At 42.5% G+C, this 57,671-nt stretch carries 51 protein-coding genes; 35 read left to right on the forward strand and 16 right to left on the reverse strand.

Annotated elements, in window-relative coordinates:
- Positions 1-295 precede the first annotated feature (295 nt).
- The 3 genes from BV372_RS27545 to BV372_RS27555 all read right to left on the reverse strand — a co-directional run bounded on the left by BV372_RS27545 (position 296) and on the right by BV372_RS27555 (position 5,553).
- Entirely contained in the window at positions 296-1,081 is a 786-nt protein-coding gene (locus BV372_RS27545) for a DUF928 domain-containing protein (protein WP_086689669.1), read from the reverse strand.
- A 493-nt stretch (positions 1,082-1,574) separates the two neighbouring features.
- Positions 1,575-3,962: a CHASE2 domain-containing protein gene (locus BV372_RS27550; protein ID WP_086689670.1), complete on the reverse strand. Its 2,388-nt coding sequence runs from the start codon at positions 3,960-3,962 to the stop codon at positions 1,575-1,577.
- 127 nt (positions 3,963-4,089) lie between these two features.
- Positions 4,090-5,553 carry an AAA-like domain-containing protein gene (locus BV372_RS27555; RefSeq protein ID WP_086689671.1) on the reverse strand — a complete coding sequence of 488 codons (1,464 nt, stop codon included), beginning with the start codon at positions 5,551-5,553 and terminating at the stop codon, positions 4,090-4,092.
- Positions 5,554-5,889: 336 nt separating this feature from the next.
- Here BV372_RS27555 and BV372_RS27560 point away from each other — a divergent pair, with 336 nt between their 5' ends.
- The 9 genes from BV372_RS27560 (at position 5,890) to BV372_RS27600 (ending at position 16,360) form a co-directional block, all read left to right on the forward strand.
- On the forward strand, positions 5,890-7,413 hold the full coding sequence (locus BV372_RS27560; protein WP_086689672.1) for a calcium-binding protein: 1,524 nt from the start codon (positions 5,890-5,892) through the stop codon (positions 7,411-7,413).
- Positions 7,414-8,026: 613 nt separating this feature from the next.
- Positions 8,027-8,290, forward strand: a complete 264-nt coding sequence (locus BV372_RS27565) for a Nif11-like leader peptide family natural product precursor (RefSeq protein ID WP_086689673.1) — start codon at positions 8,027-8,029, stop codon at positions 8,288-8,290.
- 135 nt (positions 8,291-8,425) lie between these two features.
- Positions 8,426-8,689 carry a Nif11-like leader peptide family natural product precursor gene (locus BV372_RS27570; RefSeq protein WP_086689674.1) on the forward strand — a complete coding sequence of 88 codons (264 nt, stop codon included), beginning with the start codon at positions 8,426-8,428 and terminating at the stop codon, positions 8,687-8,689.
- Between the two features lie 204 nt (positions 8,690-8,893).
- Positions 8,894-9,160 carry a Nif11-like leader peptide family natural product precursor gene (locus BV372_RS27575; protein ID WP_086689675.1) on the forward strand — a complete coding sequence of 89 codons (267 nt, stop codon included), beginning with the start codon at positions 8,894-8,896 and terminating at the stop codon, positions 9,158-9,160.
- Positions 9,161-9,304: 144 nt separating this feature from the next.
- Positions 9,305-9,565, forward strand: a complete 261-nt coding sequence (locus tag BV372_RS27580) for a Nif11-like leader peptide family natural product precursor (RefSeq protein WP_086689676.1) — start codon at positions 9,305-9,307, stop codon at positions 9,563-9,565.
- A 76-nt stretch (positions 9,566-9,641) separates the two neighbouring features.
- Complete coding sequence (locus BV372_RS27585) at positions 9,642-9,890, forward strand: Nif11-like leader peptide family natural product precursor (protein ID WP_086689677.1); 249 nt, start codon at positions 9,642-9,644, stop codon at positions 9,888-9,890.
- A gap of 182 nt (positions 9,891-10,072) precedes the next feature.
- The gene (locus BV372_RS27590) at positions 10,073-13,405 is read left to right on the forward strand and encodes a type 2 lanthipeptide synthetase LanM family protein (RefSeq protein WP_086689678.1); all 3,333 of its coding nucleotides are present in this window, start codon (positions 10,073-10,075) and stop codon (positions 13,403-13,405) included.
- An 84-nt stretch (positions 13,406-13,489) separates the two neighbouring features.
- Positions 13,490-14,083, forward strand: a complete 594-nt coding sequence (locus BV372_RS27595; RefSeq protein WP_086689679.1) for a hypothetical protein — start codon at positions 13,490-13,492, stop codon at positions 14,081-14,083.
- Between the two features lie 3 nt (positions 14,084-14,086).
- The gene (locus tag BV372_RS27600) at positions 14,087-16,360 is read left to right on the forward strand and encodes a peptidase domain-containing ABC transporter (RefSeq protein ID WP_086689680.1); all 2,274 of its coding nucleotides are present in this window, start codon (positions 14,087-14,089) and stop codon (positions 16,358-16,360) included.
- On the opposite strand, the gene BV372_RS27605 is transcribed toward BV372_RS27600, so the two are convergent.
- On the reverse strand, positions 16,346-16,936 hold the full coding sequence (locus BV372_RS27605; RefSeq protein ID WP_143845324.1) for a HEAT repeat domain-containing protein: 591 nt from the start codon (positions 16,934-16,936) through the stop codon (positions 16,346-16,348). The genes BV372_RS27600 and BV372_RS27605 overlap by 15 nt on opposite strands.
- Positions 16,937-17,276: 340 nt before the next feature.
- Between BV372_RS27605 and BV372_RS27610 the strand changes: the two genes are divergently transcribed.
- On the forward strand, positions 17,277-22,028 hold the full coding sequence (locus BV372_RS27610; protein WP_086689682.1) for a PAS domain S-box protein: 4,752 nt from the start codon (positions 17,277-17,279) through the stop codon (positions 22,026-22,028).
- A gap of 210 nt (positions 22,029-22,238) precedes the next feature.
- Here the strand turns inward: BV372_RS27610 and BV372_RS27615 are convergent, their stop codons facing one another.
- Positions 22,239-22,721 (reverse strand): hypothetical protein, encoded by a 483-nt coding sequence (locus tag BV372_RS27615; protein WP_086689683.1) that lies wholly within the window; start codon positions 22,719-22,721, stop codon positions 22,239-22,241.
- Positions 22,722-22,889: 168 nt separating this feature from the next.
- Here BV372_RS27615 and BV372_RS27620 point away from each other — a divergent pair, with 168 nt between their 5' ends.
- From BV372_RS27620 to BV372_RS27640, 5 genes are all read left to right on the forward strand, one after another.
- The gene (locus BV372_RS27620) at positions 22,890-24,419 is read left to right on the forward strand and encodes an ATP-binding protein (protein WP_086689684.1); all 1,530 of its coding nucleotides are present in this window, start codon (positions 22,890-22,892) and stop codon (positions 24,417-24,419) included.
- 105 nt (positions 24,420-24,524) lie between these two features.
- Complete coding sequence (locus BV372_RS27625) at positions 24,525-24,917, forward strand: response regulator (protein WP_086689685.1); 393 nt, start codon at positions 24,525-24,527, stop codon at positions 24,915-24,917.
- 285 nt (positions 24,918-25,202) lie between these two features.
- On the forward strand, positions 25,203-25,943 hold the full coding sequence (locus tag BV372_RS27630; protein ID WP_086689686.1) for a Coq4 family protein: 741 nt from the start codon (positions 25,203-25,205) through the stop codon (positions 25,941-25,943).
- Positions 25,940-27,700, forward strand: a complete 1,761-nt coding sequence (locus BV372_RS27635; RefSeq protein WP_086689687.1) for a fatty acyl-AMP ligase — start codon at positions 25,940-25,942, stop codon at positions 27,698-27,700. The genes BV372_RS27630 and BV372_RS27635 overlap by 4 nt, the downstream gene beginning before the upstream one ends.
- A gap of 26 nt (positions 27,701-27,726) precedes the next feature.
- Positions 27,727-28,686: an acyl-CoA desaturase gene (locus tag BV372_RS27640; protein ID WP_086689688.1), complete on the forward strand. Its 960-nt coding sequence runs from the start codon at positions 27,727-27,729 to the stop codon at positions 28,684-28,686.
- 55 nt (positions 28,687-28,741) lie between these two features.
- Here the strand turns inward: BV372_RS27640 and BV372_RS27645 are convergent, their stop codons facing one another.
- Positions 28,742-29,290 carry a hypothetical protein gene (locus BV372_RS27645; RefSeq protein WP_143845326.1) on the reverse strand — a complete coding sequence of 183 codons (549 nt, stop codon included), beginning with the start codon at positions 29,288-29,290 and terminating at the stop codon, positions 28,742-28,744.
- Positions 29,291-29,462: 172 nt separating this feature from the next.
- On the opposite strand from BV372_RS27645, the gene BV372_RS27650 reads away from it, so the two are divergent.
- The 13 genes from BV372_RS27650 to BV372_RS27705 all read left to right on the forward strand — a co-directional run bounded on the left by BV372_RS27650 (position 29,463) and on the right by BV372_RS27705 (position 40,340).
- The gene (locus tag BV372_RS27650; RefSeq protein ID WP_086689690.1) at positions 29,463-29,774 is read left to right on the forward strand and encodes an acyl carrier protein; all 312 of its coding nucleotides are present in this window, start codon (positions 29,463-29,465) and stop codon (positions 29,772-29,774) included.
- A 43-nt stretch (positions 29,775-29,817) separates the two neighbouring features.
- Positions 29,818-30,702, forward strand: coding sequence for a class I SAM-dependent methyltransferase (locus BV372_RS27655; protein WP_086689691.1), 885 nt, complete (start codon positions 29,818-29,820; stop codon positions 30,700-30,702).
- Between the two features lie 116 nt (positions 30,703-30,818).
- On the forward strand, positions 30,819-31,292 hold the full coding sequence (locus BV372_RS27660) for a lipocalin-like domain-containing protein (protein ID WP_218776780.1): 474 nt from the start codon (positions 30,819-30,821) through the stop codon (positions 31,290-31,292).
- A complete protein-coding gene (locus BV372_RS27665) occupies positions 31,276-32,151 on the forward strand; it encodes an alpha/beta fold hydrolase (protein WP_086689693.1) in 876 nt (291 codons plus the stop codon). Before BV372_RS27660 ends, BV372_RS27665 begins: the two co-directional genes overlap by 17 nt.
- A 153-nt stretch (positions 32,152-32,304) precedes the next feature.
- A complete protein-coding gene (locus BV372_RS27670) occupies positions 32,305-33,666 on the forward strand; it encodes an NAD(P)-binding domain-containing protein (RefSeq protein ID WP_086689694.1) in 1,362 nt (453 codons plus the stop codon).
- Between the two features lie 321 nt (positions 33,667-33,987).
- A complete protein-coding gene (locus BV372_RS27675; protein WP_086689695.1) occupies positions 33,988-36,291 on the forward strand; it encodes a response regulator in 2,304 nt (767 codons plus the stop codon).
- Complete coding sequence (locus tag BV372_RS35510; protein ID WP_218776781.1) at positions 36,236-36,586, forward strand: hypothetical protein; 351 nt, start codon at positions 36,236-36,238, stop codon at positions 36,584-36,586. Before BV372_RS27675 ends, BV372_RS35510 begins: the two co-directional genes overlap by 56 nt.
- A gap of 27 nt (positions 36,587-36,613) precedes the next feature.
- The gene (locus BV372_RS27680) at positions 36,614-36,988 is read left to right on the forward strand and encodes a DUF1772 domain-containing protein (protein ID WP_256973485.1); all 375 of its coding nucleotides are present in this window, start codon (positions 36,614-36,616) and stop codon (positions 36,986-36,988) included.
- Between the two features lie 227 nt (positions 36,989-37,215).
- A complete protein-coding gene (locus tag BV372_RS27685) occupies positions 37,216-37,707 on the forward strand; it encodes a carboxymuconolactone decarboxylase family protein (RefSeq protein ID WP_179198257.1) in 492 nt (163 codons plus the stop codon).
- A gap of 81 nt (positions 37,708-37,788) precedes the next feature.
- Positions 37,789-38,199, forward strand: coding sequence for a hypothetical protein (locus BV372_RS27690; protein WP_086689696.1), 411 nt, complete (start codon positions 37,789-37,791; stop codon positions 38,197-38,199).
- Positions 38,196-39,122 carry an RNA polymerase sigma-70 factor gene (locus BV372_RS27695; RefSeq protein WP_086689697.1) on the forward strand — a complete coding sequence of 309 codons (927 nt, stop codon included), beginning with the start codon at positions 38,196-38,198 and terminating at the stop codon, positions 39,120-39,122. The genes BV372_RS27690 and BV372_RS27695 overlap by 4 nt, the downstream gene beginning before the upstream one ends.
- A gap of 21 nt (positions 39,123-39,143) precedes the next feature.
- Positions 39,144-39,827, forward strand: a complete 684-nt coding sequence (locus BV372_RS27700) for an isoprenylcysteine carboxylmethyltransferase family protein (protein WP_086689698.1) — start codon at positions 39,144-39,146, stop codon at positions 39,825-39,827.
- 222 nt (positions 39,828-40,049) lie between these two features.
- Entirely contained in the window at positions 40,050-40,340 is a 291-nt protein-coding gene (locus tag BV372_RS27705) for an HNH endonuclease (RefSeq protein WP_256973486.1), read from the forward strand.
- An 8-nt stretch (positions 40,341-40,348) separates the two neighbouring features.
- Here the strand turns inward: BV372_RS27705 and BV372_RS27710 are convergent, their stop codons facing one another.
- Together BV372_RS27710 and BV372_RS27715 are read right to left on the reverse strand one after the other, a co-directional pair.
- The gene (locus tag BV372_RS27710) at positions 40,349-41,281 is read right to left on the reverse strand and encodes a GIY-YIG nuclease family protein (RefSeq protein WP_086689700.1); all 933 of its coding nucleotides are present in this window, start codon (positions 41,279-41,281) and stop codon (positions 40,349-40,351) included.
- 857 nt (positions 41,282-42,138) lie between these two features.
- Complete coding sequence (locus BV372_RS27715; RefSeq protein ID WP_086689701.1) at positions 42,139-42,999, reverse strand: oxidoreductase; 861 nt, start codon at positions 42,997-42,999, stop codon at positions 42,139-42,141.
- Between the two features lie 485 nt (positions 43,000-43,484).
- On the opposite strand from BV372_RS27715, the gene BV372_RS27720 reads away from it, so the two are divergent.
- Positions 43,485-44,018 (forward strand): GNAT family N-acetyltransferase, encoded by a 534-nt coding sequence (locus BV372_RS27720; protein WP_086689702.1) that lies wholly within the window; start codon positions 43,485-43,487, stop codon positions 44,016-44,018.
- A gap of 127 nt (positions 44,019-44,145) precedes the next feature.
- On the opposite strand, the gene BV372_RS38235 is transcribed toward BV372_RS27720, so the two are convergent.
- A complete protein-coding gene (locus tag BV372_RS38235) occupies positions 44,146-45,744 on the reverse strand; it encodes an ATP-binding protein (protein WP_086689703.1) in 1,599 nt (532 codons plus the stop codon).
- Between the two features lie 414 nt (positions 45,745-46,158).
- Here BV372_RS38235 and BV372_RS27730 point away from each other — a divergent pair, with 414 nt between their 5' ends.
- Positions 46,159-46,464: a hypothetical protein gene (locus tag BV372_RS27730; protein WP_086689704.1), complete on the forward strand. Its 306-nt coding sequence runs from the start codon at positions 46,159-46,161 to the stop codon at positions 46,462-46,464.
- A gap of 359 nt (positions 46,465-46,823) precedes the next feature.
- Positions 46,824-47,225 (forward strand): fasciclin domain-containing protein, encoded by a 402-nt coding sequence (locus tag BV372_RS27735; protein WP_086689705.1) that lies wholly within the window; start codon positions 46,824-46,826, stop codon positions 47,223-47,225.
- Positions 47,226-47,585: 360 nt separating this feature from the next.
- On the opposite strand, the gene zwf is transcribed toward BV372_RS27735, so the two are convergent.
- Complete coding sequence (zwf, locus tag BV372_RS27740) at positions 47,586-48,965, reverse strand: glucose-6-phosphate dehydrogenase (protein ID WP_086689706.1); 1,380 nt, start codon at positions 48,963-48,965, stop codon at positions 47,586-47,588.
- Positions 48,966-48,976: 11 nt separating this feature from the next.
- Positions 48,977-49,999: a phosphogluconate dehydrogenase (NAD(+)-dependent, decarboxylating) gene (gnd, locus tag BV372_RS27745; protein ID WP_086689707.1), complete on the reverse strand. Its 1,023-nt coding sequence runs from the start codon at positions 49,997-49,999 to the stop codon at positions 48,977-48,979.
- Positions 50,000-50,875: 876 nt separating this feature from the next.
- On the opposite strand from gnd, the gene BV372_RS27750 reads away from it, so the two are divergent.
- Positions 50,876-51,778 carry a phytanoyl-CoA dioxygenase family protein gene (locus BV372_RS27750; protein ID WP_179198258.1) on the forward strand — a complete coding sequence of 301 codons (903 nt, stop codon included), beginning with the start codon at positions 50,876-50,878 and terminating at the stop codon, positions 51,776-51,778.
- On the opposite strand, the gene BV372_RS27755 is transcribed toward BV372_RS27750, so the two are convergent.
- The gene (locus BV372_RS27755; protein ID WP_086689708.1) at positions 51,762-52,208 is read right to left on the reverse strand and encodes a hypothetical protein; all 447 of its coding nucleotides are present in this window, start codon (positions 52,206-52,208) and stop codon (positions 51,762-51,764) included. The genes BV372_RS27750 and BV372_RS27755 overlap by 17 nt on opposite strands.
- Before the next feature lie 234 nt (positions 52,209-52,442).
- Between BV372_RS27755 and BV372_RS27760 the strand changes: the two genes are divergently transcribed.
- Positions 52,443-52,676, forward strand: coding sequence for a Nif11-like leader peptide family natural product precursor (locus BV372_RS27760; RefSeq protein ID WP_086689709.1), 234 nt, complete (start codon positions 52,443-52,445; stop codon positions 52,674-52,676).
- Between the two features lie 85 nt (positions 52,677-52,761).
- Here the strand turns inward: BV372_RS27760 and BV372_RS27765 are convergent, their stop codons facing one another.
- Positions 52,762-52,941: a HEAT repeat domain-containing protein gene (locus BV372_RS27765; RefSeq protein WP_086689710.1), complete on the reverse strand. Its 180-nt coding sequence runs from the start codon at positions 52,939-52,941 to the stop codon at positions 52,762-52,764.
- A 200-nt stretch (positions 52,942-53,141) separates the two neighbouring features.
- Between BV372_RS27765 and BV372_RS27770 the strand changes: the two genes are divergently transcribed.
- Positions 53,142-53,324, forward strand: coding sequence for a transposase (locus BV372_RS27770; RefSeq protein WP_256973490.1), 183 nt, complete (start codon positions 53,142-53,144; stop codon positions 53,322-53,324).
- Positions 53,325-53,668: 344 nt separating this feature from the next.
- A complete protein-coding gene (locus tag BV372_RS27775; protein WP_086689711.1) occupies positions 53,669-54,013 on the forward strand; it encodes a hypothetical protein in 345 nt (114 codons plus the stop codon).
- Between the two features lie 177 nt (positions 54,014-54,190).
- Here BV372_RS27775 and BV372_RS27780 read toward each other — a convergent pair whose 3' ends face one another.
- The 3 genes from BV372_RS27780 to BV372_RS27790 form a co-directional block, all read right to left on the reverse strand.
- On the reverse strand, positions 54,191-55,768 hold the full coding sequence (locus tag BV372_RS27780; RefSeq protein WP_086689712.1) for a DUF4419 domain-containing protein: 1,578 nt from the start codon (positions 55,766-55,768) through the stop codon (positions 54,191-54,193).
- 132 nt (positions 55,769-55,900) lie between these two features.
- Complete coding sequence (locus tag BV372_RS27785; protein ID WP_086689713.1) at positions 55,901-56,743, reverse strand: GNAT family N-acetyltransferase; 843 nt, start codon at positions 56,741-56,743, stop codon at positions 55,901-55,903.
- A 289-nt stretch (positions 56,744-57,032) separates the two neighbouring features.
- Positions 57,033-57,410, reverse strand: a complete 378-nt coding sequence (locus BV372_RS27790) for a DUF6632 domain-containing protein (RefSeq protein ID WP_086689714.1) — start codon at positions 57,408-57,410, stop codon at positions 57,033-57,035.
- Between the last annotated feature and the right edge of the window lie 261 nt (positions 57,411-57,671).

Genomic DNA, 57,671 nt, shown 5'->3' on the forward strand with positions numbered 1-57,671 from the left:
CCAGAAAACTATTTGCATTAGGATATAAGGAGCCAGACCCACCATTCGCCAGCTGTATCCCCTTGGTAAGGGCAGGGCTGTTTCATTCCCTAAAAGGCTTGAAAATGCAAGGGTTCAGGAGATAAAAAACGAGCTTGGTATTCAATCTTAGGCATCAAGATGGTCAACAATTTATGACTTTTGCCCTGATATTTATCGCCATTCATATTGACAAAATACATACCATTACGAATGAAACAGCCCTGCTTGGTAAGGGGGGTCTTGTTATGTGCATCTTCAGACAAAATTGGTATAACTATCGACAGCAATCTACTATTGGTTCTGAAGCAATGTCATTCAAACCAACAGATTGCAATATCTTAGCCCAATCATTACGTTTCGGCTCTAAGCGACGAAGTTCAGCTGAAGCAGTCACTAACTCGTACCAAATACCATGAGTAGCATAAAGAGCAACGCGCTGCTTTGGTGTTGCTTTCTCTAACTGACTTTTCAAAGCAGTGTTGGGTTCGATTCTTTTTATCCAACCATCAACAAAAACAGGTGGTTGTTGGGGATTGCAGTAAATATTAAAGTACCAATGATAGCGATCGCCAATTTTTAACGAAGAAGCTGTTGATGGCAAAGAGACGCTGACAATCCCTGGTGTCCCAGACAATGAAACAGGATTTTGGTAGACAGTTTGCCCCGCTTGATTCTGTAGCACGAACTCTGCGGCAGATGTAGTTTTATAAGGAACGTAAAACCAGAAAGTTGGATGAGAGATAGTTGTTAATCCAAAGACTAGTTCTGCATTAGGAGGTTGATACACCGGAACTAAGGCTGTAAGAAACTTTTCTTGGGATATAGCAGGCTGCTTCTGCATACTCTCGCAGCCGCGCTTTCCTCCGGCTGTGCGATTCCCAGGTGCGTTAATATCAGGTGGCGGCGGTGGTGCGTTAAAAATCTCCGTTTCGGGAACCTGAGATTTTACGGGCTGTGTTGGTACTAGTGTGAAGCAAAGCGATACTAAAGCGATGGCTGCGCCAACGTCTGCGACGAACGCGCAGGCAAATTTAATAGTAATTGGTAATTTGTACTTCATAATTTTTAATCAATAAAGTCATATTTAATCTAAATTTTGCAGTTTGATTTTGTAGTCTTTTTGTATAATTATACCAATTCAAAAAATGAATCATGCTGATAGTTAGGAAATATTGTTGTGCCTTTACGAATAATTAATTCATCGCAAATATTATTTAAATTAGTATTAGTATAACCTCTTTAAAAACTAACTTTGTTTTAGAGGCTGTTTTAAAAGTCCTTAGTGATGTATTTAATAATTTTAGATCCCCCTAAATCCCCCTTAAAAAGGGGGACTTTGAGTCCGGTTCCCCCCTTAAAAAGGGGGGCTAGGGGGGATCAGTAAATGCTTACAATCACAGCCAACCACTTTTCAAACAACCTCTTATAATTGGCTTGAATTTTTGATTTATTTATATTGGTAAACTCTCAGTTTTACAGTTAGAAGATAAATATAGTCAGCGAACTAATAAAGGCTATTTAATCCTCCAAAAGCATGAAACGTATTTTCAGAATTATTCCCTTTTTACATGGCTTTCCAAATTACGAATTACTAGTACTACACTAGTTCCTGTAACCCCCAGCGTTAGTACGGCAGGAATTAGCGGTATCCAAATGCCTTTTAGGAGCATAACAAAGCACATTGTAGATATAACCACAATTACAGCAATTCCTACTAATCCTAAAAGCAATAAATTACGAATGCGCCATGCTACTATCCCTCCAAAAACAGACCAATAAAAAATCCACAAAACCTCACTCCAAACAGGCCAAACCCATAACAGAGTTCGCCCATCTAAAACTGCACTGAGAATTTGACTCACCATTTGCGCATGAATAATCACACCAGGAATTTCCTGCTTTTGGTGAGTAGTGTAAGGTGTCGGAAAATAATCTCCAGCACTTTGAGTAGTAACACCGATAAGTACGATGCGATTCTTGACTTGATTGGGAGCGATCGCACCCTTGAGTGCATCTTTGAGGGTGATTTGCTCTATCGCCTTTAAGGGAGAGCCAAAGGAACGGTAATTTAGTAATACTTGATAGCCCCGGTCATCCAGTTGTTGATAACCACCCATGTGCGATTCTCCAAAGGAGACACTTCGTGAACGCAAACGTTTAAATACAACTTTGCCAATCTGCAACTCCTGATTTTTGGTGTATTTTGCAGAGATACCCTCGGCTTTTAAATAACGAAATGCCAATTGCGCGCTTAAAGCGTAAGGCGTATTACAAGGGGATGAATCGCTTGGTTTCATCGCAATTAACTGGCGACGGAGAATACTATCCCTATCTTGGATAAAATCGCTAAAGCCTTGACGTTCTATAGGAATTTCCGGCAAAGATGCAATACCTGGCTCGTTATTTTGAGGTTCGCTAAATCTACAAATAGTAAAAAATTTGTCACTGCGTCGCATCCAAGCAGCTAAAGGTGCTTCCTTGGAGCCAACAGGGAAATCACGATAAATATCTAAGCCAATGGCTCGTGGTTGTAACTTTTCCAGTTTCTGCACCAGTAAAGCGAGTGCGCGATCGGACAGCGAGCCTTTTCTGTCTTGCTGTTCTGGTAGCTTAAAATCATTTTCCGCGATCGCAACTACCAAAAGCCGAGGATCTGGTTGTTCGCTAGGGCGCAGTCGCAGTAGTTGGTCGAAAGCCCTTAACTCCGCAGCTTGTAATAGTCCTAGATGCCGCACTCCCATTACTAAGGCTGTGACAATCACACTTAATATCAGCACAGTTTGCAGACGGCGCTTACTGGGGAAAGGCGATATCTCAACAGATTGTAAACCTAATAACGCTTTATCAAGCCAATTTTGATTAAAAACAGTTGCATATATGCGGTTATAAACTTTTAAAGAACCTTGTTGCTTGACTACCAATCCTGATAACCGCAATTCCATTTGCTCAGGGCTGTTATCTGCTGTTATTTGACCTTTTTGTAAAATTTGCTGATAAAGCTTTAGCAACTTCTTAATGCGCTGTTCGTTTCTCAAAATGCCATTGCCATCGGTGCATCGGCAAAAAAGGCGATCGCGAATCGTTCTCAGATGCTCTGGTTCATCTTGCGATTCCCAATTTTCTATTATTTGAGAACGCACAAGTTTCTCAATATACTCTGCTTCACCATTTGGTGGAATGACAGCGGAAGCGGTGACAACTAACTGGCAAAGCTTCTGAGTCAGAAAAGGTTGACCACCACTCCAAGCTAATATTTCTTGCAAAACTATCTGAGGATTAACAAATTTACCCACTAATCCCTCAGCTAATGGTTGAGCTTCCGACAATTGAAAGCCGTTGAGTTCAATTGCTCGACCAATATTAAAAGGTGTGCGGTGTTTATCTTGAATCAAATCGTAGGGAGTAGTTACCCCTAGCAATGCAAAAGTCAGGCGTTGGTAAGCGGGATTATCGGCGCGTTTGTTATAGCAAGCTCGAATTAAAGCTAAAAAATCATCTTTGAAGTTTAATTTGAGAATGCTATCTATTTCGTCTACAAAAATCACAATATTTTCAGAGACTTCTACCAACAGCACTGACTCGATAAACTCACTTAAGCACTCTAGCGGTGAAAGTCCAGAGCGATCGCTCCACCAATTTAATACTTTGAATTTAGGGATGAAACTACGCGCCAGTCTCCGCAGTACGCCCAAATACCACTCAGATTGGGTAATATCCTGACTCCCAATCGCCGTAATGTCGATCACACCACAAGCAATATCTTCTGCTTGCAGTTTACGCATTGTTTGCACTCGCAGACTAGACTTACCCATCTGGCGCGAGTTGAAGACATAACAAAATTCCCCAGCCTTGAGCGCATCGTAAAAATCTTTGTCGGCTTGGCGCTGCACATAGCTGGGAGCATCAATTTGTAGACTCCCTCCGACTTGATATTTGTACATTCAATAGTCATTTGTCATTGGTCAATTGTCATTTGTCCAGAGTCCAGAGCCAATTAATTATTTCTATTTCTCCCTTGTCCCCCCACACTCCCCACACTCCCCACACTCCCCACACTCTCCATCTTCCCTAATAACTCAGGCGATTTTGAAAATATTGGCGATACAAATCGCAGCGTGGCATCACCTTGTTTTCATTACAATATACTACTAAGCCCATACTGTGTAATTTAAACGCTGACTCCGAGTCTAGTTCTATTGGTACTAAACTGTTCACAACTTGGCTAAAAGCTGCGGCTAAATTGGGATGATGTTCGAGATTACACAAATGTCCTCGGAGATGATCGCTGTAAATTCCCGCTTCAGTTGGGGCTGTTTGCAATAATTGCTCAAGTGTGATCTCCTGGTGTTGAACCTGATAAAGAGCTAGCCGTACTAAATTAGGATGTCCTCCTACCATGTCCATCAGTTTTTCCACCTGAGCATCAGTCCAGTTTAGCCCTTGATGACGCTCAACTAAAATTTTGACTTGTTCGGGGTTAAACTCTTGTAATTCAACGCTCAAGCCTACATTAAAGGGAGATTGATTGATATTTAGCGGAATATAAACTTCTTTGGAATGTACCAAAACTAGCCGGAGTTTTTTCCAGAGTTCGCTACTGCGATCGCCATACTTTGCATACTCATACCAAGCGCGCAACAGGCTAAAAAAGTCTTCGGCAATGTCACGATATGGAAAAATGCGATCGACACCATCTAAGCTAACTACTAATGGGCTATCGATTTCTTCTAATAAACACTCTTCAAAGTAAGCCGTAGTTTTGTCCTTACTGCCATACATACTCCAATAATCATCTAACTGATGAAGCTGCTTCAGTTTCCTACCTACACTTTCACAGAACCAGCGTAAAAATGTATCCAAGCTCGTGAAAACTGCTTTATCTGCTAAATGAAAGCTTAAGGATACAGTTTGACAGCCATGCTTTCTAGCTTCATCAAGAATCCTAGCCATGAGCGAAGTTTTACCCATCTGTCCGGGTGCTTTAATGCGAATTAAAGAACCTGGCTGCAAAATCTCTTGATAACAGCGCTCTTCAATTGGAGGGCGTTCAATATAAAAGTTAGAAGCCAGAGGAACTTGTCCCACCGGGAATTCTGGTTCTGCATTTAGTTGAGCGCGTTCATTTGTGTTTATAGTTACTAATGCTTCTTTATTTGCTGGAGAAACTGAGTTATTTGATGTCATTTTCTCTATTTTTAATTGTGAAGATGACATCAGCTTGTGGGAGTGGAAAATTGCCTCTAACTGGTTTGGTGAAGTCGCTGTGCGCGAAAGCCGCTGACGCTCTAGTGCTGCCTGAAAATTCTTTTTACTAACCTTTTCCCCAATTGCTTCTGACAACATCTGCCATAGCTTAGGGCCTACATCATGCTGTAGGTATTCGGTAGTGTAGCCATGAGTTTGGGCAATCTCATCATATTTTTTTCCTTGCCAAGAACAGCGAAGTATTGCCACTTCAATATCTTTCAAATGTCTTTGTGTCTGGGCAACAACTGCTGCATCTAATATTTTGAATGCTGTTTCAAAGTCCATTGCTCAGGCCTGAATCACAACTATTTATATATTCACCTACAGCCCGAATTTTTAACTTTCCAGATTTGTTTACCAAACAGGCTCAAATCTAGACCTTGCCTAGTTGGGTAAAGATGACTCTCCTTACATTTTCTTACTTAACCTTACTTAACACTTTTGTCCTTTAATTTTTGGGAATCAAACTCCTTAAATTATCCACATTTACCTTTTTGAGTGCAAAAGGCAACCTGGTAATAACAGCGATCGCTTCGGATTTGGCTTTAGTCAAATTTAGCTCGCTTGAAAAATTGGAAATAATACACAAACTCATAACCAAATCAAAGGAAACACAAAATTATGGCGATTATTAGTGGAACTATCACCCAAGCCGACGACAAAATCGTAGCTGATGGAGCAAACGATATAATCGATGCTTTGGCAGGTAACGATACAGTCAATGGTGGCGCAGGCAATGACACCCTCATAGGCAATTTCGGCAACGATTCTTTATTAGGGGGACTTGGCAACGATTCCCTCAATGGTGGCTCCAACAGAGACACTCTTGATGGTGGTGCTGGTAACGACACTCTCAACGGTGGCGATGACAACGATACCCTTTCTGGTGGCACTGGAAACAATCTCCTTAATGGCGGCGCAGGTAACGATATTCTCATTGCTCAAAACGGCAACTCTCCTGCTGTAGGTGATGTTGGCGATACCTTGATTGGCGGTGCAGGTAATGACGAGCTACGTGTTGAGGGAGCCTCAAATTATTTCTTGACTAATAATCAGCTCTTTGTTGGTAATTTAGCTCACAATTTTTCTGAGATTGAGGATGTCAGGCTCACTGGTACTACAGGTAATGACACGATTAATGCCTCTCAAGCTTTGTTGTCAGGGCGAACCTTTCTCTTTGGGGGTGATGGCAATGACACCATCACAGGTAGCCGTGGACTTGACCAAATCAATGGTGGTCGTGGTGATGACAGCATAGTAGGAGGTTCGGGATTTAACTTCCTGCGTGGTAATGAAGGCAATGACACCCTTATCGGTGGAAATGACGGCAATAATTTGAATGGTGGCGCAGGGAATGACTTTGTCCAGGGTGGAACAGGAAACGATAGTTTTTCCGATAGTAGCTCTGATGGAGCGGGGAATGACCAATATATCGGGGGAGCAGGTGATGATTTCTTATTTATACAAGGCGATACTAACTTTGAGCTGCTCTCATTTGTCAATGACCCAAACACAAGCACACTCAGAGGTGGTAAGTCCATAGGAGGCATACCAGATGGAACAGTCACAGGCATTGATACCCTCAAAGGTATTGAAAGCGTCACAATTCAAGGAGGCGATAGCTTCAATATCATAGATGCTTCTAAAGCCAACCAAAACGTTACTCTGATTGCTGGGGGTGGTGGTGGCTCTATGAAAGGTGGTAGTGGTAACGATAGCCTATCAGGTTCATTTTCTGGCAATGACAATCTTTCAGGAGGTGCGGGTAACGATACCCTCAACGGCAATGGCGGCTTTAATACCGGAGAGGTGGATATTTTAATAGGAGGAAATGCCTCCGTAGGAGTTCAATCTGCTGATACCTTCGTCATATTGGATGGCTATCGACAAGCAGGTCATGCTGTTATCAGCGACTTTTCTATACAAGATGGGGACAAACTCCGTCTCCGTTTTCCTTTCCAAGGCTCTGCTAGCGATTTCACCTTTGTACAGCAAAACTTTCCGAATACGGGTACGGGTACAAATTCCTCATCTATCAAAGATACAGTCATCTTCTTTGGCTCGCCTGCTTCTAATGACATTATTGCTGTAGTTGAGGATATCAGTCTTACTGCGACAAGTCCTGGTCTCGAAATTTTTGGTTAACTGTAACTTGTACTCTAAGCGTTAATGTGCAACCTGATTGTACACGAGGTTGCGTTTCTAAAAGCACCCGGTATTTGTGTTGCTGAATAATACAATGCTTGAGGCTGACGCGATGATTATTAGACCTAACTTGAAAAAGAGCTTTGGGCAGAGGCAAGTAGTCCAGATGTTTTAGATATCGAACCACAGATACACACCGATACACACAGATCAATGTCAGTGTGTATCTGGCTTGAAAAGTTCTGAGCGGAGGAAGCTTCTGCTCAGACTTTTCGCTGTGTTTATCTGTAGTTAATTACTTCTTGGCATACTTTAATTAAGTGAGAATCGCTATATACCAATTTGATAGAAATTCAAACTTAACATTGTTCAACAAAGATTACTCAACTTAAATTTACTTACTTATCCTTAATTCAAGTTTTTTGCTGCTTACTTTGGGTTAAATAAAACTCCTTAAATTATCCACATTTACCTTTTGAAAATTACACGAGAATATATTATTAACTACTTGATAATGACCAACTGAAGGCGGAATGCTTCATTAAATCGGTCAGAAGCAATTAGTTCCTTCAAGTAAGTGAATTTTTCATCGTTATTTAATGAGGACACAACCATGATTGAGAACATCAAAGAACTACTGCAAAATACTCAACTGCAACAGCAAATAAAAAAAGCTGCCAACTTAGCAGAAGCCATCAAACTGATCACAACCGCAGGCACACAAATGGGCTACTCGTTTACCCAAGAGAGTATAGCTCAGGTAGTTAACGAGTTAATCTTAGAACGCGAACTCTCCGAAGCTGACTTACTCGCAGTTGCTGGCGGGTTGCGAAATTCTGCTATAACGGGACTAAGCTTTTACAACTGTTGTTGGTAAGCTTGCACTGGGCATTTATTTTATCGTCTCGTTTTCGAACTGGATTCAATCCTAGCTCAAAATTTTGGGAAATAAGGAGTGAAATTGCTTCGATATTTCCTCACATTACCGAATTTCAAAAAGCGGAGTAAACTCATGATTCAGAACATCAAAGAACTGTTGCAAAATGCTCAATTGCAACAGCAAGTTAAAGAAGCTGCCAACTTAGTAGAAGCCATCAAACTTATTACTACTGCTAGTACACAAAAGGGTTACTCTTTTACACAAGAGAGTATAGCTCAGGTGGTCAGCGGACTAATGTTAAAGGAGCGCGAACTATCAGAAGCTGACTTACTTGCAGTTGCTGGAGGGAGGCAAAGTTTCACATCCTGGGAAAGCTTTATTAACCTTTGTTATTAAAGGGTGAAATTGCTTCTATAAACCTCGTCAATTTTGGAACCTGGAGTTTTTGATTATTCTGTTGAGTCATTGCGACGTAAGGAAGCAATCTCAAAATATTGGAGAAAAACTATTATCTTGGTGTTGAGTTTTTTTACGTCACAACCTACTGAAGGAGTGAGAAATCCAGGCTATACGGTTCGTTAAAAAAAGGAAAACTTAATCATGATTCAGCACATCAAAGAACTGTTGCAGAATGCTCAACTTCAACAACAAGTCAAAGAAGCTACCAATTTAGCAGAAGCTATCAAACTGATTACAACCGCAGGTGCACAAAAGGGCTACTCGTTTACCCAAGAGAGTGTAGCTCAGATGGTCAGCAAACTAATGTTGGAGGGGCATGAACTTACGGAAACTGACTTACTCTCAATTGCTGGAGCATTGCCTCCTCCTTGTAATACGAGAATGAGAAATACTGTGTGTGAGATTTAGCAGGTAAATTTCAATATCTGACATCAGGACACATTGGATAGTGCGTTTCGATAAACCTCTGAGCTACTTGAATAGTTTTTATTTTTAGTAGCTCTTAATCTGCTCTAGAAAATTTTTTCTAACTTCAAAAAGGAGAATAAATTCATGATTGAGAACATCAAAGAACTCTTGCAAAATGTTCAATTGCAACAGCAACTCAAAGAAGCTGGTAACTTAGCAGAAGCCATCAAACTGATTACAATCGCAGGTGCACAAAAGGGCTACTCTTTTACACAAGAAAGTGTAGCTCAGGTGGTCAGTGGGCTAATTTTAGAGGAACGCGCATTGACAGAATCCGACTTACTTATGGTCGCCGGTGGACTAATGCCTGATTGTAAATGTGGCTTGATTTATTGCACGGTATGAGCTACCAGGCTCCGGTTTCTTTCTGGAATCATAGCTCAGAAGGTTCTTACCTAATTTTTACAAGGAGAACTTACTCGTGATTGAAAACATCAAAGAACTGCTGCAAAATGCTCAACTGCAACAGCAAGTAAAAGCATCTGCCAACTTAGCAGAAGCCATCAAACTGATTACAAGCGCAGGTGCAGAAAAAGGTTACTCGTTGACCCAACAGAGGATAGCGCAAGTAGTCAGCGAGCTAATGTTAGAGAAACAGGAACTTTTGGAGACTGACTTACTCACAGTCGCTGGCGCTTTTGGTTACACAAACAATAGGTATTGTTTTTAGTGTCTGTTCAAGTTCGCCTGCTTTCAAGAATCGTAACTTGAAAGGAGCGATATGGCTTTCAAATCTGGGGGAAAGTCTTTTCCCCCTACTTTATAAATTGTCGGCAATCGCCTACTCCCTAAGCCGCATCTGCTATCAATCTTCACTTCATTTAGCACTACCCCATTTTCCAGAATTACACTATGTCTCAGATATCGATGCCTAGTTTGGGCTGCACCTACGCACCTCCAATCAATTACACTAATGCAGATTTAGCCTCAATTGTTGCTAACGCCAGTTTCCTCTGGGAACGCCTTGATTCAGAGGTTTTTACTGCAAATAGCGAACAGGCTCAACCAGAAATCGATCGTCGTCGCGATCGCTGGTGTCAGGTTGCTGCACAAGGCAACTTAGACACCTTGCAAAAACGCTTACAGTGGGAAGGTTTGAACCTCGATACAGTTCGTCCTCTATTGGGAACTGTCCGATTTACTGGCACTCAGCCTTTACCGGAATGGGCAGAAACTTTAGAAAAAATCATGCAGATGGCAACAGAATTTATGTCTGCATCTGCATCATTTCTGCCAACCGATCCAGACAATCCTATTCTTTTTGAGGACGTTCTCTTACCTGCCATCATAGTTGCTAGGCAGCAACTCCTGACTCGTCTTGGTTCTGGGCAATTTACGGAAGATACCCTCCCCCTCTCGCTTCTTTCAGAAACCGCTTACCAAGCTTTAGAACGCAGTTTGCTGCAACGACTGGCAGTACTTTGCACCAAGACATTGGACTTTGAATTTTCCCAAGTTCGTCCTTTTGGTCAGAATTTGCTCAATTTGCTAGGGTTAGAAACAGAAGACAACAATAGCAAAACCCACTACACCCGGTTTATTAAGCAATTATTACAAGATGGGCTGTTAACCTTCTTCCAAAAGTACCCAGTTCTTGGTCGGTTAGTGGCAACAGCAGTCAATTTTTGGGTCGAGTTCGCAGCTGAATTCCTGCAACGATTGGCTGAGGATAAAGCAGAAATTCAGCGAGTTTTTGGCTCAACGATTCATAGCTTAGACAAAGTTGCACAAATCCAAACCTCCCTTTCTGACCCCCATAAGCGCGGCAGAAGCGTCATTTTGCTCACCTTTGAGTCTGGACTCAAACTCGTTTATAAGCCCAAGGATTTAGGGTTGGAAGTTGGTTTTAATCAATTTTTGAACTGGTGCAATCAACACAGTCAGTTGTTAGATTTCAAAGTGATTCAGGTGCTTAACCAGAAGAGTTACGGTTGGGTGGAATATGTTGAATACCAACCCTGTGCTAATGAAGCCGCTGCGGAACGCTTTTATCAACGCGCTGGGATGCTGTTGTGTGTACTTTATGCTCTCAGGGGAACCGATTGCCATTGCGAAAACTTAATTGCCAGTGGCGAACATTTAGTGTTGATCGATATGGAAACCCTGTTGCATCATGAAGCAAATTTAATTGAAAATTCCCCGTTTATCCAAGATTTTGAGACAGCCGCAGCACAGCACCTTTGGGATTCAGTACTCCGCACCGGAATGTTACCTCGGTGGGATTTTAGCAGCGATCGCCGCGTTGCTTATGATATTAGCGGGTTGGGCAGTAGTGATTCTCAACCAGCTCCCCGGAGAATGCCTCGCTGGCAGGCAATTAATACCGATAATATGCACCAACGGTATGAGTCGGTGACATTCCCCCTGGAGAAAAATGTGCCGCGCTTGGGTGAGATTGCCTTGTCTACCAACGATTATCAGGTACAAATCGCTGCCGGATTTGAGCAGATGTATCGTTTCTTGATGGTAAATCAGGATAGGCTCTTGGCTCCAGAAAGTCCGCTGGCTGCGATGCAAAATCAACAAGTCCGCTTTATCTTCCGCGCTACCCAGATTTACGGTACTATCCTGCAAAACGCGTGGGCACCTGATTACCTAAAAAACGGAGTGGACTATAGCATTGAACTGGATCGCCTCAGTTATGCTTTTCTCGTTGCTCAGGAAAAACCTCATGCTTGGGCGATTCTGAGTGCGGAACTGCAAGCTATGCAGCAGTTAGATATTCCTTTTTTTACCGCTAGTGCTGCTAGCGATGAATTAAGCGTCAGCAAAAATCAAACTATTGGGCAATACTTCAAGCAACCCAGTTACCAGCAAGTTTTCAGTCAATTGCAAACCCTTGATGAAACTGATTTATCCCGACAAGTCGCCATAATTCAAGGCTCCTATTACGCCAAGGTAGCGCAAAACTCAAACCAGGAAAGCGAGCAATGGGATGTGGAGTCGTTACCATTGCTGAACTCACAACAGTTGATTGCGGAAGCCAGAGCGATCGCTACTGAACTGGAAGCGAGAGCTATTCCCGACCCCGATGGTAGCGTGAACTGGATTGGCTTAGTTTATATCCCCGAAGCAGAAAGATTTCAACTACAAGTGTTAAATGATAGTCTGTATGACGGACGCTGCGGGGTAGCACTGTTTCTCGCCGCGCTCTCTCAGGTATGCGGTGAATCACGTTTCCGTAATCTGGCATTGCAATCATTACAATCTTTACGTCGGCAGATCCACACTCTCGATCCAGAATCTCAGCAGCGTCATGCTCGCCTCAGTGGAATTGGGGGTGCATCAGGTTTAGGTTCTATAATTTATACCTTTGTCAAGGTGAGCCAATTCCTCAGCGATGAAACGCTCTTGCAAGATGCTCAAGCCTTGTGCGATTGGATAACACCAGAACTGATTGCGGCGGATAAATATTTGGATATTATTAGCGGTGCTGCTGGAGCCATATTAGGGCTGTTATCCCTTTATGGAGTAACAAAAGAAGCAACAGTATTAGAAAAGGCGATCGCCTGTGGACAGCATTTACTCACCCACCAAGTCAGCCATGAAGGTGCGCCTAAAGCTTGGTTGACAATCGGTGAAACTCCTTTTACAGGCTTCTCCCACGGAGCCGCAGGCATCTCCTATGCGCTGTTACAACTTTATACTGTTACCCAAGATCACAACTACTTAGAAGCTGCCTTAGAAGGCATTGAGTATGAGCGCAGCGTTTTTTCTGAATCTCATGCCAACTGGCCCGACTTTCGCGGATTAGCACAAACAGGACAGCCTGTTTTTCCAACTCAGTGGTGTCATGGGGCAACCGGAATTGGGTTAGCTCGCTTAGGTAGTTTCCAGATTTTGAAAACACCTGAAATTGAACGCGAGATAGAAATCGCTCTGCAAACCACTCAGCGCTATGCATTGCAAGCCATCGATCATCTGTGCTGTGGGAATCTAGGACGGGTTGAGGTGTTGTTAGTTGGTGGTCAACGCTACTCTCGCCCCGATTGGTACCAAAGTGCTTTCCAGAATGCCTCAAAAGTTGTAGCTAAAGCCAAGCGTACTGGAGCATATCAACTGTTTCCTAATTTACCTAATTCTGTATTTAATCCTGGCTTTTTCCCAGGCACAGCCGGAATTGGTTATCAACTACTTCGTCTAGCACAGCCAGAGCAATTACCTTCAGTATTGCTGTGGGAGTGAGGGTTTGGGGAGAGTGGGGAGACAAGGGGGACTGGGGAGAAATAATTTATTGACTATTGACTCTGGACTTTTGACAAATGACCAATGACAAACTTACCTCGCTCAATCTTTCGTGAAGATGCTGTTCGTCGCTATCTAGAAGGTAGAGAAAAGTCTATCTTGCCGCGACTGGTTTCTCCACGCACGTTTATTTATCTATGGTTGCTGTTGGGGTTGCTAAGTGTGAGTAGCCTTATCGCTTGGTTTACCAAGGTGCCAATGTATGCTTCTGGTAAAGCTATCGTTGTTCGCTTGAGCAATCAAAGAATTGTCGTAGCCACCTTTTTTGAACCTCAACATCTTGCAAGCTTGCGAAAAACCAAGAAATTGTTTTTGAATTTTGATGTTAGGGGCGTTGGCGGAGCCTCTCGGAACGAGAATCGCAAAAGCCATTCCATGATTACTGTTGAACCGGAAATTATTAGCCCTGATACTATCCAAAAACGATTTGTGCTTAACTCGCAAACTGCACAGCAAATCACCAGGCCAAGTGCAGTAGCGATCGCACAATTAGAGCCAATACCCGAAAATTTGTCTGCTGCTGCATATTTGGGTAGTGTCGGTCATGCCAAAGCCGAAGTAGGTTCGCAACGCATCATATCTGTCTTACCGCTAATTGGGCAATTCTTTGAGCAATAGACCATGAATGTTCTCAAGAAAGTACAACGAATACATTTACAGCTTGAGGCGATCGCTTGGGGACTAAAATATCTCCTATCGCCTGCTGGCTGGATCAAGTTTTTGCAGCATTCCCAACGGCGAGTTCCGATCAGATTACAACTAAATGCTGTTGAATGTGGTGCAGCTTGCCTAGCAATGATTCTCAGTTACTATGGCAGGCAGACTCGGGTTAATGAATGTCGAGAGTTTATGGGTATTGGTCGAGATGGTGTGACTGCACAAACCATTGCCAAAGCTGCTCGTGCCTATGGATTGCGTGTAAAAGCATACTCCCTGGAAGAACTTACCGATTTTAAATATATTCAGTTACCAGCAATTGTCTATTGGAACTTCGAGCATTTTGTAGTTGTGGAACGCTGGTCAAAAAACTATGTTGAAATTGTCGATCCCAGCAGTGGACGACGCAGATTAACTATCGATCAATTCCATGAGGGCTTTACAGGGGTAGTATTGACTTTCGAGCCAGGCGTGCAATTCCAACGCCGCCGCACAAAATCGTCATTATCGTGGTCGGACTATTTGCTGCAATACATCTTGCACACACCCGGCTTGTTATTGCAAATCCTCTGCACCTCCCTGCTTTTACAAATTGTGGGGCTAGCGCTACCTATCTTGACTAAAGTAGTTGTCGATCGCATCTTACCGTTTCAGATCGCCGATATCATGCCAATCCTGGGGCTGGGGATGCTGATTCTCGTGCTAGCGCAAATGGTAACGAGTTATTTACGCGCAGCGCTGCTGATTTATTTGCAAGCACGCATTGATACCCGCTTAATGCTCGGTTTCTTTGAACACTTACTGACACTTCCTTTTCGGTTTTTCGAGCAACGCACAGTTGGCGATCTGCTCATGCGCCTGGGAAGCAACGCCATGATTCGAGAAACCCTCACTAGTCAGACGCTATCAATGATCTTAGATGCTACCTTTGTGTTGGGATACTTGATTCTACTGTTTGTTCAAGAACCCACTTTTGGAATCACTGTTTTGCTTGTTGGATTGCTTCAGGTGATGCTGTTATTTGGCACAACCAGCCGAGTCCATGACCTCATGCAACGCGATTTGTTAGCTCAAGCAGAATCTCAAAGTTACTTGGTTGAAGCATTAACAGGAATCCTGACACTCAAGGCCTGTGGTAGTGAGGAGCGTGCTTTTGACTACTGGACTAATTTATTTTTCAAGCAATTAAATGTCTCACTACAACGTAATCATTTAGGCGCGATGGTTGACACGGCAATGGTTTCGCTGCGTACCTTCTCACCACTGCTGCTGTTATGGGTGGGAGCGATGTATGTGCTAAATGGAACGATGAGCTTAGGGACAATGCTAGCGTTAAATGCGATCGCTGCATCCTTCTTAATGCCTCTGTCCTCGTTGCTATCAAACGGTCAGCGTTTACAATTGGTAGGCGCACATCTGGAACGACTTACTGATGTTCTCACAGCCGAGTCAGAGCAGAAGTTACAGAACGTTCAAACTGCACCACGGCTAACAGGTCGAATTGAATTAAACCAGATCAGCTTTCGCTACGATTTAAATGCCCCATTAGTCTTACACAATATCTCACTGACAATCGAACCAGGACAAAAAATAGCTTTAGTTGGTCGTTCTGGCTCGGGAAAAAGTACACTAGCTAAACTTTTACTTGGGCTTTATTTACCAACCGCAGGTGAAATTTTTTATGATGGGATACCCTTGCAAGCATTAAACTGGCGCACATTGCGTAGTCAATTTGGGGTTGTACTTCAAGAGCCATTTCTGTTTAGCGGTTCAATTCGGCAAAATATTAGCGTTAACGATCCTAGCCTGGCTCTAGAGAAAATCATGGCAGCAGCAAAGCTGGCGGCTATCCATGATGATATTATGCAAATGCCTATGGGTTATGAAACAAGAGTTGCGGAAGGCGGTAGTGGTTTATCGGGAGGGCAACGCCAACGCTTATCACTAGCGCGTGCTTTAGCTCACCAACCTGCTATTCTCTTATTAGATGAAGCAACCAGCCATCTGGATGTTGTCACAGAGAATTTGATTGAACAGAATTTGCATGATCTTTCATGTACGCGGATTGCGATCGCTCATCGCTTGAGTACTATCCGTAATGCAGATACAATTTTAGTCCTCGATCAAGGAACAATTGTTGAACAAGGTTCCCATGAGGAACTTCTAAGTTTAGATGGATATTATGCTTCACTAATAAATGGCACAAACTTCGTTTTTGACCTCTTACCAATTGTCTAATATCAGATTTGCATCTTCGCTAATTAGCTCTTCAAGGGATTGAGTTGCCGACTCTATAATCATCTTCGCTTCAGGAGTTCCGATTTCTGCTAATGCTAGGAGAGACTTTCTTGGCACATTGAGCCATTCATCATAAGACCATCGGTATGTCAATGCCTTGGATAATGCAGGAATTGCTCTTTCATCGCGCAATACATCCAAAAGTTCAATAACTGATTCATGAAGACCATTATTACTTTCATCATTGAGGATTTGACAAAGTATAGGTGTGTAATCCTTTGATAAGTTACGCCATGCTGCCATCATGACAAACGAAGCCCCAGGATAATCTTCTGGATTTGAAGCATATTTTTCCAACTCCTGAATCACTTCACTAACTGAAGGAGGCGATGTATCAAATTCCTTTTTCATTTCATCAGCAATTCTGTCAGTTTCTCTATAATTAGGAGAATCCTTGAATAATTTCAGATATTTTTCAACCGTGTTACTTAGCATTTTATAGCCTGTTAATATTAGTGATATTTTGGTTAAAAAAAGCAACTCCATCAGGGCTGTTACCCAGAAAAATACTGTCAACGCCTCCCTTTTAAACTTTGGCTTGAGGAACTTTCACGCCTTTTTCAAAAGAAGAAAGATCTGGATATATAGCAATCCTAAATGAGTTAAGAAAAAGGCATATATTGCTTGACTAGAAATTTATTTGTGGTAGCAAGCATCTTCCACAGTGGTAAGATATCGACAACGGGTGAATTGTAGCTTCTGAGTTGTCGTTTTGGAAGGCAATAACTCTACTACAGAGCGCCCTGTGTCTCCATACTCTTTTTTTGGCGAAGGTATTGTCATTTAAAAGTTTATTTAACGTAGATTTTAGTTCACATACTGATTCAAAGAGTCGATAGGTAATAAGGAATCGCTGATGAGCGCTGAACAGCTAGAGCAAGTTAAGCAATTGCAAGCAACTCTTACCAAGATGGAAGTAACGCTAGGTGCGATCGCAGATGCTGTAGTCTGGGTTGGAGAAAACCGATGTGTTCAATGGTGCAATTCTAGCTTTGAGTGTCTAGTGAACCGACCTCAAAGTGCGATCGCAGGTTGGCAGTTAAGTGAGTTACTGCCCCTATTACAATTAGGAAAACCTGTGGCTTTGAACTCTTACCCTGATGTGCTGATCCAAAATGGAGAGTACGAAACTACAGAGTATGAGTTTTACCAAGGTAAGCGTTCTTTGGTCTTGCAAATCTCTGGTAGTCGTGCAGGACTAGCTGAAAATGATTGTGCTGTACTAGTAATTCAGGATATTACGCTAGCTCAAGAAGCTCAAAAATCCTTCCAAGAGAGTGAAGAGCGTTTACGCACACTAATTAATGCGACACCAGATATTATCTGTTTAAAGGACAGTGAAGGAAAATGGCTGGAGTCGAATCAAGCTAACCTGAAATTTTTAGAGATACATGGCGTTGATTACAAAGGAAAAACCGATTCAGAACTAGCGCAATTTAGTGATTTTTATCACGATACTTTGCTTAATTGCGACCAAACAGATGAACAAGCTTGGCGGCAGGGATCTATACATCGGGTAGAAGAAATTGTACCTCGCCCTGATGGTACAGTCAGCATTGTCGATATGATCAAAGTGCCTGTATTTCACCAAGATGGTAGACGCAAGGCGCTGGTGGTTTTAGGGCGTGATGTTAGCGACCGCCAACAAGCCCAAGTAGCTTTAGAAAACTCCTTATCTTTGTTAAGCGCTATCTTAGAATCGATTCAAGATGGAATTTTAGCAGTCGATAGCTTAGGTAGTATCACTAGTTACAACCAAAAGTTCTTAGAAATGTGGTCAATTCCACCAGAACTTTTGTCAGAACCAGATCATCCCAAGCGGCTGGCGTATTTAGCAAACCAGTTAAAAGATCCTGAGGGATTTTTGCAGCGAGTTCGAGAATTATACGCCCAGCCAGAGCTAGATAGTTACGACTTTTTAGAATTGCAAGATGGTAGAGTCTTTGAGAGATACTCCTGTCCACAACGCATCAAAGACCAGATTATTGGTAGAGTGTGGAGTTTCCGCGATGTCACCCAACGCCAAAAAGCAGAAGCAGCACTGCGACAAAGTGAGTTGCAATACCGCAGTATTTTTGAAGCGATCAATGATGGACTATTTATTACTGAAATAGAAACTGAAACAGTTGCCGAAGTCAATCCCGCTGCTTGCCAGATGCATGGTTATACTTACGAAGAATTTGTTGGTTTGCATCCATCAGCTTACATTCACCCAGACTCCCATAAAGTTTTCCATGAGTTTATTGAAACAACAAGAACTGGGGGGCAATTTTATGGACAAGCAGTTGATGTCTGCAAAGATGGCACTTTAATAGATGTGGAAGTTAAAGGAACGACTTGCATTTACAATGGCAAACGACACATCTTGGCAATAGTACGGGATATTAGCGATCGCAAACGTACTGAGAAAGCTTTGCGACAAAGCGAAGTACAGTATCGGGATTTGGTACAAACAGCCAACTGTATTATTCTGCGTTGGGACAGTAACGGTGACATCATATATTTAAATGACTACGGTCAAAAGCTTTTTGGCTTTGATGCCCAAGAGATTACAGGACGCAATGTTGTCGGTACAATTGTCCCCGAAACTGAAACTTCTGGGCGCGACTTACAAGTATTAATGGTTGATATTTGCCAACACCCAGAAAACTATTTATTTAATGAAAATGAGAATTTGTGTAAAAATGGCGATCGCGTCTGGATAGTTTGGGCAAATAAACCGATTTTAGATGAGCAAGGCAACTTAATCGAAATTCTTTCAGTCGGCACTGATGCCACAGAACGCAAACGTGCCCAAGCAGCTTTGCAAGAGAGTGAGTTAAAATTCCGCACTATTGTAGAAAATGCCAATGATTTAATATCTGTCCTCTCACCAGAGGGAATATTTACTTATCACTCGCCTAATGTAACTTCACTTATGGGTTACAGCCTGGCAGAAATCGAAGGACATTCTGTACTGGAATTTACTTACCCTGAAGATGTAGCATTTAGTGCCATAGGTTTACAAAGATCTGTACCTGGAGAAAAGCTAACTGGAATTGAAGTGCGATTAAGACATAAAGATCATAGTTGGCGATGGTTCAGCTTTAACACTTCGACAATTAACACTCCTGACGGTAGAATTGCCATTGCTTGTGTAGGACGCGACATTACAGAACGCAAGCAAGCAGAAGAAGCCTTGCGTCGTAGCGAAATGAAATACCGCAACATCTTTGAAAATTCCCAAGTAGGGATTTTCCGCACTCGTCAACAAGATGGCTTGATTGTGGATGCAAATCAACGCGGTGCTGATATTTTAGGTTTCGCTGCTGCTAGTGACTTGATTGGCAGGTATTTCACAACTGAATTGTATGTTAATCCCAACGATCGCGCCCGGATGTTAGCAGAATTAGAAGCCTATGGCGAAGTTCGCAATTTTGAATTAGCACTACGGCGCTGGGATGGATCTGTAGTTTGGGTATTATTATCACTCCGCCTCAACGCCGAAGAATCCTGTTTAGATTCTGTCTTTACCGATATAAGCGATCGCAAGCAAGTAGAGCAAGCCCTGCAACGTCGCGCCCAACTAGAAAGTATACTCAGCAGTATTTCCCGCCAATTTATCGACCAAGATATAGACACAGCAATTAATTTTACACTTGAGGCGATCGCTCAATTCATTAATGCTGAACGCTGCTCGATTTTTGAGTTATCTGATGAGTCAAAGGAAGTTTATATAGTCAATGAATGGCGTGCTGCTAATATTCAACCATTAATCGGTAATGCCAGAAGGGGCAACCTAGAAATGTTCCCTCTACTTGCACCAATACTTGTAGGGCAAAATTCTATTTTGCCATGCATAGCCGATTTATCACCCGGTACTCCTGAGAAAGAATTCTTTAAAAATCAGTCAATTAAATCTGCATTGGGTGTACCAATGATTCATTCTGGTAAAGTAGTCGGGTTTATTGCCGCAGATACTATTCACTATACGAAAAACTGGAATCAACAGGAGATTAATCTCCTAAAATTGGTAGGTGAAATCATTGCGATCGGTCGGGCTAGGCATCAAGCAGAAGCAGCCTTGAGAGTGGCAAAAGAAGCCGCCGAAACTGCCAACCGTGCCAAAAGTGCTTTCTTGGCTAACATGAGCCACGAACTTCGCACTCCTCTCAATGCCATCTTAGGTTTTTCTCAGTTGATGGAGCGAGACCCTAGTCTGAACTCAAACCAGCGTGAATCTTTAGCTACTATTAACCGTAGTGGAGAACACTTACTCAATCTGATTAACGATGTGCTGGAAATGTCCAAAATTGAAGCTGGACACATCGTTTTCAATCCGGAGGACTTCGATCTATACCTGATGTTGCAAACATTACAAGAAATGTTTCAGGTGCGGGCACAGACAAAGCAGTTGTACCTCAAGTTTGAAATTGCTGCCGATCTTCCACGTTATGTACAAACAGATGAGGGTAAACTCCGCCAAGTTCTGATTAACCTGTTGGGTAACGCCATCAAGTTCACCCAAGCTGGGGGAGTGACGCTGCGGGCGAGATTGGAAGGTGGGGAATGGGGAGAAGGAGACAAGGGGGACAAGGAGGACAAGGGAGACAAGGAGAATAACTACAAATCTATGCCCGATTCCCAATTCATAATTTTTGAAGTTGAGGATACTGGACGGGGGATAGCAGCAGCAGAAATGAATAACCTGTTTCAGCCGTTTGTCCAAACAACCAGCGGTATTCAAACTAAAGAGGGTACTGGGTTAGGTCTAACTATTAGCCGACAGTTTGTAAGGTTGCTGGGGGGAGATATTCGCCTTTGCAGTACTTTGGGGCAAGGATCTACTTTTAGTTTTAACATCCAAGTTAATTTAGCCACACCATTAAAAGTTACACCAAAGTTGAGTAGGGGACGTGTACTCAAACTAGCAGTAGACCAACCAACTTACCGTATTCTCGTAGTTGACGATCGCAAAGAAAACCGCGATTTAATGATGCAACTGCTTGGCGGTGTTGGCTTTGAAGTTGAGGCTGCTAGTAACGGACAAGAAGCGATCGCCATGTGGCAGAAATGGCAACCTCACTTAATTTGGATGGATATGCGGATGCCTGTAATGAACGGCTACGATGCAACTAAAGAAATTAGAGCCAGGGAGAAAAGTTTAGATAAAACTGCCCACACTGTGATTATTGCTTTGACTGCTAGTGCTTTTGAAGAACAACAAGCAAGTATTTTAGCCGCAGGTTGCAACGACTTAATTCGCAAACCATTCCGCGAACAAATAATTTTTGAAAAGATAGCTGAATATTTACAGGTTAACTATATTTGTTCAGAAGAAAGTAGTGAAAATCCAACAGTTAATAAACTAGAAAATGTTCAATATTCTATCTTGAATATTCATTCGTCAATTACAATCATGCCTGCTGAATGGATAGCAGAACTTAACCAAGCAGCCATTGCAGTTGATGCTGAGAAAATTTTCCAATTAATTGAGCAAATTTCGCAAACTCATTCTGACTTAGCAGAAAAATTAGCAAATTTAGTCCGCAGTTTCTGCTTTGATGAAATTCTCGAACTGTCTGATATGGTGGGCACTGCCCACCATACATATAATACATATACGTAAATTTTTTCAATAATCAAATCGGATTCCTATATAGCAACAAAGTTTATTTCAGGCTGATAGATACGAAAATTTTTAACATTAAATTAGTCAACGCAAATATTTCAAAATAAATATACTTCTCCTCTTGCTGATTAAAAGGAGAAGTTTTGAGTTAAGTATAATGCTTGTAATTTACTCAAATAAAAATTGCACTAATCTTGTTAACAAGACTTACGCTGTTACTAAAGTAGGTTCTACCGTAAATATTTTTCGAGTTTCTGGATGAGTTGTAAATTTCACGTATTGAGTTGCCATTTCTGGTGTTAGTAGTTCGATCATAAGTCTGTTTTCTACCCAGAACTCAATAACATCAAAAAAAGTTTCGCGGGTACAACGTAAAGTGCGCCAACCTTCACGAACAGCAATTTTTTCGATTTCTTCTTGACTAGCAGGTACAGAAATAGCTGCATGAATATCTACGAACTTAGGAGAAATAGCATTTTGTACAAATGCGCATTGTCCATCGCCTTCGCCAGGTTCTAATTGAGTACCTAAAGGATAAAGTTCAATAGCTGTACCATGTTCATCAAAAGGTATAACCATATAGCTACCTGGGTGAGGAGGAAAGGGAACAGCTTCTGCTTTTAAAATTTCCGCCAAAACTTGAGCCACGTGGTAAGGGTTGTTAACAGCAAAAGAAATATGGTGAATCATAGAATAACCTCAGTTCGATATTTTATAGATTAGGAAACAATCGGGGAGAACTAGGGGAGACAATAAAGCTATGAAGAAGTTTTTATAAAGGATTATTAAGCTAAGAAATTAACGTTAAAATTTTTATTCACAATTACGTAGCCTATTCTGGCTCAAGCTAATATTGCGATGCCCAAACAGTTATTCAACTCTCCGAAAGCAGACATATTGGTAATTGATGATACACCGGAAAATCTGAATCTTTTATCTGCAATGCTGACCGAACAAGGATATAAAGTTCGCAGCGTGACTAAAGGTTCGACAGGGTTACGGGGAGCAAATGCAGTTCCTCCCGACTTGATTTTGCTGGATGTGAATATGCCGGAGATGAACGGTTATGAAGTTTGTCAACAATTAAAGACAAGCGATCGCACTAGTGACATTCCAGTAATTTTTATCAGTGCTTTAGGTGATGTGCTGGATAAGGTGAAGGCGTTTGCAGTTGGCGGGGTGGACTATATTACTAAGCCGTTTCAACTAGAAGAGGTTTTAGCCAGAATCGAAAATCACTTGACTATTTGTCAACTACAAAAGCAACTCCAAGCGCAAAATCAGCAGTTACAGCAAGAAATTCGCAACCGTGCCAAAGCTGAGGAGAAGTTTGCCAAAGTTTTTCGTTCTAGTCCTAACCCGATCGCGATCGCCACAATTTCGGAAGCGCGGTTCCTGGATGTTAATCCGAGTTTCTTAAAAATGAGTGGCTATTGTTTAGATGAGGTAATTGGACATACCGTTGGGGAACTTGATTTAGGCAAAAATACAACAGCGATCGCCCAAACAATTCAACGTTTACCTGATAGTGGTTCACTGTACAATCTGGAATTTGAATTTTCTACCAAATCTGCCGAACTCAAGACTATCCTACTGTCCATCGAATTAATTGACCTAGCGGGAGTCCCGTGCGCTTTATTAATTGCCAATGACATCACTGAACGCAAACGTCTAGAAAACGAGTTTATCTCTTTAGTCAGTCATGAGTTGCGTACACCTTTAACTTCCACAATGGGAGCATTAGATTTATTAAGTTCAGGACAACTGGGAACTCTCACCGCACAGGGACAAAAAGTTCTGAGCATTGCTAGCAATAACACTGAACGTTTAATTCGGTTGGTGAACGATATTCTCGATTTAGAACGGATGAAATCGGGCAAAATCTTCATGCGTATGGGCAAGTGCAACGCTGCTGAACTGCTGATTACAGCAACAGAAGCAATGCAAGCTATGGCAGATAAACTCCAAGTCAAACTAATTGTTAATCCTTTAGTAGTTGAACTTTGGGCAGATTCCGATCGCCTTTTGCAAACCTTGACTAACTTACTCAGCAACGCGATTAAGTTTTCGGAACCAGGGGATACTGTTTGGATCGGTGCGACACTCTCAGAAAATCAAGGTGTTGAGTCTCAAAAAGATACACCCAGCTACCTGTTGATTACTATCCGAGATCAAGGGCGAGGAATTCCTGAAGATAAATTACAAATTATCTTTGAGCGCTTTCAGCAGGTAGATGCATCCGACTCTCGCAGCAAAGGCGGAACAGGTTTAGGACTGGCGATTTGTCGAAATATTGTGCAGCAACATAGCGGCAAAATCTGGGTTCAGAGCATTTTGGGGGAAGGTAGTACGTTTTATGTACTTTTACCTTTAGCTGTCTCTAATTAGCAACTACTCACTGCTTCAATCTTCCCCAGTTCTCCCCGATTGCGTTTTAGAATAGCTCCAGGTAATCAAGCTAGTCAGCATTACATATCATGCAAGAATGACACCATGAGCAGAAATATCTTGATTGTTGATGATGAAGAAGATGTGCAGGCGATCGCCAAATTGGGTTTAGAATTGGGTGCTGGTTGGAATGTGTTGACGGCTTGTTCTGGAGGGGAAGCGTTGAATGTAGCTGCCAACTCACAAGTTGATGTCATCCTGCTAGATATGATGATGCCTGATATGGATGGGCGTGCCACTCTGCAAAAATTAAAGGCTAATCCTGCTACTCAGCAAATTCCAGTAATTTTACTCACTGCCAAAGTCCAAGAGTCAGAGCAAGACTGCTTTACTGGGTTAGATGTAGCTGCTATCTTTGCCAAGCCTTTCCGCCCTTTAAAACTGGCAGGGCAAATTAGTGAAGTATTAGGCTGGGCTTACAGTGAAATAGATAGTTAAATCTTAGGTTGGCAGCATCGCCCATCAAGAGCTTATCTGATAGAGATTAATCGTCTTGCATAAATCGATTTTTTGAATATCGAACCACAGATAAACACCGATGAACACCGATATTTATCTGTGTTAAACTGTGGTTTTTTTATTTTTATTCGGATTTTTATTGTGAAATAGTAGTGGGCAGTATATAGCCTGACAATCTCTCTCATCTTATTCTCATTTCTCCCCTAGTTCTCCCCGATCGCTCTGTAATTTAAAAAACACAAGCATCGCTGGGAGATAAATCAAATGCAAATTTTACAAAATCTCAAAAAAGAGCTAAAAAAACTGATATTCGCCTATCGCTTCATGCGCATTGTCCAACTACCTTACGGTTCTTTTGGTGCTGGTGGCAATTTATCAGATGCAGCAATTGATCCCAAGAGTCTCAATCAAATTGTGCAGTTTCTCTCGCGCACGGAAAGGGGAAGACTTGCTCTTGCTGCGAAACAGCCTATCGGTAAGATAGATTTACAGCAACTCCATCAATTACCTACCAACACCTTGGGCTATATTTACGCCGATCACATGATCAGAAACGGCTTAACTCCGCCTCCAGTGCGTGAGCATACGCCAGATACCTATAGATATTTGTTCAATTATGTGATGGAAACTCATGATATCTGGCACGTGGTTACTGGTAGTAATACAGACAAAGCTGGAGAAATTCAAGTAGAGACATTTTCTTTGACTCAGTTTTATCCTGCTCGTTTTTGGGTGATTTTACTAGCGAAAAATTTCCTCAAAACTGCGATTGAAGATATGGATTTGTGCAGCCAGCATATGGAAGCTTTTGTGCGAGGCTGGATTATGGGACAACAAGCACAACCTTTGTTTGGAGTTCCTTGGAATACATTATGGGAAAAACCATTAGACGAAATTCGTGCCCAGTTGAATATTCGTCCCTACTTAGGTTCGGAAATTGAAGCTGCTATCAAGTGGCAAGGCGAGGAAATTACTGCTAAGTCTGAATTAGTAGGCGTTAAATGATACATATACCAATAGATTCTAGCATCACTACTTTGGTGGATCTCTTGGAGTATAGAGCAACCCATCAGCCGCAGCAAACAGCTTATACTTTCCTTGCAGATGGGATTACCGAAGATAGCAGCTTGACTTATAGGGAATTACATCAAAAAGCGCAGGCGATCGCAGCATATTTGCAAAGCCAAAAAGCTTATCAAGAAAGAGTTTTATTACTTTATCCGCCTGGATTAGATTTTGCTGCTGCTTTTTTTGGCTGTTTGTATGCAGGCGCAGTTGCGGTTCCGGCTTATCCCCCCCGTCCCAATCAATCTATTTCACGACTACAAGCGATCGCGGCTAATGCCCAAGCTAAGATTGCACTTACCACTCAAGCAGTTTTAGCCCATGTCCAGCCACAGTTACAGGAGTTTGCCGATTTGCGATCGCTACAATGGCAAGCTACCGATAATCTAGATTGCAACTGTGATTGGCAAAGAGTCAAAGTCAGTAGTGATACCCTCGCTTTCTTACAATACACTTCCGGCTCCACCTCGACACCAAAAGGTGTAATGATTAGCCACGCTAATTTACTGCACAATTCCTCTTTAATTTATCAATCATTTCAGCATTCTCCCAATAGCCGGGGTGTAATTTGGCTACCTGCTTACCATGACATGGGCTTGATTGGCGGAGTTTTACAACCACTTTACGGTGGTTTTCCCGTGTTTCTGATGCCGCCGATGATATTCTTACAAAAGCCTTTTTACTGGTTACAAGCAATTTCGCGTTATCAAGCAACTACCAGTGGCGGCCCCAACTTTGCTTATGATTTATGTGTGCGTAAAATTACCCCAGAACAACGCGCCACTCTCGATTTGAGTAGTTGGGAAGTGGCTTTTAATGGTGCGGAACCTGTGCGCGCAGAAACAATGGAGCAGTTTGCTACTCTATTTGCACCTTGTGGTTTCCGTCGTGAAGCATTTTATCCCTGCTACGGGATGGCAGAAACTACCTTGATAATTGCTGGGGGAGATAAAAATGCTTTACCAATTGTGGAAAAGGTAGAGGAAAACGCCTTAAAGCAGCATCAAGTTATTCCTAGCAACAATCATCTTGATAGCCAAAATCTTGTTAGTTGTGGTCAAACTTTATCAAATCTGCAAGTTGTCATTGTTAATCCAGAAACTTTAACTCAATGTTCACCCAATGAAGTAGGGGAAATTTGGGTGTCAGGTGCTAGTGTCGCTCAAGGATACTGGAATAATCCGCAAGCAACGAAGGAATATTTCCAAGCATACTTAACAGATAGCCAACAAGGGCCATTTTTAAGGACAGGAGATTTAGGCTTTTTACATCAAGGTGAACTATTCGTTACAGGCCGTCTCAAAGATTTAATCATTATTCGGGGACGCAACTATTACCCCCACGATATCGAATTAACAGTTGCTCAAGCTCACCCATCCCTGAGACTTGGCGGTGGTGCAGCTTTTACCATTGAACGCCAAGATGGAGCGCGATTGGTAATTGTGCAAGAAGTTGAGCGACAATACCTGCGCCACCTTAACGTTGCAGAAGTGGTGGGGAAAATTCGGCAAGCTGTTTTACAGCAGCATGAGTTACAGATTCATACTGTAGCGTTGATTAAAACAGCGACTCTTCCCAAAACTTCTAGTGGTAAAATCCAGCGCTATGCTTGCCGAGAGCAGTTTTTAGCTCAGAAATTAGAGATTTTGCCAAGTTTAGAGCAGAGTCAAAGCGTGAACCATCTTTTATCTGCATAATCGCATCAGTTATTAAAGTTTGGAATATGGAAACTAGTGCTAGCGTTGAATCCGCATCAATTAGTCGTGCTACTGAGCTATTAAAAAAGAAAACGATGAGCAACAGCTACATTAGGTTGTTGCAAAAGCGCCATTTTTTATTGTGTGATGTTCTACCTTTTGTTGGGTTTATTGTAGCGATCGCCTGTTTATGGGGCAAGCCCATCAGTGTAGTTGATATCGCTGTTTTTCTGGGGATGTGGTTTCTCACATCTGTAGGAATTACCGTTGGCTATCACCGCTACTTTACCCACCGCGCTTTTCAAGCACACCCAGTTATCCGCATTCTGCTAGTAATTCTTGGTTCCACGGGTGCAGAAGGCCCTGTTCTTTCTTGGGTTGCTAACCACAGACACCATCATCGCTATAGTGATGAGATTGGGGATACCCATTCTCCTCATTTACATGGTACAGGTTGGAGAAATCAGCTTTATGGATTTTGGCACGCTCATTTGTGGTGGAAGATTGGCTACGATTACCCCAACCCACTTTACTATGCACCGGAACTGCTGCGTGACAAAACAATTTGCAAGCTTAACCAACTGTATTTTGTCTGGGTAATTTTGGGGCTGGTTTTCCCTGCGGTTGTAGCGTTAAGTCTCACAGGAACTTGGAGTGGTGCTTGGCATGGTTTTTTGTGGGGTGGAGTTATTCGCTTATATTTAGGACAGCAAGCGACTTGGTGCATTAACTCTATTTGTCATCTCTGCGGTACTCGTGCTTTTGATACTAAAGAAAAAAGTACAAATAATCTTTGGTTGGCTGTGCCTACTTTTGGCGAATCTTGGCACAACAATCATCACGCTTTTCAAAACTCAGCCAAGTTTGGGCTGAAATGGTGGCAAATTGATATTGGCTATTGGGTAATTGCGAGCTTGCAAAGTCTGGGTTTAGCGTGGGATGTGAATCAACCTACACCTGAAATGATTCAATCAAAAAGCGTGTGAACTGACAAGTCAGCGCTTGCGCGATCGCAGATAAATAGCTCACTTTATTGGATGCCTAATCATAACCGAGAAACCATAGTGCCCCAACTCGCGTTGATGAAATCAATATCACTCCTTCATCCCAGCAATTGCCGACTTTGAATACAGAAAAACTTGTTGCTTCTGAATATGGAAAGTTTGTGCGCCACTTCACATTTGCTAAGAAATGAGAGGGTTCTCCAATGCATTGGAATAATCTTTGCGTAAATTTGAGCGCTTGCTGAATGTTATCGAAGATAGGAGGTTCTCCCATAGCACCTTGAGTTAGTAATTTCACTATTATCCCCTCAGCCTCTTGAAAGCTTAATCTATTCCAAGGTTGGGTTAAATAATTCCCAGATAAATAACGGCTATAAGGTTCACTGAGGCTATCAAAAAACAATCTAGCAAGGGCAAATGGATCTAATACTTCGTGCGAACTCGTATTTGTTCTTATGTCTCTCATGATTAAGAATGCTGTACCAAGCTCCAAAGTGTCATCAGCATACGTTGCCTCGTTGTCAATCACTTGTTGAAGCTGGAGGCATTCTTCAGATAAGCATGGATGAAACTCAAGTTGATGCATTGAACTCATCTTAAATTCAGCAATTTAACGGTACAGTATTCTAACCCTTTCAACCCTGAAGATAAAATTTTTTCAGCTATACTTAGTATTTTTCTCCCCTAGTTCTCCCCGATTTATCTTTAATCTCTAAATTATCAAAGCAATCCTACTGATATTCAATAAGGTTTTCAAGATGGAAATTACCAGCACTATCACCAATAATTCCTTAAACTCTCAAAAAAATACTCTGAATGCAGAGATGATTCAAGAATCGATAGTTGCTTTCATTGCCGAACTTTTAGAAGTTGAGCCACATCAAGTTAATGTTAAAGCTCGTTTTAATGAATACGGTTTAGATTCATTGTCATCAGTCAGTTTGATTTCTCATTTAGAAAGTTTAATCGGAGAGGATTTATCACCTACTTTATTATATGACTTGCCTAGCATTGAAGTTTTGTCACAACGTTTAGCATCTGGCATAACAAAACTCCAAATTGCTCTCTAGTTTGTCTACAAATATCAATTAATTATAAATAGCAACAAACATCATGACTACTGCAAAAACTTTGACACCTGGCGCTTCGCATCAAGCAATACAACACCATTACGATGTCGGTAATGATTTTTATCAACTTTGGCTAGATAGTACTATGACTTATTCTTGCGCTATCTGGGAAGAAGGCGAACCAGAAGAAGCGCTAGAATTAGCTCAAATTAGAAAAGTTGATTTTCATATCAATCAAGCCAAAGCAAAAAATGCTAAGCGTGTTTTAGATATAGGTTGTGGTTGGGGAACAGTACTCAAACGTTTAGTAGATGTGCATGGAGTTGAGCAAGCTGTAGGACTGACATTAAGTGAAGCTCAAAAAGATTGGATTTCTGCTAACAACCATCCTCAAATTGAGGTTAATCTAGAAAGCTGGTTAAACTATTCACCAACACAGCCTTTTGATGCAATTATTTCTATTGGTGCTTTTGAACATTTTGTCAAGCCAGAATTATCCAGCAATGAAAAAATTGATGTTTATCGTACCTTCTTTAATCGCTGTCATGAATGGTTAAATCCAGGCGGTTCGATGTCTATTCAAACTATTGCCTATGGTAAAAGAAAACCAGAAGAGGTACAAAAAACTTTAGGCGCTCAGTTTGCCAATCAAGAAATATTTCCCGAATCTGATTCCCCGCGACTCACAGAAATTACCGCCGCCGCAGAAGGTATTTTTGAAGTAATTACAGTTCGCAACGATCGCCTAGATTATGTCCGCACTCTCCAAGCATGGTTAACTAACTTAAGAAGCAAGCGTACAGAAGTTATCAATTTGGTTGGCAAAACTGTTTTTGAGCGCTACGAACGTTATCTATATCTGGCACTTCTTGGGTTTTTAACTGGAGATTTACTACTTTTACGGTTAACTTTTCGTCGCATTGATTAAAACATCTAGATTGTCATTTGTCATTGGTCATTGGTCTTTTGTAATTACAAACGATTATTGATGGGTATTCCCTTCTGCCTCCTGCCTTCTGCCTTATTAATAAAATGTTCAACAAAATGCAAAATAATCTGGTAGGTACTTGGAAACTTCTTAGCTGTGAAACTAGAACTGCAAATGGGCAAGTTTTTTATCCTTTAGGAGACAACCCCAGTGGCTACATTATTTATACAGAAAATGGTTACGTTTCAGTAGCCATGATGAGAGCGAATCGTCCTCAATTTCAAGCAGGAGATATTGCTGCCGGCACTGTTGAAGAAAAAGTGGCTGCTGCTGACAGTTACATTTCTTATTGTGGAACTTATGAAATTCAAGACAATCAAGTTATTCATCATGTGGAAGTGAGTTTTTTCCCGAACTGGGTAGGTGTAAATCAAGTCCGCTTTGTTAAATTAAATGGCGATATACTGAATTTAAGTACACCTCCTATGCTCGTCAACGGCATTGAAATTGTTGGTAGCTTAATTTGGCAACGTGTAGGTAACATAAAGCCAGAAAAAGAATTACTTACCTCCCATGCCACAGTACATTGAAGTTGGCGAACATCGATTAATAGCATTAGGCGCAAATCAAAATCAACTAGGAATACCAATTATTTTTCTGCATGGAATAACGCTGTCTGCTAACTTTTGGACACCCAATTTACCACCTATAGTTAGAGAAAATCTACCTTGGTATTCCCTCAGTTTACCTGGTCATTATCCAGACTTCTATCAACCTGAGTTATTAACAGCAGATATGCTAGCCGACATCCTCATGAGTGCAATTCAGAAGTTGGTAGGTAAGCAACCAGTTGCTTTAGTTGGCTACTCAACAGGTGGGTTTGCTGCTTTAAACCTCGCGGCTCATTTTCCCAACCAAATCAAAGGTATTTTCTGCATTTCTGGTTTTTCTCAAGGACAATGGCAAGGTTTATTGGGATGGTTGCAAAGACTATCGCAAAGCGGTGCAATGGGTAAGTTACTTTGTAAAATCCTCTGCAAAGCGTTCATGCTCAATCAAGCCTTCTACAAGTTAGGGTGTAGTATGAACGCAGGCGATCGCCAAGCTTATTGGAATGCACCTACTCTACAAACAACAGTTGACGCAGTGTATCCAGATGTCATCAAACACAATCTCAACAATCTTGTTGACTTATTTGATTGGTTTGCAAATATGGATATTAGCCATCTGCTATCCAAAATTCAAGTCCCTACGCTGATTTTGAGTGGCGATCGCGATCCAATTATCCCTCTTACACAAGCAAAATTCATTGCTAGCCAAATTCCTGACGCTGAACTAATTGTATTGCAGGGTATGGGTCATATGTTTTTTGCCGAGCGATCGCCTGCTTACCAAAATCTTTTGACAAGTTGGATAATAGAAAAAAAGCTATATATTCCTAAGCAATAACTATTTATCTCAAATCGCTTTCATAGGTCGTATTTTTTACGAACCGCAGAGTACGCAGAGAGAAGTTGCGTGCGCGGGTTCCCCGCGTTGAGCAAACTTCGGGAGAACGCAGAGAGAGAAAAGTTTAATAAAAAATTTTGAGGATTTAATATTATGACTATCGATCGTGTTTGTATTATTGGTGCTGGTTCATCTGGAATTGCTGCTGCTAAAATTTTGCATGAGCGCGGAATAGCCTTTGACTGCTTTGAAAAAGGTTCTGGGATTGGTGGTAACTGGCGCTACATGAATGATAACGGGATGTCTTCAGCTTATAAATCCTTGCATATCAATTCATCTAAGGGACAGATGTCCTATTCTGATTTTCCCATGCCGGAGGACTACCCGCAGTATGCCAATCATAGCCAGGTTCTCAAATATTTCGAGTCTTATGTTGACCATTTTGGATTTCGAGACAAAATTACTTTCAACACAGAAGTTTTCCGTGTCTCGCCAGTTGGCGATGGTACTTACGATGTCACTATCAAAAATGCCAACGGGGAACGAACCCAGCGCTATGGCGCAGTAATCGTTGCCAATGGTCATCACTGGTGCCCAAATTTGCCTAAATTTCCTGGAGAATTCACGGGGAAAACAATGCACACCCATGACTATAAAACTCCAGAAGGGATGGATGACAAAAATATCTTAGTTGTTGGTGTTGGTAACTCAGCCTGTGATATCGCCTGTGAGACTTCACGGGTGGCGAATCAAACTTATCTCTCCACTCGTCGCAGTGCTTATGTTTTACCAAAGTACATTTTAGGCAGAACTCTTGATAGTTATCTCACACCTTTGTTTTTTGCGTTGCCATTACCTTTACGGCGATTATATGGTCAAATCCTTTTGTATCTAGCTCGCGGCTCTCAAACTGCCTATGGTTTCCCCAATCCTACCCATAAGTTCTTGGGCGAACATCCAACCATCTCCTCAGAATTACTGAATTTTGTTGGTTACGGTAGAGTAAAAATTAAACCAAACATCAAAGAACTTGCAGGCGATCGCGTAATATTTGAAGATGGTACAGAACTGCCAATAGATATCATTATTTACGGTACGGGTTATAAAATTGCTTTTCCGTTTTTTGAAAAGGACTTCATTAATCCCCAAGACAATGAATTTCCCCTGTACAAGCGAGTTGCACACCCAGAACATCCAAATCTTTACTTTATTGGTCTTTTGCAACCCATAGGTGCAATTATGCCTTTAGCTGAGTGGCAATCTAAGTGGATCGCTGAAGTCATAGCCGGAAACATCAGTTTACCTAGTAAAGAAGCGATGTTACGGCATATAGAAAAAGCACAAATACTGATGCAAAAACAGTATGTCAATTCCAAGCGACATACAATGCAGGTAGATTTTTGCCCTTACATTGATGAAATTAAACAAGAGATGAGAAGGGGACGCAAACGCAGACATAATAATTTACGTTCTCTGTTGTCTGGCGATCGCAGTGTAGCAGCACGAATGGCATGATATCATGTCCGGTTGAACACTTGAGATTGCTTCCCTACGGGAACGCTCCACTCGCGGTGGACATATCGCAACTAATTTAGCGGATATGGTATGAGAGTTAGTTTTTAAATTTTACTTACTTCAGCAAAATTTGCTACCTAGAACCCCGACTTCTTTAAGTTGGGGATTTAATGCAGTGTAACGCACCGCTATACATAAAACTACAAGCGATCGCCAAAGCTTTAAAGTACAAAATAACCAATAGATATTATTATTGACGATACAACTCATAGGTGCATCGAAAGAAAAGATACTAACTCAAGTTATTTGAAGAATAGTTGAATGAAAATCTTGCTGATCGAAGATGATGAGGTTTTAGTAAATATCTTATTGAATTCTCTGACTCAACAACACTATGTGGTTGATATCGCCCAAGATGGATATGCTGGTTGGGAATATACTCAAAGTTATAACTACGATTTGATATTAATAGATGTGGGATTGCCTAAACTGGACGGTATTAGTTTATGTCACCGCTTACGCTCCAGTGGCAATTCTACTCCGATCCTGTTAATGACAGCAAAAGATGCAACTAGCGATCGCATTCGCGGACTTGATGCTGGCGCAGATGACTATCTCATTAAACCTTTAGATTTAGGAGAACTGCAAGCCAGGGTAAGGGCGCTGTTACGTCGGGTTGATACTCCACTTTCCTTAGTATTAGAAATTGGGGGATTGCGGCTCGATCCAAGTAGTTGTCAAGTAACATTTAACAGCCAATTATTAGATTTAACACCCAAAGAATACAGCCTCCTAGAGCTTTTTATCCGCAATCCTTCACGGGTTTTCAGCCGGGGGAATATTATCGAGCATCTCTGGACTTTTGACGATCCACCTCAAGAAGAAAGTGTAAAATCGCACATTAAAGGTTTACGACAAAAGTTGAAAGCAGCCGGAGCAGTAGATTGGATTGAAAACGTTTATGGTTTGGGATATCGATTAAAGCCTTTTGTGAAAGAAGAAAAGCACAAGGGGAGTAGGGGAGAAAAAGAAAAATTCCCAATTCCCAATTCTAGTATTGAACAGCAGTTCAACCAGGCAATGAGTGGGTTGTGGAGTCAATATGAAGGGCTGATGCTGCAACGGATAGCGGTACTGCAACAAGCCGCAGCTGCACTCTCTAGCAATTTAACTCAGGAGTTACGTCAATCCGCAGAAAAAGAGGCACACAAGCTAGCTGGTGTCTTGGGAATGTTTGAGCAAGAAACTGGTACTCAGATAGCGCGGGAAATTGAACAGATTCTCAGCAAAGATGGAGACTTGTCTCCAGCCCAAAAAAGTCAGTTGCGATCGCAAATTCAAGAATTGGGTAACTTAATCAACTTGATGGGGCAAAAGGTCAATCCAACTAGCACTTTGATTGCAGAAGAAATTAGTACGCGATTGCTATTAATTGACCCCAATCCCCAACTGGGTTTTCAGTTACAACAACTCGTTCAGAATTTAGGAATCAGCTGGCAGCAAATTACAAAGTTAGAGGATGCAAAAAAATTACTGCAAACTACATCACCCGATTTAGTAGTGCTAAATGTAGGCGAAGTGGGATGTCGGCAAGAAAGTTTGGCACTTCTATCAGATTTAGCAACCCGTACTCCTTCTATACCCGTTCTTGTACTAGCTGCTGCTGATGAACTAGTAGAACGCGTGACTTTGGCTCAGTATGGGGCACGGGGCTTTTTGGCCAAGCCTGTAACAGCTGCTCAGATTTGGGATAGTTCATCTCTACTATTACAGCGTACCCATTCTCTGCGAGTAAATATATTAGTAGTCGATGACGATCCTGTGGTTTTAGCCGCATTGCGCCCCATGTTAGAACCTTGGGGTATGCGGATTACAGGATTGGATGAGCCACTGCGTTTCTGGGAGGTACTGCAATCTACCACGCCAGATTTGTTGATTTTGGACGTAGAGATGCCTCAGATAAGTGGAATAGAACTGTGCCAAGCAGTTCGCACCGATCCCCAATGGCAGGAATTACCGATTGTGTTTCTCACCGCACACCGCGACATAGAAACCGTGCAGCAGGTGTTTGCTGTTGGGGGAGATGACTATGTAGTTAAACCTGTCGTAGGGGCAGAACTTTTGGCACGAATTACCCATCGCCTAGAACGCAGACGCTTGCTCCAGTCTCTCTCTACCAAAGACCCTCTAACCGGACTAGCAAATCAGTTAAAGTCTAGCTACGACTTGCAGCAGTTGCTCGTTCAAGCACAGAAACATCAACACTCGTTTTGCTTGGTGATATTGAGTGTGACTGATTTACGCCAAATTAATAGCAAGTACGGTCATGAAACTGGTAACCAAGTATTGCAACGATGGAGTCGTCTATTGCAATCAGCATTTTGCAGTGGTGAAGTTCTAGGTTATTGGGGTAATGGAGAATTTGTAGTAGGCGTTCCTGGTTTAACAAAAACAGAAGTCAAAGACCGCCTTGGTAACATTTTAACTACCCTTCGCCAGCAAATATTCACAGATCCTTCAGGCGATCGCTTTCAAGTAGCTTGCAATTTTGCTGTGGTTGAGTATCCCAATGATGGACACAATATTCAATCTTTATATCAAGTTGCCATTGGTCTATCGCATTAATGTTGGTGAGTTCGTAGTTACTAGCGGGGTAAGAAATCCGGCATTAGCGCCATCATACTACGATGCGATCAAATATACTGCTCAATTAATTCTTGTCGTTGTTTTGGAGTTAGCGATCGCCAGCTTGCTCATCTGTAACTGTTGTCACTCCGTCTGGACTAATGGGTTGGTTAATTCAGTGGCATCGGGGAAATCGATGTTTCAACCAGGAAGAACTGTCAACACTTATACACGAAGCAGGGCTGACTCAGCTTCAGTTTGTTCCGTTCCCCGTTGGGTTTGCTCGCTTCACTAGCATTGCTTGTATTGGCTTTAAGAGGTCATGATGTTTCTAAAAATTTGGCGGTTGCTAACACTCATCCTCGTGGCGCTATTTATGGGATTGGAGTTCGCCCATACTTTAGAACTGCCTGCCAAAATGCAGTACGATGGGGCGCTGTACGTGACGATTCAGAATAGCCTCTACCGTTATTTTGGTGCGCCAGGGCCAGGTGCGTTGATTACCGTGGGTGCAGTCCTGTGGGCGATCGCACTCACGGTTCTGGTGCGAAAACACCGCTCTGCTTTTTGGTGGACATTGGCAGCTACAGTGTGTCTTTTGATCGCTTTTCCCCTGATCTATTTTCTACGGATTGAGCCTGTCAATGTCGCGATCGAACAGGCCAATGCAGGTTCAGTCCCAACCGATTGGCAATAGTTAAGGAACTAGTGGGAATACGCTCATGCCACAAACTTTGGTTTGAGTTTAGCTGGCTTCAGTGCAATTGTAATGTCTATCCTTGTTGATTTGCCTGGGCATAAAAACTAAACCTGGGCTTATGTAACGCGATCGCTAATTCGCTAATTTTATTTCTTTCATCTGTCACAACCAACAACACTAATTCGTCTAATAAGCGAACACCTATTTTAGGAAGAGGTTGAAAGATGCAAAGCCGAATGGAACTTAGGGTTGAATCTCCTGCTTACCGAGCGATGCTTCAACTAGAAGGGTATGTCCGAAGTAGTGGCATTAACCCGACGCTACTGGAACTGATTAAAATTCGCGCATCACAAATCAATGGCTGTGCGTTTTGCATCGATATGCACACCAAAGATGCCAGACTCAACGGTGAAACTGAACAAAGAATCTACGCCCTCAATGCTTGGCGAGAAACACCATTTTTTACAGATGAGGAACGGGCAGTTCTGGCGTTCACAGAAGCCGTTACCTTGATTGCAACTAATTCAGTTTCTGATGAAATTTACGACGAAGTGAGCCGTTATTTTAGTCCCGATGAAATTGCTAACCTGCTGATGGCGATCGTCACGATTAACAGTTGGAATCGCATTGCCATTACGACCCGAATAATTCCGGGTAGCTATGAGCCGGGAGCATTGCAGCACAACAAAGGTGTTCCTGAAAAAGTTTCTGTGTAGACTCTTTGGGAGAGTGAAAGCCTTGATTGTACTCTCCCAATATTGATGAATATATAGTCAATCGGCAAGAGAGAAGTAAATATGCGCTCAATTACTCATTATGGAACTACCATTGTATTGCTCCACGCAGTCATAGTAGCACTGCACGGTTTAGCTCACGATAAAATTCCTGTTCATCTTTCTTCACTCCAAAGTCTGTTTGTCGGTTCTACGATCGTGGTAGCTCCAATCGCCGCCATGATTTTACTTTGGACACCATTTCAACAGACTGGTAGCTGGCTGTTGCTGAGTTCAATGGCTGGTGCAATGCTGTTTGGTCTTTATCATCATTTCATAGCGAGCGGAACCGATCGCATCTACCAAATTCCCTTTGCAGGTTGGGGTGTGCTTTTCGACATCACGGCGATTTTTCTATTCCTAACCGAAGGACTCGGATGTGTAATCGGTGCGTGGGCAGTAAGCACTCTACGGCGAAGAGAGCAGTTTTTATGAGTCATCTCGAAACCTTTAACGAGCATCGTTCGTTATTATTCGCCATCGCCTACCGGATGTTAGGAACGGTTACTGATGCCGAAGACATGGTACAAGAAACCTTCCTGCGCTGGCAGCAAACAGCCCAAGCAACGGTGAAATCTGCCAAAACCTATCTGGCAACCATTATCACCCGTCTGTGCATCGATCATCTGCGTTCAGCCCGCGTGCAACGAGAACAGTATGTAGGACCGTGGCTACCCGAACCACTGATGACTGAACAAACCACCGATCCAGCAGTTTCTTTAGAATTGGCAGATTCGCTTTCGATGGCATTTTTAGTTGTTCTAGAACGCTTATCGCCGATTGAACGAGCAGTATTTCTTTTGCGAGAAGTGTTTGACTATGACTATGAAGAAATTGCCCAGATGGTAGGGAAAAGCCCGGCTAACTGCCGTCAAATCCTCAGGCGATCGCGCCAGCATATTAGCGATCGACGTCCCCGCTTTCCCGTTTCTGATCAGCAACAAGAGCAAATCACAGCGCAATTTGTGAAGGCTTCCAGCCAAGGCAATTTACAAGGTTTGCTGACGCTTTTGGCAAAGGATGTTACCTACTGGTCTGATGGCGGTGGAAAAGTTTCTGCTGCTCTCAAACCGCTACAGGGAGCGATGAAAGTAGCTCGATTTCTGCTGGCACTTCGCAGCAAATGGCTTTCGACATCGGTTACTCACATCGCCGAGATCAATGGGCAACCTGGTATAATTTTGTTTGTCAATGGTTGCATTCATAGCGTGACAACGTTTGAAATTGTGGATGGCTACATTCAATCTGTCTACACAATGAGGAATCCAGAGAAGTTGAAGCGAATCGATGAAAAGCTCAACTGCCAGAGTCCACAGATGAATTCAAAACCGATCTCCTCAGAAAAGTTACCGACGTAAAGACATAGAGGTGATGCGAGCGTGTTCATTTTCAAGATTTTGACCGCACTCATTTGGAATATTGTTATCTTCGGTGGTTTACTATTCTTGCCAGCAGGAACGTTGAACTGGTGGCGTGCCTGGGTATTTCTCGGTGTTGTCGTTGTTTGCACTGTGGCAACGATGGTTGCTGTCTTTCGCGAGGATGACGAATTATACAAGGAACGCCTGAAACCACCCATCCAAGAGGGACAACCCCTGGCTGACAAAATTCTCGCCAGCATAACGATCGCAACATTCCTGGGTTTGACTGCCTTCATTCCCCTGGATGTGTTCCGATTTCATCTGTTTGCTCAACCAAGTGCGCTTGCTTCGGTACTGGGATTGGTAGTGTATGTCATTGGTTGGTGGATGATCTCTCTGTCCTTTAAGGCAAATACCTTTGCGGCCACTGCGGTCAAACATCAGGCAGACCGACAACAAACAGTGATTGATACGGGAGTTTACAGCGTTGTGCGGCATCCCATGTATGCAGGTGCTGTTCTGGTAATGGTTGGTATGCCCCTGTGGTTAGAATCCTACGCGGCGGCTCTACTAGCGATCGTTCCCATTACAATCCTGGTTGTACGGATTCAATTTGAGGAGCAATTTTTGCGGCAAGAACTCAAGGGCTACGACAGCTACACCCAAAGAGTTAGGTATAAGTTGTTGCCATATCTCTGGTAAGTGGTGAATGCTGGAATCATTATTATTTTCTCAACTTACAAAAAAGTTAGGGCGTGTCATCAGTTAAGCCAAATCACAGTCGCAGCGAGGTAAATTGCACCGAGAAATTTGAATTTGCGCTTGGCATAAAGCTTCAGCTTTTGAAAAGGCACAGGGCGAGCGCGTGCAGAATGTGTTTAGTGATAGCTATCCTATTAGATAGGGTTGAGTTTTAGCAATCAAGTGTCCCATAACCAACAAGAGCAATGTGAACTGTGCCACAGAGAGATGGAACATTTAACTGTCCATCACTTAGTTCCGCGACAACATAGCAAACGCAAGAAACAAGAGCCAGGAGAAACAATAAATATCTGTTCTGCCTGTCATCGCCAGATTCATGTTTTATTCGACAATAAGCTACTTGCTAAAGAACTCAATAGTCTAGAAAAACTCAGCAATGAACCGCAAATACAAAAATTCTTGGCGTGGGTAAGAAAGCAAGATCCAGGTAAGCGAATTTCAGTCCATCGCTAAACAGAAAATTACACGGCAATTTTAATTAGGCGCGAATTCTCTTGAAGAATATCTATTTCTACTTGAGAAAGCGATTTAGGCTGCATTTGTTCTAAATCGCTCAGGACGATTTTGATCTCTTTTGTATCAAATTTATAGTACTCAGTTAAACTTCCGATGGGATAATTAAATTCCTGATAGCGGTGTTTAAAATACAGTTCAACATTTCCTCGGTGCTGCCAAATACCTAATACCTTAATTACAACAGTTTGATAGTGTCTAAGTAAATCTATTTCTACTTCTGCTAGTCGATTTACAATGGGTCTTTGGGTGACTCCTATTTTGTACAAAGTGCCTTTATTAGTTTGAATCTCTAAAAAATAGAGTATGCAAGATAATATACGTTTAAGTTGAGCGCGATACAGCCTTAAATCAGTAAGTCGATATGCTAAATCAGAGGACTTTTTGTGTTTGGCGTGTTCAAAATCTAGCTCCAATTTCAGCAGCCTTTTAAGTAATAGCGGCTCTTGTACTTGATTAAAGTGTATCAACTCTAGTGCTCGAACAGGAATCTTACCTAAATTGCTGAATTCATACGCAGATGGAACTGTGTAAACATTTTTATGCAGCACACCTGCTTTGATTAAACTAGGAAAAACTAAATGATAATCAATTGGATAATTTTTGGAACCATACTCTTGCCACAGCAGTTTTAACTGTGCCAAATCCTTACCTGATAGCTGAATGTTAAAATTGTCATACAGTGGCAGAGTTGGAAATTCTCGATTAGCTACGGGGCGGCAAGTTTCTGCATTATGAGCGAAATGATGTTCTTTCACCTTGCCTTTCTTAGCGATTAAACCACCCTGACAATAAGGACACTTGAGTAAAGTTTTACCCCTAGTTATATCGTCAATACACACTAGTTGTTCTTCTTCATCTACACCATATTTTAACCACATTGTTACACGATGATTTAAGGTAAAAGTTGCTCTTACCAGTGTGCTTCAACTTTTTTAAAATGTCTCTATCTTTTGGCTAAAAACATATACCCAAATTTAGTATTGATTTGAGAAATTTAAGCGCAATTAAGCAAAATAATGCATCTTGATATATGCTTAATTGTTCAGTAATAAGTAGTTAAACATAATTAATTACACAAAGTCATTGCAAATGCAGCGTTCGCGTTGGCGTAGCCTCTCGTAGAGAAGCGTTCCCGTTCGCTCGCAATGACTGTAATTAATTTTGCGTGGTTACTTACTGATGCTTGTGTACGATTAAATAGACCAAGGTAAAATTTTACTTTAACTCAAGTCTCAAGCAAGTCGCCCAAACTGCTCATATTTGTCTGACACAAAAATGCCCCGATAGCTCGGGGCTAAAAAGTCAGAAGTTAATATCAAACCTATGGTTGCAATGTTAGCGCTAGCCTCGATTGTAAAAACCTTTCAAAGGTTGGAATAATCTTTAAAGAAATATTGTAATAATTAATACAAACTAAGCGACATGGCAGTGACAGTTGAGCCAGTGTATGGTTTTGGGAATCTTCGGATTATTTGGCTTGATAAAGGGTAGCGATCGCTCGACATCAATCAAAGTGCTTTTGCAGTTACTGCTTCTAAAGCTTTCTCTAAATCACTAGTGTACTCCAAACAGCGATCGCGGATCGTTAGCTGTTGTGATTAGAAACAACTTAAATTAGAAAGTTTCAGTCCCCTTGCGGGGTGGGATGACAGAGAAACCTGCGATCGCTTTGGGTTGCTATAGCAGAATCAATTTTTTTGTTTTTCTGCACTGATATGTTGGTCGGCTTGTTGTCTTAAACGCCACCAATTGGGGTGACTACTGCCTCTTCATAGGCGGTATTAATTCCGATTTCTTTCCATTCTTCAAATTCCTGGCGTTCTGCCGTCCGCTTTTGTTCCCACAAACCGTAAGCGTCCGAGCCAAGCATTAGTCTCAATGGCGGATTTTGAGATTCAACAGCTTGAATTATCGCCTGTGCTGCCTTTTTCGGGTCGCCTGGCTGTTTGCCGTTGTTACCGTAGAGATATTCTCGAATCGGCTCGATTACCGCTTTGTAATCATCAATTTCCGTTTCCGGCTGCATATTGGCATCTCCCGCGAAGTTAGTACGAAACGCGCCCGGCTCGACAATCGTTAGGTTAATACCAAGTGGTTTAACTTCATCACGCAAGCCTTCAGCAAAACCTTCGACCGCAAATTTCGTCGCGCAGTAGAGCGCGAATCCACCCATCGAAGCTAAACCACCGATGGAAGTAATATTGACAATATGACCAGATTTTTGGCGACGCATTACGGGTAAGACTGAGCGTGTCATTTCGATGACGCCGAAGCAGTTAACTTCAAACTGTTTTCTGATCTGCTCGGATGAAAATCCTTCTAAAGCACCAAGAGAACCTTGCCCTGCATTGTTAACTAAAACGTCAATGCGCCCAAAGCGTTCGATGGCGGCTTGAACTGCTGCAAGTCTATCTTGGGCGTTAATTACATCTAGCCGAACGGCGATTGCATTCTCCTGGTTTGCTTGTGCCAATTGAGCAATTTGCTCGGGTTTTCGTGCTGTCAACACAACTTTGTCGCCACGCTCTAAAACTGCTTCTGCTAGGGCGCGACCGAATCCCGTTGATGTTCCGGTGATCAAATAAACTTTGCTCATAGAACTTTCAAGAGTTAGTGGTTTTTGGGTAAGTGCAAACAAAGGTATTGTCAAATTAAGCCGAATGAAGGTCAAGCAGCTAATATCTGTCTTTCGGTAGAAATTTAGGCTTGATGAGTTAGTTTTTGATGCTGCACAGATGCAAAGGCGAGCGCAGTGCTACTAACTTTGAGCTAATTGTTTTATCAGTTAAAGAAGGTTTTCTTTAATTTGTCCAAGTGCGACTGATGCAGAGGTTTGATCTAGCACCAGACAATCAAGACGAATGGCACTATTAAACAGCAACGAAAACAGAAACTTAAGTTAATGGTCGCACCTCTCCCTCAGCAAAAGCCAAAAGCAAGATTCTGACCAATTTATTTCAACTAACTTCTCAAAGACGCTTGGCAACTGTCTTACAGACTTAAATTGCCACCAATGCTGTACGATAATACGGTAAATTGTTAGGCGGTCTAGTGCCAGAATCAGTACTGCTGGAGTTTGCCATGATTCGACCGATCACGCCCGATGATACAGACGCGCTGATAGCCCTGTCCGACGCGACCGGCCTGTTCGGATCGAAAGAGCTTGAGGAACTGGTCGAAGTGCTGTCTGACTACTTCGGTGGTAACATCGACCGCGATCACTTCTGGATCACTGATGATGATGATGGGCTGGTGGGGGTTGCGTACTATGCGCCGGCTCCGATGACCGATGGCACGTGGTACCTGTACTTAATCGCCGTCCGACCTGACTGCCAGGGGCAAGGACGTGGTACAGCAATGCTGCGCTACGTTGAGCAAGCGTTGACGGCGCGAGGCGAGCGTGTGCTGCTGGTGGAAACGTCGGGGATGGAGAGCTTCGAGCGCACACGGGCTTTCTACCGCAAGTGCGGTTACGACGAGGAAGCGCGAATCCGCGACTACTACAAAGCTGGCGATGACAAGATCGTTTACCGTAAGGTACTGGCCGCTCCTGTACTGGTTGTTAATAACGATACGGAAGCTTTAGCCAATGCCAGCAGTAATCCTATCTCGTAACTTAGGTTTCTAGTAAAAGTTATTAATTCTTAAGGTACCTACTTTTTATATGTTTTCCACAGGTGTTCTCCAAGCCAATAGGCTTTGATGAACTTACTGAGCATTTTGTGATTGTTTATATTTTTAGCTACACAGAGTTTAGTTGTAAAATCGGAATCTCAATTATCAACTTCGCTCCCGCTGCTGGCGATGAAATACATCTTAAACTACCCTGATGTTTCTCTTTGATAATTTGATAGCTAATCGACATCCCTAAACCAGTTCCCTTGCCTACTGGTTTGGTTGTAAAGAAGGGGTCAAATAGACGCTGTTGAATTTCTGGAGACATTCCCGGCCCATTGTCAGCAATCTCAATGGTAATCCAATCTGAGTTAAGTAACTTGGTGCTAATGGTGATTTGTGGATGAGCGCACTGACTACTGATACATGATTTCTCCAAAGCATCGATCGCATTAGTGATGATATTCAAAAACACTTGGTTGAGTTGACCGACATAACACTCAACTAAAGGGAGTTGACCGTACTGTTTAATAATTTGAATAGGCGGATACTCAGGTTTAGCTTTGAGGCGATTTTGTAAAATCATTAAGGTACTATCAATGCCGCTATGAATATCTACGGCTTTGATTGCAGCTTCATCCAAGCGTGAGAAGTTCCGCAACGACAGTACAATATCACGAATGCGGTCGCTGCCAATTTTCATGGAATCTAGCATTTTATCTAAATCTTCAGTAATAAACTCTAACTCAATTGCTACCATTGCTTTTTGAATCATTGGTGTTGGTTGAGGGTATTGTTCTTGGTAAAGTTGCAGCAGTCCTAGCAATTCTTGAACATATTCTTTTGTATGGCTGATATTGCCACTGATGAAGTTAATGGGGTTGTTAATTTCGTGAGCCACACCCGCTACTAATTGACCTAGAGAAGACATTTTCTCACTTTGAATCAGTTGCGCTTGGGTTTGTTTTAATTGTTGGAGCGTTTCTTCTAGTTGTTGATTTTTTTGAATTAATTCCTTTTCCCGCTGTCGCAAAGCTGTTTCTGCTTTCTTAACCGCAGTAATATCTAAACCCATTTCCACAACCATTGATTCACCATTCATATCCAGAAACGGATAATCATAAATCTGATAAACATTACCTGTTTTATGATCTATCCATTCCCAGAGTTGCGGAGCATTAGTATCAAAAACGCGAAATGTAGGACAGACTGGGCAGGGTTGTTTCAGTCCCGCGATCGCCTCATAACAACGTTTGCCTGTAGGATCTCCGAATACCTCTCGGAAGCGTTGGTTATAAAATCCCATCCCATAATCCTTGGGTTGCAGATAAAGGAAAGCTGGTAACTGATTCAGCAGATTGTAAAGGCTTTGGCGTTCAGTTTGAAATGCCTCTATTTGTCGCATTTGTTGATTGATGTCTTTGGCTACTGCATAGATGAGTCCATTATCGGAAGTTGAAAGACTCCAAGACAGCCACCGATAACTACCATCTTTGTGGAGATAACGGTTGTCCCAGCGCAACTTTTGCTGTGGTTCAGTTGGTAGTTGAGTAGCTGTAATATCTTCTGGATGCACTAACGCCGACCACGGATGCCCGATTAAGTTTTCCGCTTTCCGGCCCAATACTAGTTCACAGGCTGGATTCAGTTGCTTATAACAACCATCCTGCCCAATAATACAGAAAAGGTCAGATGAAAGGTTGAAAAAGTCTGCCAGATCAAACACAGTAATTTCATAAAGAATATTTAGTAGTGATTGTAACTAAGTGATTACTTATTTTCAATGTAAACATTACTGAAGATTAGATGATATTTGTGCTAATTATTAGTATTTATACTCAAGCGAAAACATCTAAATTTATAGCAACTATAGTGATTTAAATTTAACGCTCACTTTCTTGACTATTGCATTGAGTATTTATTGCTCCAGCAAGTTTAGCTCTTGCTTAATAAGCGTTGCTGATAATCTAAGTAGTTATAGTTTTGTATAGAACAGTAGCAATTATTGCTGACACGCCATAATAGCTTAGGATAAAATTTTGGTGTTAACCCTGATAACCGCTCAAAAACTCACTCTTAACTCTAACCAGTCAGTTAAATTTCCAGCTTTAGATAACTTTGATAATAGCTAACAAGACAAATGGCAAAATTAAATAGTCTTCAAAAACTAATAGAAATTGCAAATGAGCACGGAATTATTTGTCAGCCAGTAGAGCAAGAATGTTTAATCGCATCTTTACCAGGACACGATAATTTCTTATTAGCTTTTACTTGGTCTGGAGCGATTGAACCCGAAGCACCAGAACATGAATTGATAGCAATTAGTGTACAGGACATAGCTAAAGAAGTTACCGTAGTAGCTTGGCAAATTCCCAGCTATTTATTTGGTAGTGTTTTAAGACAGGCACAGATGCTTGTAGCTGCTCACCTAGAGTTTATTAAATAATCGCTATAGCTACAAGCGTCGAAAATTCTCCACAGATATTGATTTTTTATTCTAAATATCACCGATATTACTAACCTTATGTATTGCTATCAAAAGCATTTTGCTCCTTGATTTTTGGATGAGCTTTAGTAACAAACTAAAGTGCAAGTTCTCGGATCAAGTGCTGTTAAAATTTTTCCTAGTCTAGTTAAAGTTAAATTTAATTAGAATTTAAAATTGCCTTAACTAAATTTTGTTATGTAAATATGGATTTTTGCTATTTTTAATTTAAATTTTGAGTCATCTGCCTAAAGATAGATACTATTGAGTGTAAATAACTTTACATTTGTAACGAAATGTAAATAAATTACTCCAAACACATGGCAGATATTGTTGATACCGCTGTAAACGCTGGCTCTTTTAACACCTTAGTTGCTGCTGTTAAAGCTGCTGGTTTAGTGGATACCCTTAAAGGTGCTGGCCCGTTTACCGTTTTTGCACCTACTGATGAGGCGTTTTCTAAGCTTCCAGAAGGTACAGTTGATGCTTTACTCAAAGATATTCCAAAGCTGAAGCAAATTCTGACTTATCATGTTGTTTCAGGTAAGGTGTTAGCAGCTGATGTAGTTAAGCTGAAGTCAGCTACCACTGTTCAAGGATCTGATGTGAAAATTGACGCTTCTAATGGCGTCAAAATAAATGATGCTACTGTTGCTACACCAGATGTTGCAGCTGATAACGGTGTTATTCATGTCATTGATACAGTTTTAATTCCTGCGTAAGCAAGCGTTTATATAGAAAACATATTTGTGGGGTAGCGATGAACTACAGTCGTTACCCCACAAATGTCTAAACTCCAGTTATCTCATCAAAATATATCAGGTAAAAATCTGATTAATGACTTAGCTGTTAAACGGATCTTTATCTAGTTCAGTTAACTGCTATACGTTCAGTTTTCACAAGGTTATTGTGTCCAAGTTTTGTCCGAATTTTTAAAACTCATATCTTTGCTGTAGTTCAAAGAAATAGCGATTGGCGTAACAGAGGAGAGGATTTTCAGCTTTCTGCACAGACACACCGAATCGTAACTGATTAGGCAGACATGATATAACAACTATTTTTTGACTGCTGAGTAATATCTACTACTCTCTTGTCAAAGGATTGTACCAGCGATCGCTTGGCAAGAGCAGTTTATCTGACTCAGGTGGACCCCATGTATTTGGCTCATACTCGTAAACGGGTGTGACGTTATCGAGAATTGGCTGGACAATCCGCCATTCCTCTTCCACGGTATCTTCCCTCACAAACAAAGTGGGATCGCCCCGCATGGCATCACCTAATAGACGTTCATAAGGTTCCATCTCATCGCCACCTCCGTAAAAGGCCAAGAGTTCAACCGCAGAGCCGATCATGTCTTCTCCTGGAATTTTAGTGCGAGCACCCAATCCTACAATCACCTCCGGATCTAGTAGGAACCGAACATAATTGGTGTTTTCTTTCCCTTCCTCTTGGAACACATTTAGAGGTGGACACTTGAGCTTGACCATCACCTCAGTAGTTTTAACAGGCAATTTCTTCCCAGCCCGGATGTAGATGGGAACTCCTGACCACCGCCAGGTATTAATAAATAGCCGCACGGCAACAAAAGTTTCTACTTGTGATTCAGGAGAAACACCCTCCTCGTTGCGGTAACCGCGAAATTGACCGCGAATAATGTCATTGGGTTGCAGTGAACGAATAGCTTTGAGAATACGTTCTTTTTCATCTCGGATGGCATCAGTAGCCGTACTGGCGGGAGCATCCATGCAAACTGAAGCCAATACTTGCAGCATATGGTTTTCCACTACATCCCGAATCGCACCAGTCTCCTCATAGAAGCGCCCCCGTCCTTGAATGCCAAAGTCCTCTGCCATGACAATCTGGATGCTTTCAACATAGTTGCGATTCCAGATTGGTTCGAGAAAAGAGTTGGAAAAGCGAAAATAGAGTAAATTCAGCAGTGGTTCTTTGCCCAGGTAATGGTCGATGCGATAGATGGATGATTCGGGAAAAACTGATGCCAGAATTTGGTTTAACTCGCGTGCTGATTCCAAATCCCGTCCGAATGGTTTTTCAATCACCACCCGGGCATTTTTAGCACAGCCTGAGTTGCCTAATCCTGCCACTACTTGTGCAAACAGGCTGGGCGGAATTGCCAGATAGTAGAGGGGGCGAGTGGCATCACCAAGGGCTTGACGTAATTTTTCGTAAGTTTCTGGTTTGTTGTAATCACCAGCAACGTACTGGAGTAGTGCAGAAAGCTTCTCAAATGCCGCTGGCTCTACACCACCATGATGTTCTAGGCTATCACGTGCCCTTTCCCTAAGTTGATCCGTCGTCCAAGGTCGTCCGGCAACGCCAATCACGGGGACATTGAGATTGCCCCGCCTCACCATTGCCTGAAGGCTGGGGAAGATTTTCTTGTAAGCCAGGTCACCTGTTGCCCCAAAAAATACCAGTGCGTCTGAATTAGGAGTTCCCACGATCAACCTCTTTAGGAATTAGCTTTTTCATGATGACCGCCAAACTGATAGCGCATCGCAGACAACAGTTTGTCAGCAAAGTCTGCTTCGCCGCGCGAGCTAAAGCGAGCAAAGAGCGCTGCGCTTAATACAGGAGTCGGTACAGATTCGTCAATTGCGGCGATCGCTGTCCAGCGCCCTTCACCAGAATCGGATACACGACCAGCAAACTCTTCTAAATTGGGGCTTGACAATAAAGCGATCGCTGTCAAATCCAATAGCCAAGAAGCAATGACACTACCTCGCCGCCAGACTTCGGCAATATCTGCCAAATTAAAGTCATATTGATAATGCTCTGGATTTCGTAATGGTGTGGTTTCGGCATCGATCTCGCGCTGATTGTTGCCCACGTTGGCGTGGTGAAGAATATTCAGCCCCTCTGCATACGCTGCCATGACACCGTACTCAATGCCGTTGTGTACCATTTTAACGAAGTGTCCTGCACCGATGGGCCCGCAGTAAAGATAACCTTGCTCGGCAGTACCTCCTGCCTTCTCTCGTCCGGGAGTGCGATCAATTTCTCCTATACCTGGAGCTAGAGTTGCAAAAATCGGGTCAAGGCGTTTGACAGCCACCTGTTCACCACCGATCATCAGGCAATAACCCCGGTCCAATCCCCAAACACCCCCACTCGTACCGCAATCAACATAGTGAATGCCTTGCTCCTTGAGTGTGGCTGCTCGACGAATGTCATCATGGTAGTAAGAGTTGCCGCCATCTATAATAATGTCGTCAGGCTCGAGGAGTGGAATTAGCGTTGCAATGGTTTCATCCACCGAAGCAGCAGGCACCATCAACCAGATGGCACGAGGTTTGGATAACTTGCTGACTAGATCGGCGATTGAGCTTGCTCCGGCTGCAATTACACCTTCGTTGACCATTGCCTCCAATTTCTCAGTACGGCGGACATAGCCAACTACACGATGCCCGGCACGCATCAAGCGCTGTGCCATGTTCGCACCCATCCGTCCCAGTCCAATCATTCCAAGTTCCATAGGCTTTTTCCCTCCTTGTTTTCAGCTTTTTGCATTAATCAGCAGCAAGGGTGGCTGCTACTCCTCTGTTGAGGCACTTACGGGAAGACTGAGTTAAAACAAGTGAATTCTATTGGTAAACAAGAAACTGGTAATCTGCACGCTTGCCAGAATTAACCTGAGTTCGGTATCAGAAAGCGCGACGCTAATCAGAATTATACTCAGGTACTTACAAACTGCGATTCTTTGGTGGCTGAATCGTAACAAAAACCAACCTGCCATTGCCGTTAGAGCGCGATCGCCAATTTGAAAGGCAAGGGTTCTCTCCTGTACAGTGACTTTTTATTTGTCGTAGTGTCAAATTAATATCATCAAGTGTGTGAAGCTCGCGCTTCTAGCGATTAGCTTCGAGTCCGTACAGAGGACGTGTAAATTTCATCAATCTTAATCATTGAAAGTGTGGAGCAATCAGACTTGTTTGACGACACGAATTTGTCCCTCTGCCATTTAATGTGGCACTGTACACCAGAGGCAAACTAAACGGATTAGCTTAACATTTGTCAGTGTAATTTAGGCAAGCTCATCTCTAAACTCTTGTTATACATAGATTTCAGCTTTTTCAGTAAAGATGAAACTGGAGTTGTATGGCGACAACAGCAGAAGTATTTATTAACTTTATTTACAATTTTTTCGGTGAAAAACTGGAGCATTTTTTGGATGTCATCGCTTGAAACCCTTTTATTGAGAGTTTATAGCCCAATTGCGCGCCTTCTACCCCAAAGTATTATTAGTTCTTGGAGTTATCGTGGTCGGGTAGCAGGACTATATCGCTATAATCCCGCCCACTATGACCCCTGTTATGACCTTTTTTTAACATGCTCAAAGAAGTAAATTTCGATGAATACCGCCGCACACGAAGTTGTCCTTGACTACACAAACACCGTCCAAGCTGAGAAAACAGAAGAGATCCCCCCAACTGCGCTCGATGAGCAGTACGACACTGCCACCATAATGGGCGGACTCTACGGTGACGGGATCATTGGATTGAAAGGCGCGTTCGAGCCGACGTGGGCAGATCGTCTCGGTGAGGATATTGAGGTTCTCTTGTCAGAAGCGATCGCGCGTCCTAGAGGAGCAGTGGGGCGGGGGCCCAACCGATACTACGTAGAGATTCACCCAGAGAGAATCAGGGGGTTTCTCGACCTCGTGACACATCCTTGGGTAGTGGCAGTGTCAACCGCGGTCCTTGGAGAGGACTACAAAATCGTGGAGATTGGGTTCGATGTGCCTCTTCCTGGCTCTATGAATCAGCCGTGGCACCGCGACTTTCCCGCGCCTGATGCCACCCTGGCAGGACGCAGGCTCAACTCGCTCGCCTTCAACTTGACCACCGTGGACGTTGAAGAGGACATGGGGCCGTTCGAGATAGCGCCCGGCACTCAGTGGGATCGGCCCATCGGCTTCAAACACGAAATGTTCCCACCCAAAGCTCTCTACGGCCGATACCAGGAGCGCGCCGTGAGGAAGATGTCGAAGCGTGGAGACATATCTGTCCGGTCAGCGCTGACCATTCATCGAGGTACCGCCAACCAATCCCAAAAATCGCGTCCGGTGCTAGTGCTTGGTGTGGATGCTCCGGATGCCCGGAACGCGGAGCGGCACGATCTCCAGTTCACTCGGGCTTACTACGAGACTATCCCAGCAGAGCACCGAAAGCACTTCGCCTGCCGAATTGTCGACGAATTAGAACCTATCGTACAAGCGCATACGATCGAGGGACTGGTCATGGGGGAGGCTTAGCATTACCTGAGTTCAGGTTAAAACACATTGTTTGCCCCTGATTTAGCCGTGCTGCGATCGCACTACGACTGGGTGGTAATGTGGCAATTTCTTGTTGCAGCTGTGGTAACAAAGTTTTTGCCGCATCTAGTTGATTAGTCTCAACCAGTAAACTGAGTTGATTGACTTGTGCTTGCACCTTTAAATCCACTGGTGCAGATGCGGCAGCTTGTTGATATAAATTCAACGCAACTTGAGCAGCTTGGGAACTAATCTGAGGATTGTTAGTATTATTGATTTGACTGCGGGCAATATTACCAAGGCTAAGTTGCGCCAACGTGATGATTTCGGGTAATTTTAACTGATTAGCAATAACTAAAATACGCTCCAAAATTATATTTGCTTGGGGAAAATTACCCACAACCCGCAAAGACTCGCCCAAAGTACGCAACGCAGTTGCCGTTTCCGGTGTTGCAGCAAGTTTTTTTAATAAGACTGAATCTCACAACTATAGTTGTATTAGCCGAAAGTTATATTTTTTTGTCAAAAGCATTTTATTTTCCCTATTAGTTTTAAGATCAAAGTCTATAACCTTATTTAGGATATTCTCTATTAGACTTGGCAAAACGACAGGAGTCTAATTACTAAATTCCAATCTAATGTTTCAAACAGGAGATGGATTGTTATGCCACAAAAAAATGCTGCCCAACTTTTTAAAGCTGTAAAACAAGACCAAGCATTAAAGGAAAGACTCAAAGCCACAGCCAACCCAGACGCCTTTATCCAAATTGCTAAAGAGCGTGGCTATGAATTCACAGTTGAAGAACTGGAGAGTGAAATCGACAAATTATCTGAAGAAGATTTAGCCTCTATTGTCAATCCAGGATGGGGCCCTAGACGGCACATTCATCCTAGATAATTCTCGCTCTAGGCAATTGAAAGTATAAACAAATTTGATTGCTTTTGCGTATTTATTAACACTCTTGAATCTTCTGAATAGCCCTTTATGCATGAATAAAAACTTCCCGCTCTGGGTCATCTAATGCTTGCTTAAGGGCATTCAGAGCTTCATGGTTACCCAAATTACCAAGGGCGATCGCTGCTTGTTTTCTCACATTTGAATACTTATCTACTAACGCTTGAATGAGTGCGGGCAAAAACTCTGCATCAGGTATTTTGAGCAATACTTGAGGTAGCTTGCTTGTGCCATATTGTTACATTAATAGCATCAACAAAATTCTTGTAGTCAAAGTCTGCCTAACAATTTGCTTGGAGGCGACTGCTGAGAGCCGCTGGTGTTGTTGCCAATGTTATGTGCAGTCGCTCAAGCCACCGTTATAGAACCCATTTGGGATCTTGGAAGAACGGGTAAAATGAGAAATAAATGCCCTTGGTAAAACGGGGTTTGTCCCGGTTGCAACTCGCTCTTGTGATTGAACGTTCAAATGCTTGGATGGAACGATGTAAGAGTTTGGTCAAGAACTTTGAGCGAACATTGCCTCATGCGACTGCCAAGCTCAATCTATGTTTTATCAGACTCATGCTTAAGCGGTTAGCTCAGGCATAGATATCAAATGGGTTCTATATATCCTTGGACTCCATAAACCTGTCAGTTCATAGATAAGGGCACTCTACTGCCGAGGCAAGGTCGGATCAAGTTATCTGGAAACTTCTCAACGTCTCCCCTCTATCAGGTTTCTGCGATGCGATCTGCTTTGCAGCAACGCTTCGTGATCGCTTTCAGCCCCTACTCATCCCTACTCAATCTTCCAATTAGGCGTATAACCAGAAGTAACTTGGCTATACATTTGCAAGACCGATGCAGAAATACGTCCTGAGAGTTTTGCGATCGCCCATAGCGCTCTTGTAAAATCATTTTCAATTGTTGAGAATTCGCCCAGGAAAAAGTTTATGGCAGATATGTCCGGTCAAGACCCCTCGGAAATCACAATGGCAACGGTTGATGAAGAACGAAAAGGCGCAACTTTCAGCGGTACGGTCATCCTTGGTATAGATCCTGAGGGTGGGGAAGTCGTTTTCTTTAGAGACTTTTTAATTGAAGATTATAAAGGCGAACTTACCGCTTATCTGGCAACAGATGGCGATATAACGAAAAGCATTGATTTAGGCGAACTCGATCATAAAAGCCCCAGTTTTAGGCTGCCAATTCCGCTGGGAACGGATACATTACCCTACAATACAGTCGTGTTGAGCGACAAAAAAAGCAAGAAAAAAATCCTGACGATCAATCTATAAAATTTGTAACTTAGCTCGTAGTTCAGCCAAATTCGATTGCCCTTCTGTATAGATCTCAAATGGGTTCTATAAAGTAAGCGTAGAGTCCATTACTACCAACCGTCAATCTTGGCAAAGTGATGAGTATTTTAATTAGCCAGATTTTAAGTTCCCAATCTCTATGAGTGATTTCAGAAATCAAATCGGATTGCTATCTGTGACGAAATTGGCATCATCAAAGTAGTAACGCCCCTGAGCTTGAAATATGCGTTCTAGGAGTTCGGGAATACTCTGAGCAATGATTACGGGATCTTGAAGCGGTTCGCGAGCTAAAGTCGGCCTACCCACAAAAATCAAACATTCGTTCTTGTGAGGTTTATAAACGTAGGCAATACAACGCCCATCTTCAAGATCGATGAGGTGAGTTGCATCATCGCGGAAAGAAATGGGGTTAGAGATTGTGCAGTCTTTTCTATCAATATACTTGGGAATCTGCCAAGAATGACCGCTATCAGCGTAAAGTGTGGCTCCATCAAAACGCTCTAGCATTTGAATGTGTTCTTTGGGAACTACACCTGTTGAACTGAAATACAATTCCGACCTATTAACTGGCGGTTGTGTGAGATGCTGTTGTTGAATATTATCGAGTAACTGTGCAAAGCGATCGCTGCGCTCGCGCAATATCCAACCAATTTCGGGTTGTAAAGTTTGCTGCTCGGAATCTTGATGCACACCAATAAAACCAGCAAGTAGTTCTAAAGAATACTCTTTTTCATCTGGCGTTATCAGCTCAAATGGAGCTTGCGAAATTCCCAAAGGTAACCTTTCAGCAGAAATGCCACGAATAACTTGCTCAAACCATGCTTCGGATGATGACGCATTCGGAAGTTCACAGCGATCGATTTCTAGAATCCAATTTCGTACCGAAGCAGCTTTAGTCAATGAAGATAAATCCCTCAAATAAGGGAACAAATCAGTTAACCAACCAGTAATTAACTCAGCACCATAAACAGGTTTAGGTTTGTAGATGCAGCGCCAAAACTCTAGGGATGGTTTACCAGAAGCTGTTTCCACAAACTCGCGACAAATCGGCAATAAGCGAGCAGTCCACCATTCCAAGTCATACTCAGCCATGATTTGCACGCGATCGCAAATACTTTGCCAATCTTCGACAGTACCCAACAGTGTAATCTCCGGGATACCGCAAACGCAGGACACCGCGTAGTCAAAATACTGTTGGAAAGCATTCATCATCACCACATGACTGGCTGTCTGGGTGATGGGTGTTGTAGTACTGAAGTTACACTCTAGCAATCGATATAGATCGGCTCCTACACGATCGCGGATCTGCAATACCCATTTTTGCACTGTCTCACTCCAGTACTGGGGTTGGCTATCAATTTGCAGAGTCCCAACTATGAGTTTTTCTTTCCCTTGGTGAGGAACCAAGCGCGAACGCAAAGTTTCTGCATGATTGTTGATATGTTGAGCAAATCCTTGCGCTAAAGTTATCCAAATAATGTCAGGTGTTAACAATAACGGACGATGTTCACTAAAAGCAGCATGAACAGCAAGCGCTAGCGGATGAATACCTTGGTCTGGAATTACTTCAAATGTATCATTGTGACTGAATGCCAGGAGTTGTTTACCTAATTGCTTCTCTAACTGAAATTTGGCATTTGTAGTAGGTAATCGCTCCTGAGCGCTTTTCACATCGTCTACACCAAAGCGAATTTTACCCACAGTTTGTTCTAAGATAGGTGCCAGTACTGACATGAGCTAGCTCTACTTGTATTTTTATACAGAGAAATTGTTTCAATTTTAAAGCACTTGATAGCAAACTCTAGTATCCGTAGGGCGGGCACTGCCAACTCGTTCGGGGGTTTCAAAAAAGCGATTCATGAATGCTTATCCATAGATAAATGAGTAGTCGTGCCAGTCGCAGACAGGATGATAGCCAATCTTCTGGTAGATGTAATTAGAAGTAGGATTTGCCAAATCCGTAAACAAAAAACAGCGATCGCATCCATAATCTAAAAGTTTTTGGCTCAAAGCTGCAACACAGGCAGTGGCATATCCTTTGCCACGATACTCTGGTGGTGTATAGACTGGGCCAATCCGCGCTGCCGCAGGTAAAGATTTACTACCACTAGCCCATGAAACAGGGATACCATCTGACCACAGATGAATACTCTGCTGCTTCAGTCCACTGTTGACTGCCTGTTCTACATCTAGAGAAATTACCTCACCAATTTCAGCGCTAAAATTTGTAAACCACTCTACTAGCAAAGGGCGATCGCTTTCGGTAGCAAGTCTGAGATTACCACTGACAGTCGCAACAGGTTCTACTTGGGTTAACTGGTGAATTTTCAACTCCATGACCCGTCGATAAGACTGTCCAGTCAATGTTTGCCATGACTGCAAAAACGTTTCTACCTCTGCAACCAGTCCACTTACTCCAGGGAGTTGCGGTGAATAGTCTTGTAAATCTTGAGCAATCAGTGTTAAAGCATTCAAATCTTGTGTTTTGGACAGCACCAGCTTGTGTGGCGGAGTGCGGATAGCAGCAGCCAGAATCTTGCCTTTTGTTTGCGCGATCGCTAAGTAAGGAGGATCAGGATAACGATCTGGGTAATGCAACAGGGTATGTGAGAGACCAAGCAACAAATTATGCTCTGCCTCATACTGGAGTAAGTAATCTTGAGCGTTATGCCAGAATTCCTGAATATTATTAAATCGGCGTAATTGCATTACCGTAGTAGGCTAGAAACCGCTATACCCAGTTTACTCAAAACATTGAAGTCGTTGGGTTATCTACTTTAGATATGTCTAAGTAATGGATTAAACCAGAAATCAGAATTCAGAATTCAGAATGCAATCAGTGGGGGACTTAAACCCATTTATTCATTTGCCAGTCGCACAGAATTCAATTGGAGAATTCTGACTCCTGACTCCTGAATTCTTTATTGTTAAACTTGACCTTTGAGGGAATTATATTTGCCGAGCAATTTCTGGAAATACAAAGACATTCCACGCTTATCTATGTACTAGATACCTCTTTGCGCGGCGTCAGGAAGGCAAGGACAATTGCCACCAATAACAATGCTGGAACATCACCGAAGAGATGTCCACGTTCAACAGGATCAATTACTGCTTGTACTGCCATAATTAGCCCGTGGACTGTACTTGACCAAACTGTAAACCAGATTAAACTGAGGTTAGCTTCTGGTTGTCGAGAAGCCAAAAGCAAAAAGACACCAAGCGTCGCATAAACACCAATGATCATTTGTTCATATTCGTACTGACCCGGTTGCCATAACCAGCCTGATGCCCAAATCTTCATCAGCGGATAGATAAGTAGAAAGGCAATTCCGACAATAATCAGAGCGATTTGTAAGTAACGATGACGCTCATCCATTGCTCTAACCTCTGCTATTTTATGGTGTAGTTTCTCTCAAAAAACTATATATTTTCTAATAATATCCCCACTAGTGACACTTCAGTTTTGGAGTGTTAGAAATTTTAATGCTTTATTCACTGCTTTAACAAAGAACTCTAGTTTTATTAGGCAATAAATGCGATCGCCTTTTGTCGCGATCGCCTGTGTATTTCTCTGCTTAGATTTTGAAGCAATACAGTTCAGTGAAGACGAATTCTAAAGGCACAGTATACATAATTT

This window comes from Nostoc sp. T09 (genome assembly GCF_002154695.1).
GTDB lineage: Bacteria > Cyanobacteriota > Cyanobacteriia > Cyanobacteriales > Nostocaceae > Aulosira.

Coding starts and splice junctions, on each gene's coding strand:
- BV372_RS27615 (WP_086689683.1), bottom strand. CDS start 22,721: ATGATTCACCATATTTCTTTTGCTGTTAACAACCCTTACCACGTGGCT.
- BV372_RS27600 (WP_086689680.1), top strand. CDS start 14,087: ATGAATGTTCTCAAGAAAGTACAACGAATACATTTACAGCTTGAGGCG.
- BV372_RS27650 (WP_086689690.1), top strand. CDS start 29,463: ATGGAAATTACCAGCACTATCACCAATAATTCCTTAAACTCTCAAAAA.
- BV372_RS27640 (WP_086689688.1), top strand. CDS start 27,727: ATGGAAACTAGTGCTAGCGTTGAATCCGCATCAATTAGTCGTGCTACT.
- BV372_RS27575 (WP_086689675.1), top strand. CDS start 8,894: ATGATTCAGCACATCAAAGAACTGTTGCAGAATGCTCAACTTCAACAA.
- BV372_RS27710 (WP_086689700.1), bottom strand. CDS start 41,281: ATGTGGTTAAAATATGGTGTAGATGAAGAAGAACAACTAGTGTGTATT.
- BV372_RS27760 (WP_086689709.1), top strand. CDS start 52,443: ATGCCACAAAAAAATGCTGCCCAACTTTTTAAAGCTGTAAAACAAGAC.
- BV372_RS27675 (WP_086689695.1), top strand. CDS start 33,988: ATGAAAATCTTGCTGATCGAAGATGATGAGGTTTTAGTAAATATCTTA.
- BV372_RS27630 (WP_086689686.1), top strand. CDS start 25,203: ATGCAAATTTTACAAAATCTCAAAAAAGAGCTAAAAAAACTGATATTC.
- BV372_RS27570 (WP_086689674.1), top strand. CDS start 8,426: ATGATTCAGAACATCAAAGAACTGTTGCAAAATGCTCAATTGCAACAG.
- BV372_RS27720 (WP_086689702.1), top strand. CDS start 43,485: ATGATTCGACCGATCACGCCCGATGATACAGACGCGCTGATAGCCCTG.
- BV372_RS27685 (WP_179198257.1), top strand. CDS start 37,216: ATGCAAAGCCGAATGGAACTTAGGGTTGAATCTCCTGCTTACCGAGCG.
- BV372_RS35510 (WP_218776781.1), top strand. CDS start 36,236: ATGATGGACACAATATTCAATCTTTATATCAAGTTGCCATTGGTCTAT.
- BV372_RS27565 (WP_086689673.1), top strand. CDS start 8,027: ATGATTGAGAACATCAAAGAACTACTGCAAAATACTCAACTGCAACAG.
- BV372_RS27595 (WP_086689679.1), top strand. CDS start 13,490: ATGACAAACTTACCTCGCTCAATCTTTCGTGAAGATGCTGTTCGTCGC.
- BV372_RS27670 (WP_086689694.1), top strand. CDS start 32,305: ATGACTATCGATCGTGTTTGTATTATTGGTGCTGGTTCATCTGGAATT.
- BV372_RS27620 (WP_086689684.1), top strand. CDS start 22,890: ATGCCCAAACAGTTATTCAACTCTCCGAAAGCAGACATATTGGTAATT.
- BV372_RS27695 (WP_086689697.1), top strand. CDS start 38,196: ATGAGTCATCTCGAAACCTTTAACGAGCATCGTTCGTTATTATTCGCC.
- BV372_RS27780 (WP_086689712.1), bottom strand. CDS start 55,768: ATGTCAGTACTGGCACCTATCTTAGAACAAACTGTGGGTAAAATTCGC.
- BV372_RS27655 (WP_086689691.1), top strand. CDS start 29,818: ATGACTACTGCAAAAACTTTGACACCTGGCGCTTCGCATCAAGCAATA.
- BV372_RS27735 (WP_086689705.1), top strand. CDS start 46,824: ATGGCAGATATTGTTGATACCGCTGTAAACGCTGGCTCTTTTAACACC.
- BV372_RS27665 (WP_086689693.1), top strand. CDS start 31,276: ATGCCACAGTACATTGAAGTTGGCGAACATCGATTAATAGCATTAGGC.
- BV372_RS27750 (WP_179198258.1), top strand. CDS start 50,876: ATGAATACCGCCGCACACGAAGTTGTCCTTGACTACACAAACACCGTC.
- BV372_RS27645 (WP_143845326.1), bottom strand. CDS start 29,290: ATGCATCAACTTGAGTTTCATCCATGCTTATCTGAAGAATGCCTCCAG.
- BV372_RS27580 (WP_086689676.1), top strand. CDS start 9,305: ATGATTGAGAACATCAAAGAACTCTTGCAAAATGTTCAATTGCAACAG.
- BV372_RS27555 (WP_086689671.1), bottom strand. CDS start 5,553: ATGGACTTTGAAACAGCATTCAAAATATTAGATGCAGCAGTTGTTGCC.
- BV372_RS27790 (WP_086689714.1), bottom strand. CDS start 57,410: ATGGATGAGCGTCATCGTTACTTACAAATCGCTCTGATTATTGTCGGA.
- BV372_RS27730 (WP_086689704.1), top strand. CDS start 46,159: ATGGCAAAATTAAATAGTCTTCAAAAACTAATAGAAATTGCAAATGAG.
- BV372_RS27680 (WP_256973485.1), top strand. CDS start 36,614: ATGATGTTTCTAAAAATTTGGCGGTTGCTAACACTCATCCTCGTGGCG.
- BV372_RS27715 (WP_086689701.1), bottom strand. CDS start 42,999: ATGAGCAAAGTTTATTTGATCACCGGAACATCAACGGGATTCGGTCGC.
- BV372_RS27660 (WP_218776780.1), top strand. CDS start 30,819: ATGCAAAATAATCTGGTAGGTACTTGGAAACTTCTTAGCTGTGAAACT.
- gnd (WP_086689707.1), bottom strand. CDS start 49,999: ATGGAACTTGGAATGATTGGACTGGGACGGATGGGTGCGAACATGGCA.
- BV372_RS27635 (WP_086689687.1), top strand. CDS start 25,940: ATGATACATATACCAATAGATTCTAGCATCACTACTTTGGTGGATCTC.
- BV372_RS27785 (WP_086689713.1), bottom strand. CDS start 56,743: ATGCAATTACGCCGATTTAATAATATTCAGGAATTCTGGCATAACGCT.
- BV372_RS27545 (WP_086689669.1), bottom strand. CDS start 1,081: ATGAAGTACAAATTACCAATTACTATTAAATTTGCCTGCGCGTTCGTC.
- BV372_RS27550 (WP_086689670.1), bottom strand. CDS start 3,962: ATGTACAAATATCAAGTCGGAGGGAGTCTACAAATTGATGCTCCCAGC.
- BV372_RS27770 (WP_256973490.1), top strand. CDS start 53,142: ATGCCCTTGGTAAAACGGGGTTTGTCCCGGTTGCAACTCGCTCTTGTG.
- BV372_RS27560 (WP_086689672.1), top strand. CDS start 5,890: ATGGCGATTATTAGTGGAACTATCACCCAAGCCGACGACAAAATCGTA.
- BV372_RS27590 (WP_086689678.1), top strand. CDS start 10,073: ATGTCTCAGATATCGATGCCTAGTTTGGGCTGCACCTACGCACCTCCA.
- BV372_RS27690 (WP_086689696.1), top strand. CDS start 37,789: ATGCGCTCAATTACTCATTATGGAACTACCATTGTATTGCTCCACGCA.
- BV372_RS27610 (WP_086689682.1), top strand. CDS start 17,277: ATGAGCGCTGAACAGCTAGAGCAAGTTAAGCAATTGCAAGCAACTCTT.
- BV372_RS27625 (WP_086689685.1), top strand. CDS start 24,525: ATGAGCAGAAATATCTTGATTGTTGATGATGAAGAAGATGTGCAGGCG.
- BV372_RS27775 (WP_086689711.1), top strand. CDS start 53,669: ATGGCAGATATGTCCGGTCAAGACCCCTCGGAAATCACAATGGCAACG.